Here is a 52462-nt window from a genome sequence, read left to right as displayed (position 1 = left end):
CCGCACCGTCGGCGCGAAGCCGGAGTTCACCTTCGAGCCGAAGGACCACGCGGACCTCGGCGAGTCCCTCGGCATCATCGACATCGCCCGCGGCGTCAAGGTGTCCGGATCGCGGTTCTACTTCCTCAAGGGGATGGGGGCCCGGCTCGAGATCGCGCTCATGTCACTCGGCCTCGACCGCGCCGTCGCGCACGGGTTCGAGCCCCTGATCACCCCGACGCTCGTGCGCCCCGAGACGATGGCCGGCACCGGCTTCCTCGGCGAGCACGCTGCCGAGGTCTACCGGCTCGAGGCCGACGACCTGTACCTGACCGGCACGAGCGAGGTCGCCCTGGCCGGCTACCACGCCGACGAGATCCTGCAGTTCCCGTCCGAGGACGACCAGGCCCTCCGCTACGCCGGCTGGTCGACCTGCTACCGGCGCGAGGCCGGGTCGGCGGGCAAGGACAACCGCGGCATCCTCCGCGTGCACCAGTTCAACAAGCTCGAGATGTTCGCCTACGTCCACCCCGACCGGGCCGACGCCGAGCATCAGCGGCTCGTGTCGTACCAGGAGTCGATGTTGCAGGACCTCGGGCTGCACTACCGCGTGATCGAGACCGCGGCCGGGGACCTCGGCACGAGTGCGGCGCGCAAGTACGACCTCGAGGCGTGGGTCCCGACGCAGGGCACCTTCCGCGAGCTGACCTCGACGTCGAACTGCACCACGTTCCAGGCCCGCCGTCTGGACATCCGGTACCGCACGGAGAGCGGGAAGACCGCTCCCGTCGCGACCCTGAACGGCACGCTCGCGACCACGCGCTGGCTCGTCGCGATCCTCGAGACGCACCAGCAGGAGGACGGCTCCGTCGTCGTCCCCGAGGTGCTCCGTCCGTACCTGGGCGGCGTCGAGGTGATCGAGCCCCGATGAGCTCCTCACGCGGCTTCGTGGACGGGTCCGACGCGGCATCGGGTCGGGACGCCCCCGCACCCGCGCGCGTGAAGCGCTGGCTCGTCGCGCTCGACATCGACGGGACGACCATGCGCGAGGACGGCGTCATCACCGACACCGTCATGCAGGCCGTCCGCGACGCCGAGGCCGCCGGGCACGAGGTCATGCTCTCCACCGGCCGCAGCGAGGGCATGACCGTCCCGCTGCTCGAACAGCTCGGCATCCAGCCGCAGTACCTCGTCTGCGCGAACGGTGCGCTCACGCTCAAGCGCACGGCGGACGGTGCCTACGAGCGCGTCCACGTCGAGACCTTCGACCCGACGGAGGTGCTGCAGACCATCCGCGGTGCCCTGCAGAACGGGGCGTACGGCGTCGAGGACGAGACCGGCCACTACCTGCTGTCCGGCGACTTCCCCGACGACACCATGACCGCCTCCGGCGACCACGTCGACTTCGCACAGCTGCTGAACGTCCGCGCCACCCGCGTCGTCGTCATCTCGCCGGAGCACGGGCTCGAGGAGTTCCTGCAGATCGTCGACCGGATGGGCCTGCACAAGGTCTCGTACACCGTCGGCTGGACCGCGTGGCTCGACATCGCGCCCGAGGGTGTCACGAAGGCGACCGCCATGGAGCGCGTCCGAGAGTGGCTGGACATCCCGCGCTCCCGCGTCTTCGCCGCCGGTGACGGCCGCAACGACATCGACATGCTGCGGTGGGCCTCCACCTCGGGTCGCGGTGTCGTGATGGGGCAGGCGCCGGACGACGTCGTCGACGCCGGGAACGAGATGACGGGCGGCGTCACGGACGACGGCCTGGCGGCGGCGCTCGACACCCTGCCGCGCTGAGGCGCTTCCGGGCGCTCCGCGGGCGGACTGGAGGCCCGGTAGACTGCACGGGACGCGGTCACGTCTCGCCACGTGGTCGCGTCACGGAGGGTTGTCCGAGTGGCCGATGGAGCCTGTCTTGAAAACAGGTGGGCAGAGATGTCTCGTGGGTTCGAATCCCACCCCCTCCGCCAAAGAACCCCAGGTCAGGCCGTAGTTAGTGGGATCAACCACAGTGGATGCCACCGTTCTCTGCCACAACGGCGCGGATCAGTGCTGTGGCAGCGTGGCAGCCAATGGTCGCGTAAGTGACCGTTTGGGCTTATTCTTGCCACATGACCGCAACGACAGCAGTCCTCCTGTTCTTCTTCGTTCTGAGTACCTGGAACCGTCTAGACCGGTTGGAACAGGCAGCCAACCTGATCCCCGGGCGGTGGCAGCGGTGAGCGCGGGCACCCCGGAGCAGATGCGCGCGCTGGCGGCCCGGGCGGAACAGTCCGCAACCGGGTACGACACCATCGCGAACGGATGGATCGACGAAGCTGAGGCGGCTTTGCGTGTCGCACCTGACGAACTAGACCGACGGCTTGCGGGAGAGAACTGGTTCCACAAGTGCATGGAATCTCGTGGTGAGAGCAACCGCCTGCGTGCCGTGATCGAGAACGCACCGCACACCAACTCTTGCCACACCAACCGGGTCTACCCAACAGCTGTCGAGATCGTTGATGGCACGTGGAACGGAGCGCAGTGCACCTGCTGGAAGGCGGACGCGCTGTGAGCGAACGAGTGCACTACCTGTCGTGCGCACCGGAGTCGTACGACAGCACCGCAATCTATGGCGTGTTCGACACGTGGCCGGAAGCGCGCGATGCGGCAATGAACGCCGAATACGTCAGCACGAGCTCCGAGATTCAGGAATGGGTAGGCGGCGAGCTGCTGCGCACCTGGCAGCGCTGGGGCAATGAGTGGCGCACCGGCTACGGGGACGACGATGAGGTGCGCTACTGATGCCGCACGCCGCTAGCCTCCGCATCCGCCCCACCGCGCGAGGCATTACGTACGACGTCCGGTACAGGCTAGACGGGGCGCAGAAGACACTCGCGTTCCCGAACAACGAGACGCAGGCACGCGACTTCCTCGGCATCGTCCGTCAGCACGGCCCGGAGTTCGCTCTGTCGTGGGTGAAGCGTGACGTTGGACCGAAGACGCCGACCGTGGCCGAGTACGCGGAAACGTACATCGCCTCCAAGTCCGGCGTGGAGGGGAAGACGCTCGACCACTACCGCATGTTCATGCGTCGCTCGATCGGCCCGTGGATGGGGCACCTGCCGCTCAACATGGTGACGCCGGAGACGATCGCCGGGTGGATCAACGAACAAAGCGCACCGACACGTGAAGTGGACGGGAAACTGCCCAAGCCGCTCGGTGCGAAGACGATCAAGAACCGCCACGGGTTCCTCTACGCCATGTTCCAGCACGCCGTCCAACGCGGCGTCGTCGACCGGAACCCATGCGAGGGCAGCAACATGCCGTCGTCCGAGTCGCGTGAGATGACGTTCCTGTCCGGCGACGAGTACACCCGGCTGCTGTCGTTCATCCCGCCGTACTGGCAGCCGCTCGTGCAGACGCTCGCCGGCACCGGAATGCGCTGGTCTGAGGCAACAGCGCTGCGTCCCGGTGACTTCGACCTCGAGGCCGGCGTTGTCCGCGTGTCCCGAGCATGGAAGGACAGCCAAGCGAAGGGCCGCTACCTGGGTGCGCCGAAGACCAGCCGGTCGAAGCGCACCATCTCCCTACCCAGCGGCCTCATCGCCCTCCTCCGCCCGCTCGTGGAGCAGCGTGGGGAGCTCGTGTTTACCAACCGGCACGGGGCCGCGATCCTGCAGCAGACGTTCCACAAGGAAGTGTGGGCACCCGCACGGAACCTCGCCAACGGACGGCCCGCGTTCGACATCGCGAAGGACCACAAGCCGCACTGGGTGCCGAACAGGGGAGGCTACGAATGGCACGCGGAACCGGCAGCGGAGGGGGAGCGGATCCACAAGGAGCCCCGCATTCACGATCTCCGGCACTCCCACGCGTCGTGGCTGATCAACGCCGGCGTACCACTGCCCGTCATCCAACGGCGGCTAGGGCACGAGTCCATCACCACCACCGTGGACCGGTACGGGCACCTGTCTCCGGACAACCTGACGCTCGCAGCTCAGGCGACGCAGGTGGCGATGGCTGGTGCGCTGCCCGAGATCGAGTCGTGACTATCCACCCGCGAGAAGGGGGTTGCCACTGTCAGTAGTCGAACGTATGTTCGAACGCATCACAAGGACTCGAGAGAGGATCAGCAAGTGGGGACCCTGGACCAAGCGCACGACCAAGGCGTCATCATCGGCATCGCCGCCGAACGCGCCGGCATGACACTGAGCGACCGCGACAACCCGAGCGTCACGGAACTCGCATGGGAAGCACGACGACTCGGAGTCAGCATGTGCACCCTGTTCGACACAGCGGACACCGCAGTCAGCTGCTGAACGTACGAAGAAGCCCCCCGGCCTAACCGGCCGGGGGGCTTCCTTCGTTATTGGGGGGGGCGCTATTCGCCGACCGTCGCCTCGACGCGGGTGATGATCTCCTGCGCGTCAACACCGAGCGCGTCCGCGATAAGGATCAGGTGCTTCGCGCGCAGGTCCCGCTCACCGTCGAAGAGACGGAACAGGGTGCGCTTGTTGATGCCAGTCTTCGCGGCGATCTCGTCGAACCCGATCTGCTTGCGTCCCCGCTCGGCGCGCAGCTCGGCAGCGAACGCGGCGGTGTACGGGTCGATCTCAGCAGGGGTCTCGTTGGTCACGTCGGACACTATATGGCCCATTCTGGTCGCCGCGCAAGTGAACAGACGGGTCTTTCTGTCCGCAGTTTTGTCCCCCGAATTGCCGACAGAACCGGTTGCCAGGTGACCAAACGGTCACTACAGTGAACGTATGGACACCGCGACGTGGATCAACCAAGAGATCGGCAACCGCGTCACGTCCTCGATGGAGCAAGCAGGCATCAACCGAAGCCAACTCGCCAACGCTACCGGAATCGCCCGAACCACCCTCAACCGCGCACTCAACGGCAACGGACCCGGATTCCGCATGCTCGAGCTCATCGTCATCGGAAAAGCCCTCAACCAGGACTACACCGAATGGCTCCCCATCCCCGACCTACAGGCGGCGGGATGAGCAACCTCCAGGACATGAACACCGCCGACGAAGCCGCCGAATACCTGCGACTCACACCCGACAAGCTCAAACGCATGGCCCGATCGAAGCAGATCGGCCACATCCGAGTCGGCCGCGACTACATCTTCCCCCGAGACGCAATCGAACTCTGGAAGACCAACAACACGGTCGAACCCCTCCCCACCACTAACCCGTGGGGCATCTCCGACAGCTCACTCCGGCGACTCCGCCAGAGCTAGTCACATCTTCCGCAAGCGCGCCGTACGGACGGCGCTGCTTGTGGTGCCCGGAAACGGGCGACGACATAGCTCCGCTGGGGATGGCTACCAAGCCCCGACTCCCAGCGCCGGCAACGGGTTCGAGCAACACACAGGGGAAGCAAGGCAGTAGAGCGGGCGGGCGCCGTGGTGGGCGCGGCCGTCATTCCTCCTTGCAGCAGCAACACCAAGAACATCGGTCAGCAGTACGGGAGCCACGAACCGGACAGTCGCCATCGGCGAACGTGCACTCCTACACCCACGCAGTCAAGGGCTACCGGGCCTGGCGTGGAGGACGGGCTGACCAGCCCCCGAACCCGGTACCCAAACCCGGTCGTCCGTTGTGATGTTAGGCGCGGCGGGGGCACATGAAACAACTCATCATCACGCGGGGCATCCCCGCTTCTGGCAAGTCGACCTGGGCGAAGGAGTGGGTGGCGGAAGACCCCGACCACCGGGTGCGAGTCAACCGTGACGAGCTCCGGCACATGTTGTTCAACAAGTGGCACGGGGTGAACGAAGACGTGGTTACGTCGGTCGAACGCGCTGCGGTCATCGCCGCAATCAGGTCCGGGCAGTCAGTTGTCGTGGACGCGACACATCTGCACCCCCGATCGCTGCGTCCTTGGTTGGACATGGCTGACCGGTTCTCAGCGTTGTTCGTCGTCCGTGATTTCGACGTGCCCGACGAGGAAGCAATCGAGCGTGACGCCAATCGCGCGAAGCCAGTCGGCGGCGACGTCATTCGAATAATGCGCGAAAAGCGCAACCGACTGCAGATCTCATAGGTCGACCAGCCCTGGCAGGCGTACCGCGGATCGTTCCCGCGGCAGGGACGGAGGAACCAATGCCATTCGCAAGCAGAACAGCACGCAACGCCTACTACCGGCAGTGGCGCGCCAACCGACGTCAGGCATGGATCGCCGAGCAGGGCGGCTGTTGCGCGTCCTGCGGAAGCGTCAGCCAGCTCGAGGTCGATCATGTCGACCCCACCCGCAAGTCCTTGAACGTTCGCGACGTTTGGTCCTTGTCCGCGCATCGGCGCAACGCGGAACTGGTCAAGTGCCAGGTGCTGTGCCATGACTGCCACGCCCGCAAGACCAACCCGCCGCCCGACCTCACACATGGGACGAACTCGGGATACAAGACCCGCGGTTGCAGGTGCGACGCCTGCACCGCCTGGAACCGCGAGCGCGTCCGGCAGCAGCGTGCGCGCCGCGCAGCTTGAACCACCACCAGCCCCCGAGTCGCATCCGGGATCGTCCGCGTTCGAGTCGCGGCGGGGGCACTGAGCGGTCGGAGCTTCACCCGAAGCCTGAGCCGGCCGCTTCACCACATCCACATGCAATCGAAGGAGTCGGACATGGAAACCATGACTTCCGCCACGGGCAGGCACCGCGGCTTCATCACGACGGCCCGCGAGGCCGAGGACCTCGAGCACCTGCGTTTCGTGCTCACCGGTCTGGCGACGCCGGGTGCTGGACGGCACAAGGCGGCCGCCTGATGTCGGCTCACGCGAGACTCTCTGACCCGTCCGAGTCGTCGGCTGCGTTTGATGCAGCGCAGGCCCGCATCGTCCTCGAAGCAGTGACCTGGTTGTACACGCTTGGTCCGGCGTCGGATGAGGCGATCGTGGACCGGTACCTGGACCACATGGACGCGCATCCGTCGTGGCCGGTCTGTGCAGCTGAGTCGGTCCGGAAGCGTTGTTCTGATGCGCGTGCTCGTGACCGTCGTATCCGGAAGGTCGGCACCACGGTGTCGTGGTACGGGAAAACGGTCGGCGTGTACGGGTTCTGCGAGGCGATCTGATGCCTGGTTTTGAACGTCACGCGAACACGGGCGACATGTTCAGCCGTGTGTTCCCTGGTGAGTCGTACGAGCTCACGTTCGAACCGACTGTTGAGCAGACCGCCGCCCTGGTTGCGCTTGCTGACAGTCGGGGTTGCGCGGACCTGCTGCCGATGCTCCTCGGGTTCGAGGTGACCGCATGAAGCGTCTCGACGCGCTCGCTCTTGTCGCCGCTGCGTGGGTTGTTGGCCTGCTCATGTGCGGCCTACTCATCACCGTTGTTTTCGGGATTGGAACAGCATCATGACCGCACGAATTGTCCTCCCGTTCTCCCGGCAGCCCTACTCGATGGGCGAGAAGGAAATCACTGCCTCCTGTGACGCCGACCACGCAGGTCCGGAGCTGGCTAGCCGCGGGACCGGCCAGCTGTGGTCGCGTGTCGCTGAGGGCCGGAAGCAGGTGTGGTCATGACCCCGGAGCAGATGCGTGCGCTGCTGTCTCGCGCCGACGATTACGCCACGCCGCACCAGTACCAGCCAAAGAACGAGCCGGTGTATGTCCTGGTCCGCGACTTGGCTGCCGCTCTCCGTACCGCCGCCGACCAACTCGAAGCGGTGCGAGCGCTTCATTTCGCATTCACGAGGACCGGTGAACGCCTACCGGAATGCGCGTCGTGCGGATCGTTGTGGCCCTGCGACACGTACGAACTACTCACCGCCGACACCGCACCCCAGGAGGACCGTGATGAGTGAGCAACTCGTTTGCGACGCATGCCGGATGAAGATTCCTACCCCTACGCACGCGCTGGCGCATGTGATCGTGCACGGCCCTGGTCACGAAGCAGTCGTTCGCGACCTCGACGATCAGGGGGTGGCCCGGTGACTGACCCGGTGGACACGGACGCGCTGCGGGATGCCAGCAGGCGGCTTGCTGGCGTTCATGTGCGAGGCAACAATCTTGCTGTCATCCGAGCACGGGGTGAGTTGGACGCTGCCGCTGACGAGGTGGGCCGGCTGCGGGCGGACCTCACTGAGTCGAAGGCCGAGCGCGCGCACTTCAAGGCTGCCCGCGACTCCCTGATCGATGACGTCAACAGGCTGCGCGCCGTGATCGAGAACGCACCGCACCGCGAAAAGTGCAGGCCGCACATCGCCTGCACCTGCTGGAAGGCGGACGCGTCATGAGAGCCCCACTCCTCCTCCTCACGTTCGCAGCAGCCGTGTTCATCACGCAACTGTTCCTCCCCGCTGCCGTCAACGGGGCCACACTCCTCGCCGCTGTTTGCGTGTTGTGGGGCATCACCACCATCTGCATCCGACACGACGAACGAAAGGCACGACGATGACGCCTGACGGTAACCACCGATGCCGCAGCGGGTACCTGAGTTGTGATTGCGACTCGGCCCGTTGCTCCTGTTCGCTGGGCCGGGACCACACGCATCTGCAGTGGACGCAAGCCGGGCGACCGGCGGGGCACATTTGAATGAGACCCCACGGCCCCCTCTGCGGCTGCCCCGTCTGCTGGACGCTCACCGACCTCGACGACGACTACGTGGGCAAGCAGATCGCCCGCGCCGCTGAGTGGGTCGACGTCCCCGACCGCGACTAACCACCGCACCCCATCCACGCCCCACTGAGGGCGTCAACCATCATGCCCAGGAGGCAGCACATGCCAACCGAAATCCACGAGTACATCTGCGACAGATGCGGGGTGCCGTACAGCTCGTACAGCGCCGCCGAAGACTGCGAAGACAGCCACCTCGGAGACGGACGATGAGCCCGCGCATCATCCTCGACATGCCGGAACGCGACTACCACGCACACCCGGCGCTGTCCTCCACCGGCGCACGACGCCTCCTCGAATCACCCGCCAGGTTCGACTACTGGCGCACCCACCAGCAGGCCGGCAAGCAATCGTTCGATGTCGGCACCGCTGTCCACACGAAGGTGCTCGGCATCGGCGCTGGGACGGTCGCCTACCCGGATGAGCACGTCACGGCATCCGGAGCGGTGTCCACGAAGGCGACGACTATCGCATGGGCTGAGGAGCAGCGTGCCATCGGGCTCACTCCGGTCGCACCAGCACAGGCTGCACGCATCGACGGGATGGCTGAGGCGGTCCTCGCGCACCCCGTAGCCGGACCGTTGTTCGAACGCGGCGGGCACCCCGAGACGTCCGTGTTCACCACGGACGAGGACACCGGCGTCGACATGCGGGCACGGTTCGACTACCTCGCCCTCGATGAGAACCCCGTCGCGGTGGACCTCAAGACCACCGCGAAGTGCGCATCCGTGGATGGCTTCACCCGCACCGTCGCCGACTACGGATACGACGTGCAGCAGGCCCACTACATGCGCACCCTCGACCTCGGCAACTGGTCGATGCCGTTCTACTTCGTCGTCGTCGAATCCGAAGCGCCCCACCTCGTCGGCGTACACACGCTCGACATCGAATGGGCACGCATGGGAGAAGCACGGGTGCAACGGGCACTCGAGCTCTACGCCGAATGCACCGCATCCGACATCTGGCCCGGCTACCCCACGGAGCCGCAACTCATCAGCCCACCCAACTGGCTCGTCAACCAACACGAGGACGAGTACGGGCCCCTCCACGGAATCGAGTTCTGACGATGGACATCACTCAGGCCCTCGCGCCCAACAGCGACCAACTCGACGCTGTTGAACTCGTCGAGCCACGCACGTTCACGATCGACGCCGGGTCTCGTCTCGGCCGACGTGACGGCAAGATCGTGGCTGAGATTCAGCTTGTCGAGCTTGATCGTGTTTGGCGTCCCAGTAAGGGGATGCTTGACGTCCTCGCCGCGTGCTGGGGAACGAAGGGCACCGAATGGGTGGGCCGCCGGGTGACTGTCTACAACGACCCAGAAGTCATGTTCGGCAAGGAGAAGCGCGGCGGGGTCCGCATCAGTCACCTCTCGCACATCGACGGCCCCCGCGATGTGACGATCAGAGCGTCCGGGGCTGGCCGTAAGCAGCTGTGGCATGTCGAACCGCTGCCCACAGCAGCAGCACAGCCCGACTGGCTGTCCGAGCTCGCAATCGCCGGCAATGACCCCGCCGCACTTAACGCGCTCGGACACGCAGCGAAGAACGCAGGCGCAGGGGAAGACGTACTCGGGCAGATCCGGGCAGCACTCAACGCGGCAAAGGAGCAGAACGCATGACCGTCACGATCACCGGGTGGCCGCTCATCGTCATCGGCATCATCGCGGCCGCCTACGCGCTCATCGGTCTGGTCTGGTGCGTCGTGTGGTTGCTCATCCAAACCGATCGCCTGTTCGACCCGGAACGGTACGAACGATTCCGCACACTTCGAAACGCACTGAAAGGGAAGATGCGATGACCGCCCCCACCCCGGAGCAGACAGCAAGCATCACATACTGCCGCGGACACGGCTGGCAGCTACTCGCCGGAGTTGAACTGCCCCTGGATGAGATTCGCGAGTGCGGCTCCTGCAAAGTGGTCCAGCGATGACCCCGGAGCAGATGCGCGTGCTGGCGGAACGACTGTCGCAGATGGCTGAATCGCAAGCAATGGACTTCGACGCGCCGCACGTAGCAATGACGCTCAATGAGTCCGCCGCCACTCTCCGTTCCGTTGCGGACCAACTCGAAGCGGTGCAGCGGTGGAACCATCGGGACGGCTATCACCTGGCAAACCGGGAGCTCGACGCCATCCTCACCACCGACACCGCACCCCAGGAGCCGAGCATGCTCGACGCGAAACTCGACGCACTCGGATTGCGGACTCGGATGAGCCTGCTCGTCCGGACTCTCTGCCGTTCCCACATGCAAAGGCCGACAAGATGCTCGCACCCCAGGAGGGCCGTGATGAGTGAGCAGGTGACGGCCGAACTGCTCAGCCGCATCAAGCAGGCCATCTACGCAACCACGGTGTCCCGCGCGATCGTCATGCCCGAATGGCCCGAGTGTCACCGCAAAAACTGTCAGCACCGGCACCCGACACCAGACAGCGCCTTTGCGTCAATGCTTGCCCGAGTCAGCGAAACCGTCGAGATGGAGCTGCTGTACCGAACCGTGACCGACCCCGATGTAGGAGACGACGACAGCAGCGCAACGCGCGGCTACGGGAACGGCTATACGGGAGTTGGAGGACAGCGGTGAAGCTTGAGGCTCCCTACGGGACCGTCTACGACTGCCCGAACTGTGGACAAAGCGGCTACTACAAGCCGCCGTACAACACGCTCAGCGAGTGCATGTCCTGCCGGTGGAAGCGAGAACACGGGAAGGCGGACGCGTCATGACGCTATCGACCGCAGTGCTCCTGCTGATGTTCATGTGGTCAACGTGGAGCCGTCTCGATCGACTCGAAAGCTCCACGCACCTGACCCCCGGAAAGGCGAACGCATCATGACCGAGAACAAGCCCGGCCTACTGCTCGACGTCCTCATCGTGCTGCCACGTCTCAACAGTGGTGCATTGCGAAAAATAGCCGACGATTGCGAAAAGCTAATCGCCGGACGCATGGAAGACGGGATACCCGAATGATCGACAAAGGAGAAGCGCGAATGAAGACGCAGTACCGAGACGGGGCGCTGGCACAGGCCGGCGATCTCGTCACGTCACGATGGTCATCCTCTGGCGCGATCTGGCGCGTTGTAGACCTCTACGTAGACAAGCACGAGCGTCCCTGCGCAAATCTGCGATCGACGATGAGCAACCGCATCGACACCCGCCGACTGCGGGACCTGCGGGTGGTGATACCCGATGCGATGGACGCTTGACCTCCCCTACGAGCGGCCACCGCTCAACGCAAACCAACGCCTGCACTGGGCGAAGAAAGCGGCTCTGACCAAACAGGTCAGAGCCGCTTCGTTCTACGCCGCGAAGAACGCCGGCATCCCCATCTGCGACCGGGTGCGCGTCACCGTCACCTGGTTCGTCCGCACAACGACACGTCGCGATGCCGACAACGTCGTACCCACGCTCAAAGCGTTGTGCGACGGACTCGTTGACGCCGGCGTAGTCGACGACGACACCCCGACCTGGATGGAGAAGGTCATGCCCGTCATCACCTACCGGCCAGGACAACCCGCATCCATGCAACTGCTCATCGAGGTGATCCCATGACCCCGCGTCTCCGTCCCGGCACGTGGCTGCGTCGCATCACCGACCGTTGGGGACTCGCATGAAGCGTCCACGCCTACTCGACCTGTTCTGCTGCGCCGGCGGTGCAGGGAAGGGCTACCACCGCGCCGGGTTCGACGTCGTCGGTGTGGACATCGCACCGCAACCCAACTACCCGTTCGAGTTCCACCAAGGCGACGCACTCGAGTACCTCGCAGAGCATGGACACGAGTTCGACGTGATCCATGCGAGTCCGCCGTGCCAGGCGTACAGCATCAGCGCGAACGCGCACGACGTGCAGCACCCCGACCTGCTGGAACCGACCAGGACTGCACTCGTCGCGTCAGGCAAGCCGTACGTCATCGAGAACGTCGAAGGTGCACCGTTACGGCAAGCGCTGACACTCTGCGGCACGGAGTTCGGTCTACGAGCCCGCGACGTGGACGGGCATCCCCTCGCGCTCAAAAGACACCGTTTGTTCGAGTCGAACGATTGGCTCATGGGTGCCGGCGGATGCATTCACGACGGCACAACCTGGGCGGGAGTTTACGGGGGCAGTAGGCACCGAAAGCCCGAGCATCGTGACAACCCGGACCGCCGCGGTGGGTACGTCCCAGCCCGATCAGTGCGAGCCGAACTGCTCGACATCGATTGGATGAACGACCACGAGATGGCTCAGTCGATTCCGCCTGCCTACACCGAACACATCGGCCGGCAGCTGCTGGCCCACATCACGGGGCAGGAGGCCGCCGCATGAGCAGCGTCGAACCCGGCGACTGGATGGTCAGCAAAACGAACCCGGCCGCGTTCCTCGAAGTGCTCGACGTGTGGACAGAAGCCGGCGAGGAGCAGGTGAAGGTCCGTATCGGCAAGCAGGAACGGCACTGCTCGAAGCGGTCACCTGCTCGCCACGTGGGTGCATCTCGAAGGAAACGGCTAATTCCACAGGCAATGTGAATAAGTCGGGTCGCTCTCCACATGGTTATCCACAGGACAAACTGCGGAAACGCACTTGTGTTCGGTAGAATTAGAACAGCCCCGGGAAGTGCGCCAACACAAACCCGGGGCCTAACCCGAACACCTAGACAAAGGAACGAGCTATGCCAATAGTAGCGGAAACGGACAGCAGACAGCAGATCGCAATCGACCACCTCAAGCTGTGCCGATCACAGCTCACCGAGGCGAAGCGACTGCGAACCATGTACGTCGAACTGGCACGTCAGTACGGCCTCAGCAACCAGGCCATCGGTGACGCACTCGGCATCACCGAGGCAGGTGTGCGTCGCATCTTGTCGGACAGCTGATGCCGAGGGACAGAGCAAACCTCCGCATCGACATCTGGGGCGACCAAGACTGGCGCGAACTCTCGTTGGGCGCACAGTGGCTCTACGAGTACCTGCTCACCTCACCAAAGCTGCTCTACGTGGGAGTCGCCGACTGGCGACCAGCGCGCATCTCCAAGCTCGTGGCCGGCGTCACCGCAGCAGACGTCGAACGATTCGGTGCAGAGCTCGAAGCCGCCCGCTTTGTCGTCACGGATGTCGATTCAGACGAGATTCAGATTCGATCCTTCCTCCGCCACGACGGCATCCTGCAGAACCCGAACATGTGGAAGTCGATTGGCCTCGACTTCACGGCAGTGTCGTCCAAGACGCTCATGGCATCCGTGGCTCACGAGGTGCGGAGGCTCCGCGACGAGAACCCGGATGGGTTCAAGCGGGCGAAGGACGAGAAGGGGCCGCCAATCAATCCGTGGCAGTCCCCGCACTTGCGCACGTTGCTTGACAGCCCCTCTGACACCCCCATCAAGACCCCCTACGAGACCCCCTCTACTACCGGGTCGGACAGGGGGTCTCCCACAACTACAGCTACATCTACAACTACGGAAGCTTCGCTTCCTAGCGGCGATGGGCGGATCAAGGAGACAAGATTGCCGAAGGACTGGGCACCCACCGCCAGCCACATCGAGCTCGCCAAGAGCCGCAACGTGAACGTCGTCGCAGAGGCAGACAACTTCCGCCTCCACGCCGAAACACACGACCGGCACGCAGCCCGATGGAACGCAGCGTTCACCACCTGGCTCAAGAAAGCCAAGCCATCCGCGGCAGCATCTCCTGCCTACGACTGGATGAACCCGTGACGGGCACGCAAGCGGAACGGAACCTGCTCGGCGCGATCATCCGTGATACACGGCAAGCCGGCCGCGTGCACGGACTTGTGTCCTCCACGGACTTCTCCGACGCACGTCTCGGTGTCGTGTTCGATGCCGTGCAAGACCGCATCAGCCGCAACGAACCAGTAGACGCAGCGATCGTCGACGGTGCACTCGCAGGCTGGGGTGTCCGCGGACTCGACACGGAAGTGTGGACATGGGCCGACCCCGACGTCCTCGCCTACGCAGCACCCGAGTACGCGACCGCGGTTCGTGCCGACTCGGTTCGGCGGGAGTCACGGAACGTCGCCAACACGATGCACGAAGAGCTTGCAGCCGGCGCACCACCCATGGACGCCGCCACCGCAGCGCTCAACCGACTGCAGGTACTCGTCGACGGGCACAGCACCGGACTGCTGCAGACGAAGACGCTGGCGGAGATCCTGGCCGGGTCAGACGCATACGACTGGGTCATCCCCGACCTGCTCGAGCGGAAGGACCGGCTGATCGTCACCGGTCCGGAAGGTTCCGGGAAGACCACGTTCGTCCGTCAGCTGGCGGTTCTGGCAGCAGCGGGCGTGCACCCGACGTCGTTCGATCGCATCGCTCCGGTGAAGGTGGTTGTGGTGGATGCCGAGAACACGGAACGTCAATGGCGGCGGGCGGTCCGCTGGATGACCCAACGCGCACGAGACATGGGAACAGTCGACCCGTCGTTGGCGGTCAACATCGTCGCCGGGAACCGCATCGACATCACTCGCGGCTCGCACCTGTCCGAGATTCACCGGCTGATCGACCGTCACAAGCCGGACGTGTTGTTCATCGGGCCGCTGTACAAGCTCGTTCCCAAAGCGATCAACAACGACGACGACGCAGCACCACTCATCGTCGGACTCGACAGCCTCCGCGAACGGGACATCGCACTTGTCATGGAAGCGCACGCCGGCAAGTCAGCATCCGCGCTCGGTGAACGCGATCTGCGCCCACGTGGGTCAGCTGCACTGCTCGGTTGGCCCGAGTTCGGCTTCGGGCTCCGACCCGACCCGGACATGCCTGGCTACGTCGACGTCGCCCGATGGCGCGGGGACCGGGACGAACGGAAGTGGCCGAAGAAGATGCAACGTGGCGACACGTGGCCCTGGGAACCGGTGATCACATGAGCGACCTGAAGCACGACTACCGCGGCCGGTTCAAGGGCACCCCTGGTATTCGAATCGACGGCCATGCGTTGAAGCGTTACCACGACGGCGGCACATTCCGCGCTGAGTGCAAGTGCGGTGAGCAGTCCATCGCAGTGCTGCCGTCTCGAGCGCGGAGGCACGAATGGCAGCGGTACCACCTGCAGAAGCTGCTTCGTAACCGTCCTAGCGAGCGTTCGTCAGCACGCAAAGTGGCGAGTGATGCGCAGATCAGTCTGAGGCAACTCGATCACTGGACACGGCTTGGTTACCTCAATGCGCCGACCACAGGATCCGGTTCGCCCCGGTATTGGTCCGGGGATGAACGGTTCGTCGCCATCGAAATGGGGCGGCTTATCCGATCCGGGTTCACCGTCGAGGCGGCCCACACCATCGCACGCCGGCACGTCGAAGAGCCGTCACCGGAAGACCGGTACGAGCTCGACGTCGGCATCGAAGTGCGCTTCACCAACTGAGAGACAGGAACAGCAAATGGCTCAGATCACGTACACCGGTTTCGTCGAGGACTGGACGCAGAACAACCCGCAGCACCCCGAGTGGGGCATGAAGACCGCGGAACCACATCGCAAGAAGGACGGTGAGCAGTGGGTGACGACGGCGCGCACGTTCCGGACGGTGAAGGGCGGGTACGAGAACGACCAGCCCGTCCGCATCGACTTCACGCAGTTCCGGAAGGGCGACCGAGTGAAGGTGACCGGCACTGAAGTCACTGAGGTGCGGGAGTCGAACGGGAAGAAGTACTACGACCTGGTGTGCAAGGCGACCAGCGTCGAAGTCATCCCGGCGCAGGGGGGCGCTCAGCAGCCGCAGAGCAATCCCGCGCCCTCCTGGGACTCCGCACCCACCTCGAAGCCGCACACAGGCACACAGGGTGATGCGTGGGCGAGCAGCGGCTACACCGACGAAACCCCGTTCTGATGACCGAGCGGGCGCAGAACGCCATCCACGCCGAACGACTCACCAGGAGGACCACGTGACCGCCCCGCAGCACCCCATCCCGACCGCCAAGGGACGCGCCTACGTCGCCTGGCGCGACGCCCCCGACCGTGACCACGAAGAGGACGACGAGCCGATCGTCGCGTTCTCCGCCGGCTGGGAGGCGCGAGACTCCATCAGTGCGGTCACTTCCGTCAGTGACGTCACTGACGTCACTGACGGAAGTGACAGCACTGAGCCGTCCCTCGAGGCGGTCCTCACCGCCTGGTACACGGACGAGGCCCGCGGAACACACCTCGACATCAACGACCTGCCCTCGCTCGTCAACCGGATCGAGGCGCACTACGCGTCCATGCAGCCGCCGACGCGCGAGCAGATCGCGGCCGAAGCACTGCGAGATGCCGCCGCCGCTCTGAGCCGCCCTCGCGGAGCACCATACGAGGTGTGGGCGTCTGGTGCAGGGGCGTGGCTTCGGGAGCGCGCAGATGCCCTGCTCTCGCAGCAGACCCCGCCGCCCGCGACACCGGAGGAGGGCGACCGTGGGTGAGCGCAAGCCGATCGAACCAGGCTGCAACTTCTCAGTCACCTGCGAGGTGCCCGGTCATGTCACAGCGAAGCGATCGTCGGCGGGTGGCGTCCGTTGGTCGCACGCGAAGCCGACACCGGGGCAACGTGCGACCCGGCGAGAGCAGTGGGCGCAGGAGCGCGCGGAAGCCGACCACGCCACAAACGCTGCAGTCCGTGCCGCCTACGCCGAGTTCCAGTCCACCCACGACCTGCACGAGCTCGCCCGGGCGGTCGGGAACATCCTCGGAGCAGCCGATGAATGAGCGCACTCTGCATGCAGTCGGCGCAGCCGAGCGCGCCCCTTTGTCCCGGGACGAGATGCAGCAGCGCGGCAACGAACTCGTCAAGGAAGCGCAGCGAGCGGCTATGCAGGCGATCAGCGACTCGATGATTGACGACTTCATTGGCGGCAAGCCAGTGACCGTGCCAATGCTTCGTCGCTGGCGTGACCGAGCACGTAGGGCTGCGGCTGCATGGCAAAAGGTTGACCGGCTCACGAGTGAGCTGACTGACGAACTCGACCTGGCGCTTCAAGCCCAGCGTGCTCGGCGCATCAAGGAGACGTCCGATGAATGACAACTGCCCCACATGCGGCGACACCTGCGGCATGCGCGAATTCCAGGAGGACACAGGTGACTGACGCCGACCTCATCCGCAAAGCAATGCTTGACCAGGCGTCAGGCATCGACGGGCTAGAACCGGTTGGTTCTAGCCCGTCTTCCATATGGCGATACCCGTACTGGCCGGCACACGACGTCGGCTACGAGGAGGACGAATGAACGTGATCGAAAGTGAGCGACTGTGATTGACGAGCTCATGAGCCGCGTCGAGCAGCGTGCCTTTGCGGGGCACGAGAATGTCGTGGGACTCGGCGCTTGCACCGAGTTTCAAGGGGGCCATGCGCGTGGTTACGCGAAGATCTGGGCCACTCTCGTCGGCCCCACCCTCGATGGTCGCCTCAAGCGCGTGCACCTAAGCGTGCATCGCGTCGTCTACGAGGCGGCTAACGGCCGCATCCCCGAAGGCATGGTCATCGATCACGTCTGCGCAAATCGTGGGTGCATCCGTTTAGAGCATCTGAGGTTGGTCACTCAGAAGCAGAACCTTGAGCACCGGACGGGCGCGACGGCATTAAGCAAGACCGGCGTCAGGGGCGTCGTTTGGCGGCCTGAGCGCGGGCGGTTTTATGCCAGCGCACAGCACCACGGCAAGCACTACTCGGCGGGCTACTTCGAGTCAATGTCAGATGCCGAAGACGCTGTGCGTGCCCTCCGGGCAAAAATGTTCACCCACGACAACAGCACACAAGAAGGGCCGCTCTCATGACTCACCTACGTTTGCTCGATGCCGTCGACGCTCTCACAAAGCCCAGCGTGGAGAACGTCAAGCAGACCACCGACGACGGCACCTACCTTCGCACCGTCCCCGTCGAACACCCGCCGTTGTTGCAACAGTTGGCGGATGCTGTGGTGCCGTCCGCCGGCAACGACGGCGGATCCAAGTCAGCGTCCGCACGGGAACGGAACATCGTCGACTCCGAAGCGCTCTGGGAGCTCACGAAGATCCAGACCGAACTCCGCGACTGGATGCGACATGACCTGCCCGCGTTCGACCGCAACGACCTACCCGCATCACTCCGACGCTGGTACGTCGCCTACCTCGCCACCAACGACGAACTCACCGACTGGCACGTCCGCGAACTCCGCCGGTGGGAACGCATCATCCTCAACAAGCTCGACCGCACCCGAAAGCAATGGGACACCGGCAAGCTCTGCCCAATCTGCAAGCAAGCCAGATGGGTAGACGAGCACGGAGACAGCCAGCCCGCCAGACTCATCGGCTCCTACCGATGCGACGAAGACGGGCGCATCTCTGAGGAGCGCATCATCTGCCAACGATGCCGGGAGAGCTGGGACAACCTCGACGCCATGAAAGAACTTGGCGAAGAACTGACGCAGCAGCCTAGCGCAACAATGGCAGAACCGGTAAGGTGAGCGCATGGTCACTGATGCAACGCTGCCTGACGCGCTCATCGCCTACCGCTCAGAACAAAACCTGACGCAGGCGCAACTGGCAAACGAACTCGGAGTCAGCCTCCGCACGATCGGCAACTGGGAACTCGGACGGTCAATGCCGCAAGCTGCTGCACGCCGACGAGTTGAAGCAGCCCTCGGCGGGGAGCTTGTGATGCGAGACGCCAATGCTGAAGCGTCGTTTGAGCCAACGGCCATCGAACTCAAAGTCGCGGAAACGCTGCGGGTTGAGATGGCGCGAAACATGCTGAATCAAGACGAGATCGCGCAGGCGGTTGGCGTCTCGCAGTCCCAGTTCAGCAAAATGCTGCGTGGGCTGCGCCCCATGACGGTAGGTCAAGCCGACCGCGCACTGCGCGCGGTCGGTCACGAAGGGATGGTTTTACCATGACTCCGCTTGAGGAACTGCAGGCCGCACACAAGCAGCTGAGCGAACTGCGTGACGAATCTCGACGGCATGCGGCTGGGCGTTGGTCAAACGAGGATGACGATGAGCCGATGATGCGTAGGCAGATCATCGGGTCTCACGGCACAGTCGGGGCTGTGTACGACGAGTCGCACGCTGACCTCATTGTCACCCTGCACCGCACCATCGACGCGCAGCTCGCGATTCTGGAGGACGCCATCGCAGACGCACAACCGTACGCGGTCAGCGGCTCAATAGGGGGGCCTGTGCGGTATGCCCCTGGCACGCCGCCCCGTAACGCACTATCCCTGGCCCGCGCGATCAATGGAGACCGATCATGACGCCACTCGAAGAACTACAGGCAGCGTACGCACGTCTAAGTGACCTGCGGCTTGCACCAATGATCGATGGGGACACCGGGTACGGCGCGGGGTCCGCGGGACCGTCCGAGTTGTCCCTTACCCTCCACCGCACGATCGACGTGCAGCTGTCCATCCTTGAGGGCGACATCGCATTGGTTGAGTGCTTTGGAGGTCAGTACTCGGGCGATGGCCTCGCCTTAGCTCGGGCGATCAACGGGGATGGTCATGATCATCTCGACGATGATCATGACGACGGGGCAGGCATGATGCTCATCGAGCGCGAGTTAATGGCACAAGTGCAGCAGGTACGGGACGCTCCAAAGGGTCCAGCGCTCCAACCCAATCCAGGCTGGCACACGCGACGAGACGGCGAAGAGGAGTCATGACCCCGTGCGAAGAACTGAAAGCTGCCCGCGCTCGCCTTGAAGAACTCCGAGCGAAGGCCGACCCGGGGCCATGGGGCATTGAAGCTGACGACTACGCTGTCGAGGACGGCACGGAACTAGCCATTGTCCACAGCAGCGAGATGGCGGACATCGGCAACTGGATGGGCCTCGAATCAGCCAAGCTTATAGTCGCGCTGCACCGCACGATCGACACTCAAATGTCAATCCTCACCGAGGCGCTGGATGATTACGAGGCCGTGCTCGTAGGGGATTGCGCATACCCGCCCTTGGCGCTCCGTCTGGCTCGTTCGATCAACGGCGTGTCGCAGCAGGAAACGCCTACCGATAGCGACTGAAACACGCTATGCTGACACTGCGTCGGACGACCATGTCCACACGCAGCCACTTGCTCCCCATCGTCATCCGTGACTGATGGGGATTTTTCGTTGGGCATCAGGCCAAGAGCCAGCCCAACACAGTGCCCCGAGGAGCGGATCGGGCGCAAGCATCCACCACGAGGATGAGCACTGAACATGGTGGTTGGCCCACCCGCAGCACACCGATGCCTGCGACAACAACCATCGGTTCGACTGCGGCACCGGAAAAGCCGCGCGATCGTGCACGGACATCCGTAGCGAACGCATCAAACCGGAGCGGAACCAGCCGCGACTGTTACTGCCGGGCGGCACTGGAACACCAAGCCGCCCGGCCTATGCCTTCCCCGGCCCGCCGGCCAACCATTCAGCAGCAACGCCGCCGCCCCGCCCTTGTGCGCGAGACGCCGGACGCAAGCACCCACAATGCGGCGCTGAGTCGGGGAACACCCTCATCGCGAACACCAGGAGTCACCATGACTGAGATCGACGGCGTTAACGAAACCATCGACCTCGAAGCGCTAGAGGCCGAAGCCGTCCGCATGGGTGGCCCGAGCGGCAACGCAGTGCGCATCGAAGGCGGGCCGGACGAGGTAGGCATCGAGTTCACCATCGACGAGGACAACGGCGACCTCGAGATCCGGTGCTTCGCAATCACGAGCCGACCCACCGAGGACATCGAGATCGTTTCGACGTTCAACGTCCTCAACGTGCGTGACCCACAAGCGGTCATCGACGCACTGAGCAACACCCACTGACTCCACTGCACAGGCGTCAACGTTCGGCTCCCCGTAGTGACCGGCGATGGTGTCGATAGAAGTTGGCGAACGCGGCGCTAACCGCAGTCGTCGTCCTGGTGAGCCGAGCTGATACGGCTGCGACCCCACCAGCGCCTTGCAGTGGCCCACTACTGGCCGAGACCCCTGAGGTAACCCGCGGTGGCATGCGGAACCCAGACGGGACGGCCGACCACGTAGGAGGCGTTATGAGCGGCGCATGGCAAGCACTCGGGCCAACGCCAACCGGTAACACGTCCCACACCCGCCCTTTGCGGGACGCCATCGAACACGATGTCGAAGACGACAGCGACTGCATCTGCGGGCCCACGTACGAACTCCTCGTAGCAGCCGACGGATCAGACGCATGGCTGGCCATCCACCACAGCCTCGACGGCCGCGAACGAGACGAGCGGCAATAAGCAAACGCGATCCGACCGCGTAGGGAGCAACGATGCCCATCACACTCGGCGCTGACTTCGACCGCGGCGTACTCGAAGCAGCCGGCGTCAACCCGAACAACGCCCAACTCGGCACCGTACAAATCGACGCACTCCCCACCGACGGCGACGTCACCGTGCGCTACACCGCAATCGCCACCGCACCAGCCGCAGTGATCCGCGAACTCGTCTGCCAAACCGCAGACAGCAACACCCACGCCGGAGCAGACGATGTGCCAGCACAGTGACAGTGAGCTATGCAGCTGCCACCGCACCAGAACCAACCGACACCCCAAACCCGTCAGCTACGACGGACACGGAGCACCGCTCTACCCCTGGCAACTCACCACACCAGCACCACTCGTAGCCGCAGTCGAAGCCATCTACGAAGCCGTAGAAGACAAGCAATAACTGCTGAGCCCAGACAGCGAAGGCGGTTCACGCGTGCCGCGAGCGCCCAAGAAATGCGGACGTGACGGATGCGAGGCACGCGTCATCGGACGACGGTTCTGCACCGAACACACACCGGTATGGCAAGGCTCACGACACGCAGGATCCACGCGACAGTCGCGGCTCACCCGACAAGCAGTGCTGCTCCGCGACCCAACCTGCCGATGCTCAGGCTGCCGAGCATGCACAAGTCGAGGATGCACACGAACATCAACCGATGACGATCACGTGCACAACATCGCAGCAGGCGGCGACGTCGCCAACATGGCGAACAGGCAAGGCATGTGCCGCCCCTGCCACAAGGTGAAGACGCAAGAGGAAGCCGCCGCGGGACGATCCCGCAACTACTAACTCAACAGAAGAACCCCGCGACGGGTGCAACCGTCCGGGGTCGTGACCAACTCGGTGAGGAGTTGATGTGGCTCAGTATACCTGCGCGCACTGCGCTGACGAATTCGATGGGCGCAAACGGAAGTACTGCACGTCAGATTGCGCCAAGCGAGCGAACGTCGCACGCTCATCCGCAGTACGTCGAGCGCGAGGCAACTGGCGTGAGCTGAACTACACAACCCCCGGTGTCTGCATCAGCTGCTCCACCCCGTTCATCGGGAAAGCATCCCAGGGGTACTGCACTAAGCGCTGCGCCAACAAGGCCCAGGCGGCAATGCTTAACGCCACCCCCAGAGCGCCGAAGCCAAGGAGCACAGAGCTTGCGGTGCGGTACCGACCCCGTGTCCATGTGCCTACCGTGACGAGTGGACGCACCTGGGTCAGCGGCCCTTGTGCGTACTGCGGTGAGGTATTCACCGCGCAGCGTGGTGGACGGTACTGTTCCGCGAACTGCAAATGGTCGGCGAAGTTTGCTCGGTCAGCTGCTGACCGCGAAACGTTCAATCCCACACCAAAGCAGCGAAGTCGCATCTACTTGCGTGATGCTGGCGTCTGTCACATTTGTGGCTTTGAAGTCAGGCGTGAGTGGCAAGGTTTCGACCTGCTTGCTCGAAGCCTTGACCACATCACGCCGCAGTCTCACGCAGTCAAGCCTGACCACAGCGACGAGAATCTTCGGCTCGCACACTTCGTATGCAACGCAATTCGACAGGATCAGCAGTTGTCCACAGAGCTCAGTTCTCGGTGCCGCGCACGAGTACTCGAACTGCTAGCAGTATAAGACGCCACCCCGGGGCTTACCCCCGGGGTGGGCCTCCGTTCGGACACCGGAGAGATGCTGCACAAGTTGTTGCGTACGATTCCCCCAGATTCGGGCCGCGGGAGGGGCTGTGTGCCTAACTCCCGCCCTGTGGCGCTGGTGCCCACGCCGCGCGACCCTGGTGAGGCCCAGCGCCTTAGATCGCTGTGTGCCACGCAAATCGGTACTTCCTATCGGATCAATGGAGGCGATCAACATGGCACGTATCCAGGTTCTCACCCTTCCATCGAAGGGTGCCGGCGACGACGTCGACTACCCCTTCGCGATCGTCATCGACGAGGTCGAGCACGAACGCATCGCGAACTACGAGGGCGACACGGTCCGCACGGTGGCAACGGAGCTCTTCGACACGACGGCGATCGTCAATTCCACCGGTGCAGTCGGCGTCATCGTCGCAGCCGGCACCCTCGACGTCGCCTAGAGCGGCAGTAGTTCCCCATGCTGGTAGACGTTCCCGGTTACGGTGATGTAGCGCCCGGTGCTGTAGCGCTCAATGTGCAGACCGTTTGCGGTGTAGCGACGCCCGACCGCTGCTTCTGCGGTTCCGAGGATGTGCAGGCCGTCGCCACTCGGGGAAACCTCAATGTAGTGGCGTGGGTATGCCTCAAGGAACGTAAGCGCTTCCTGGTTCGGCTTGCCGTCGAGTAGGCAATGGTCGAGGTCGATGCACCCGATGCCGTCTCCGAGGACATAGCCGATCCCGACGCCGGCGGTTGACGCGGTTGCTCCGGCGTAGGTAGTCCAGGTTGCCGGGTTGGTGCTTGAGGCGGTGGATCCGCTCGCAGTGAGCGGCACTTTAGCTGCGTTCCACCTCACCCACCGGTCGCGCTTTGTGATCTCGGCGGGGATCGGGTTGCGCTGTTGTCGGCGTCGGTCGTAGTTGCGGCACTTGTCGGAGCAGAAACGCGCTTGAGCGTTCTTGTAGACGATCGACTTTCCGCAGTACCCGCACTCGCGCATAGGTCAATCGTACCGGATTTAGCCGCCTATCCACTAGCATCTGCCCGTCATGGGCGTCTCGATTTCCCGCCATGGGAGGCCCGCATGCCCGCACCTAAAAAGCACCCGTCGACTCGCGCGCGACGCAACAAGACTGCTGGTGCCCGTACTCTCGCGGCGGTCAACGAAGCGGGCATTCCCGCCGTCCCCGATTGGGTTCAGTGGACAGACGCAGCCGTTTCCTATTGGGACGACATGTGGTCGTCGGAGATGTCTTCCGAGTGGCTTGAGTCGGATTACCACAACGTGGTGATGTGCACGGCCGCTTACAACGACTTCGTCACAGGTGAGACCGCGAAGGACCGCAAGGACGCGATGGCTGAGCTACGGCTGCAGCGCAAGGATCTCGGCCTTTCGCCCATGGCTCGGCGCTCGCTCGAGTGGGCTGTTGAGTCCGCGGAGCAGGCGAAGGAGCGTGGGGCGGTCCGTCGTGGCACGTCCTCGGCGAGCCGTCAGCCGAAGCGGGGCGAGGACCCGCGGTCGGTTCTGCAAGCAGTGAATTGAGGCGCTGATGGCGACGCTGATCGTGCCGCCGCTTGACCTCGACTTCCCAACGCTGGGGCCGGCCATCGCAGACTTCATCGAAGCCAGCTGCGTGTTCGGTCCGGGGTCGCTGGCTGGGCAGCCAGCTGAACTTGACGCTGAGAAGCGTGCAGCGCTGTACCGGCTGTATGAGATCTACCCGCGGGGCCACCGGCTTGAGGGTCGGCGGCGTTTCCAGCGTGGGGCGATCGAGTGGCGTAAGGGCATGGCGAAGACCGAGTTCGCTGCGTGGGTGGCGTACGCGGAGCTCCACCCCGATGCGCCGGTCCGGCACGACGGGTGGGACGCTCACGGGGACCCTGTCGGCAAGCCGGTGGCGTTCCCGTACATCCCGATGATGGCGGTAACGGAAGAGCAAGTGTCGGAGCTCGCATACGGCGTCCTGAAGTACGTCGTAGAGCACGGCGAAGACGCCGACATGTTCGACGCTTCCCTGGACCGGATCGTGCGCCTCGACGCTCGCGGTGTTGCAGACGGACGTTGCGTTCCTGTGTCGAACTCGCCTGGCTCGCGTGATGGCGCACTGACGACGTTCCAGCACTTCGACGAGCCGCACCGCCTGTTCCTGCCGTCCGCGAAGAACGCGCACGAGACGATGAGCGCCAACCTGACGAAGCGCCCGCTTGAAGATCCGTGGGCGCTGTACACGTCAACTGCAGGACAGCCGGGCCAGAACTCCATCGAAGAGGATGTCCGCGCTGAGGCGGAGATGATCGCTGCCGGTGAGATCGATGACCCGGCGCTGTTCTTCTTCGCTCGTTGGGCTGGCGACGAGCACAAGGATCTGACGACCGTTGAGCAGAGGGTCGCAGCAATTCAGGACGCGACTGGCCCGGTTGGCGAGTTCGGTCCTGGGCAGTTCGAGTCGATCGCGAAGCAGTGGGATCGCCCGAAGGCGGATAAGGCGTACCTCGAGCGAGTGTGGTTGAACCGTTGGCGGAAGTCCGACAGCCAGTTCTTCGACATGACGAAGATCGCGGCGAAGAACCTTGCTGTGCCTGGTCAGACGATTCCCAAGGGTGCGTTTGTTGCTCTCGGCTTTGACGGCGCGAGGTTCCGGGATGCGACGGCACTTGTTGCCACGGACATCGACACGGGGCTGCAGGAGCTTCTGGGCTGCTGGGAGCGCCCGTATGAGGCAGACGAGTGGGAAGTGGACGAGGCTGACGTCACTGCGACGCTCGCCGAAGCGATGGAACGGTTCCGCGTCTACAAGTTGTACGGAGACCCGCCGCACTGGACGGAAACGCTCGGTTCGTGGGCTGCTCGTTGGCCTGACCAGGTTGAAGAGTGGTGGACGGCTCGGCCGAAGACCATGGCGTACACGCTGCGTGAGTACGTCGAGGCGATCGATTCGGGTTCGGTCCTCTTCGGTGGTGCGTCTACGCCTGACGCTGCGTTCGACCCGCACGGCGACCTACTCCGGCACCTCGGTAACGCGGGCGCGAAGGAGCTGCGGATCAAGGACGACGAGGGCAAGCCGTTGTACGTCATGCAGAAGCAGGACGGCCGGCAGGAATTCAAATTCGACGCGGCTATGGCTGCAGTCCTGTCGTGGAAGGCGTGCTTGGACGCGCGTAAGTCCGGCGCGAAACCGCGTGGGAAGAAGCGGGCGGTCATCCGCCGACTGGCCTGAAGGGGGTCTGAATGTCGATCGACACTACGGTCGAATATGGCGACCCACGTATTCGAGACCTGTTTTGGCGCAAGGTGGTTGTTATGGCCACGGGGTGCTGGACATGGTCGGGGCAGGTGTCTGCTGACGGATACGGCATCTACGGCGTAGCCCCTCGCTCTGACGGTCGGAGCAAGTTTGCTCATCGGTTCTTGCTGCAGGCAACGGGGACTTCGATTCCCGCGGGTGCGCAGGTTGACCACCAGTGCCATAATCCGCGGCAGTGCGCAGGTAATCCCTGTCTACACCGGGCGTGCGTTAATCCAAGCCACCTGAAGGTTGTTTCTCCCCGCGAGAATGTGCTCCGAAGTAGCGGCGTGGCCGCACAGAATGCCCGCAAAACGCATTGCGTGCGCGGGCATGAGTTCTCTGAAGAAAACGTCCGTTACGAAGGCAAGAAGCGTCGCTGCTTGGCCTGTAAGAAGAGCGCGAATAGACGAACTCGGTAGGGGAGGCTTGCATGATCGACGTAACAGTCGAAGGAGCTCCTGGCTGGTGGCTGCTCAAGGCATGCCGGAAGCGTGAGGGTCGTGTGGCTCGCCTGCAGAAGCTGGCGGACTACCACGACGGGAATCCGCCGCTCCCGACGTCGAATGTGGCCGCTACTGAGGCGTTTCGTAAGGTGCAGCGTCAGGCGCGAACGAACATGGCCGAGCTGATTGTGGGCTCTCTGCGGGAGCGCGTCAGCGTCCGCGACATTCGCACGTCAGTGTCCGGTGAGAAGCCGGACTCTGAGGCGTGGGACATGTGGCTCGAAAACGGCATGGATGTCGAGTTCTCCGAGGTGCTCGAGAACATGCTTGCCATGGGCGACGCGTACATGATCGTGGGTACGGACAAAGAGGGTAACGCTGTCATCACGGGCGAGGACCCGCGCCAGGTCGTGACGATCCATAACCCGGCGCGGCAGGCGGAAGTGCGGGCTGCAGTCAAGGCGTTCCACGATCCGGACGAGTCGGTCGACTACCTGTACCTGTACTTGTCTGGCGCTGCCCTCGGTGGTGGCAATGCGCGCCGCTATGTGGCGAAGCGTGCTCGCAAGTCGCTGGGTGCTGGCATCGTGTTCTCCGGCGCGGCGTTCTCGTGGGATGAGGGACGCGGCGGGGAGGACGGCGAAGAGCTCGCGCATGAGTTCGTGCCGGTGGTGCGTTTCCGCAACCGGAAGGGCGTCGGAGAGTTCGAGCCGCACCTGGACATCCTCGACCGCATCAACCACGACGTCTACACCCGGATGATCATCGCCCTGTACCAGGCGTACAAGCAGCGAGCGATCCAGGTCGACGAAGACGAAGCTGACGACGGCAAGGGCGAGCCGGTCAACCTCGATGAGGTGCTGACGTCCGACCCAGGCTCATGGCTGCAGCTGCCGTTCAACTCGAAGGTGTGGGAGTCCTCCCAGGCGGACCTTCAGGGCATTCTGAACGCCACGAAGGACGACATCTCGCACCTCGCTGCTGTGACACGGCGGCCACTGCCGATGCTGTCCCCGGACAACCAGTCCGCGGAGGGCGCGAACTTCACCCGTGAGGGTCTGACGTTCGCGGTCGAGGACAAGCAGACACGCGCCGGGCAGGGGCTTGTCGACGTCTTCTACCTGGCTTTCCTCGCCACGGGGAAGACGGACCGGGCAGTTAAGTCGCGGATCATCGTCGGCTGGAATCCCGGCGAGCGGTACTCGATCACCGACAAGGCATCTGCTGGATCTCAGGCGGTCACGGTACTGGCGAAGCGCACGACGATGCGTGAGGTCTACCAGATGACGCCGACCGAGATTGATCAGGCTGAGGCGGAAGCCGCCGACGAGCTGCTGCTGACTCAGGAGGTCGCTCCGGATGGCAACGCGGCTTGACTTGAACTATGACGCTCAGGTGCTGGCCGTGCGGAAGCGGGTCACCGACTACGCACGGCGGTACTGGGCTGGGCTCGGTTCGTGGCGGGACGAAGACGCCGAACGGCTCATCGCTGCGTTGGTGCCGCGTGTTGAGGCTGGGCAAGCACGCATCGCCCAGCTGACAGATGCGTACATCGCTCGGGTTGCCGCTGAGGGTGGGCCGATCGTTCGGGGCCCGGTGGCTGACGTGTCAACGGAAGCGTTGCGTGGCGTCCCTGCTGAGGACGCGTACCAGCGGCCGTTCGTGGAGATGCGGACGAAGCTGTCGGAAGGTTCGACGGTTTCATCGGCCGTCGCGGCTGGTGGCGCGCGTCTTCTGTCTCTCGTTGCCACGGGGCAGCAGTTGGCGAAGACGCACTCGGCGCGTGAGGCGATCGATCGTTCTGGCGCTGCCGGCTTCGAACGGGTCCTGACGGGCCGGGAGAACTGCTCCCTGTGTGTCATTGCGTCAACGCAGCGGTACCACCGCGGCAACTTGCTCCCCATTCACCCCGGCTGCGACTGCCAAATTCGACCGATCAACGGCGACCCCGACGAGCAGATCATCAACCCCGAACGGCTCGAGTCGATCCATGACGCGATCACGAACGAGTTTGGGGCATCGGACCGCAGCGCTCGGTACATCGACGGCGGCAAAGACCGCGGCGACTACACCGACCTGCTCGTCACGTACAACCATTCTGAGATTGGTCCGGTTTTGTCGTGGCGCGATCAGCACCACACGATCTTGCGCTAGCGCTTAGCCAATGGGACTCGGACTGCCACCTCGTGGTCGCTGAGCCCCAGGAGCGCGTCCACGCTGACAGCAAGCGCGTCAGCGAGGACGAACAGATCGTCTACGTCGATCTTTCGGTCCAGGTTCTCAAGCTTGCTCAGGGCCGATGGTGACATGTAGCGGCCCGCTTCACGGGTTGCCGCGGACAGGTATCGCAAGTCAATCCCGCGCGTCTTCCGCACCATCGAGATGTTCCCTGCGATCCGTTCGCCGTCTTCGCCAATGCCGTTTCCGCGCTGTCGCTCCATAGAGCGAGTCTAGCGCGAAACAAGGAACAACACCAGACCACCGCTCATGCGGTTCGCCCCGTCATGGGGATTTCAACACCCGACATGGGAGACAACATTGCTCATCCGTAAGCCGTTCCCGTACGCCGTCGCCACCTCGCCATCCCGACTCCGGTTCTTTGCGCCGGTCGATGATGACCTCGGTGCCGGCGGGGAGCCCAAGACCGATCCTGAGCCGAAGTTCCCGGCGAACACTCCTGTCAAGGACATGACGCCGGAACAGCAGGTCGCGTTCCACGAGAACAAGGCACGCCGACTCGAGGATCAGCTCAAGGGGTTCGGTGGGCTCACTCCGAAGCAGGTCGCTGACCTGCAGAAGGAGCTGGACGACGCGAAGGCGAAGAACCAGACCGCTGAGGAGAGGGCCATCGAAGAGGCCAAGGAGGCGGGTCGTTCCGAAGTGCGGGCCGTTCTCGCCGCCGAGCGTGTGAAGAGTGCGCTCGAGAAGGCGCTGGCAGGCCGCATCCCGGATGCATCGGCACTCCTTGACCTCGACCGCTCGCAGTTCATCAAGGACGGCACGGCAAACACCGACGCGATCACCGCGTGGGTGGAAGAGCACTCAACCGAGTCGGCTGGTCCCGCCAGGGGGCATGTCGACCTCGGCCAGGGCCGCGACCGCGGCACAGACGCACCCAGCAAGGGTGTGAACGCTGGCCGATCGCTGTTCACGGACAGCAAGTCCAACAAGTCCTAGAAGGGAAACCTCATGCCTAAGCTCCGCTCGGAGACTTTTGGTTCCGGTGACCAGTCGTGGCTCGGGTCTACTCATGGAATCGCGAACGCGCGAACCAGCACCCTGACCCTCACGGCTTTCACCGCCGCTACCCACTACCCGGACGGCTATATCCCGTCCGGCACCGCCGTGAACGCGGCCGATGAAGGTGCCACTGTGCCCTTCACTGGCGCTGAAGGTGAAGCGCTCGGCTTCATCCTCACGGATGCCCCTGTCGACGGTGGCGCTGTCGCTCCTGTGCCGGTTCTCCGCCACGGGATCATCAACGTCGCCAATCTGCCTGGCACGTTCACCGTCCCCACGACGGGCGCTGCCGGCTTCGTGTTCGTTGGAGGTGCAGCCTGATGGCTCTCTGGACTGATGTCATTGATCCCGCGACCCTCACTGGGTATGCGCGGGCGTCGCTGGAGGACTACGAGCAGTCGCGTGGCACGCTCGCTCAGTTCCTCCCCAACCGCACTGTTGCTGACACGGTGGTTCGCTTTGTCGCGGGCCGTTCGGGTCTTGTGCAGGAGGCGAAGTTCCGCGCGTACGACGCGGCACCCGAGGTCGGCAAGACGCAGGGTGGCCGTCGTGTCACGCTCGAGCTGCCGGCGCTGGGGCAGAACATCCCCGTCAGCGAGTACGCGCAGCTTCGGCAGCGCGCGGCTTCTGACGACGCTGTCCTGCAGGCCGTTCTTGCCACCACGCGGCAGGTTGTTCGCGCGGTCGCCGACCGGATTGAGCGTCTGCGCGGAACCGTGCTCAACACGGGCAAGGCAACGATCGATCAGGACAACTTCCAGACCGACGACAGCTTCGGACGTTCCGCCTCGCATGATGTGGTCGCTCCGACGCTGTGGACCGACCCTGCGGCGGACCGTCTCGGGTTCCTCCAGTCGCTCGTTGACACCTACGTCGCCGACAACGGTGTGCTTCCTGGTGCTCTTGTGATGTCGACTCGGGGCCTCCGCGCGCTGGGGTCGGGTGCGCAGTTCCAGACCCAGCTCCTCAACGGTGGCGCACGGCCGGCTACCGATGCTGATGTCAACGCGATCCTCGCGGGTAACGGCCTTCCGCCGATCATCCGCTACGACCGTCAGACGTCGGCGGGCAAGGTGCTGGACGAGTCGAAGCTGCTTCTGCTCCCGGCTCCGGTCGGTGTTGACGACTTCGGTGGCACTGAGCTCGGTGGTACGTGGTGGGGCCAGACCCTCACCTCGACCGACCCGAACTTCGCGATCGACGACGCCACTCAGCCGGGCATCGTCGCGGGAGTCTGGCGAAACGACAAGCCGCCGATGATCGCCGAGGTCATCTCGGATGCCATCGCGCTTCCGGTTCTGGCGAACGCCGACCTCTCGCTCTCCGCGAAGGTTCTGTAGCTCGCTCGGCGGGGCCACCCTCACAGGTGGCCCCGTCGGTACCCCACGGAGGGAAACATGCCTGTCCTGAACTGCACGGTCATCGTCCGCGATGACACTTTCGTCACTCACGTGTTCCTCGCGGGTGACGAACCGCCCGCGTGGGCGGTCAAGAAGATCACGAACCCCAACGTCTGGGCCAACGCATCCGCCGCTGTCGCCCGGAACCGTGACACCGCGGACAGCGCGGCCGAGCCGGAGACTCCCGCCACGGTGCGTGTTCCTCCCAAGGCAGGCCGCGGGTCCTCCGCCAAGGCATGGGCCGCGTACGCGCTAGCGCAGGGTTTCGCTGTCGAAGGCGACGCCACTGCTACTGAGATCCGCGAAGCACTGCAGGAGCAGGGCATCCCCACTGAGTAGGAGCCACCATGTCTGACCCGGCAGCGCTCGCACCGTTCGCAGAACCCGATGACGTTGCCGCCGTGTGGGGTGAACTCACCGGCGACCAGGAGGCGCTTGTAGAGGCGTGGCTCGGTCAGGCATCAAACCAGCTGCGCATGATTGCTCGGCAGCGCGGCGCTGACGCTGACACCCTCGTAGAGTCCGATCCTCTCATCGGCGCAATCATGCGTGACGCGGTCGTCAATTCGGTGAAGCGTGTGCTGATGAACCCGGAAGGGTACCGGCAGTTGTCCCGCACGAAGGGGCCGTTCACAGAGTCAGGGACGATCGACACGGCACTGTCGACAGGGATGATCTACATCGCTCCCGCCGACATTGCCGGACTGTTCCCCGCCTCACGTCAGCGCTTCCGGTCGTTCCGAGTGAACGCGGGCCTGATGTGAGCGGCGAAACAGTCACTATGGTCACGCCCGGAGTGGAAATCGGACGAGATCGGTACAACAAGCCGATCTTCGCCGACGTAGCGATTGAAGTGACTGACGTTGCGGTCGCACCGGGAGCGACGTCAGTGGATGAGACAACGGGGCAGGTCATCGACACCCGCGGCCTCACCCTCTACCTGCCGCCGACAGTGAAGGTCGCACCGACTGCACGTTTCATCGTGCGCGGTAAGACGTACCCGATCGACGGGGCCTCGCAGGACTGGGACCGGCCCGTCGGGTTTTCACGCCTCTACGACTCGTGGGCACCTGGCAACGTCGTGAACCTGTCGTCCGAGGAGTACGCGAATGCCTAGGTCTCGCGTCGTCATCAACCGTCGCGGATTCGGCACTGTCATGGCGTCCCCGGAGCTCGAGCAGCAGCTGCGTCCGTACGCCGACCAGGTCGCTGCCCAAATCCCTGGCGCGACTATCACCGCGATCCGCACCGGTGTTGGCACTGCGAGTGCCCGTGTTCGCCTCCGCGTGGAGGGTGAATGGCATGAGCGCGCTCGCCTTGTCGCCGCGATCCGTTCGGTTCTGAGTAACGCAACGGAACGTTAGGAGGCACCGTGTACGGCATCGTCTACGGCGATTTCCTCGCTCACTTGATCGTTCGGCTTGACGGGCTGCTGCAGTCCCGTCCGGAGCTGTACGCGGCTGGGGTTGAGGTGTCCGATCAGAAGTCGGCGGCTAGCCGCCGGGCCGTAGTCCTCACGACAAGCCCCGGCGGCGGCACAGGCAACACGCTTCGCACCTCCTACGTCACTGTCGACGTCATTACCGACGACCAGGGCACTACGGCCGACCTGATTGAGCTCGTCCTCGCACTGGTTACGTCGCGCGGTTCCGGCGGGATGGTCGACGGCCGGCCGATCACTTACGCATCCATCAATGGCGGGCCGAATAGTGACCCAGCACCAGATGGGTTCTACAAGCAGACCGCTCAGCTAGAGATCGAATACCGCGGGCGCAATTTGTAGCCCGAATGTCGGCCTGCATTGATAGAATGAAAGCGGCCCCGGGGAGTGTTGGAAGCACTCAACCACGGGGCCTACACCGAATCCTTAGGAGATTCAGCGCATGGACAAGTCTACCCCAACCAGCCTTTACCGGTACTTCGACCGTGATGGCGTACTGCTGTACGTCGGTATCACGGGACAGCGGTCGGCTCGCAACACTCAGCACAACGCGGACAAAGCGTGGTGGAAGTACGTGGACCGCCAGGCAGTCGAACATTACCCCAATCGGGTAAGCGCCCTGGCTGCTGAACGGGAAGAGATAAGTCGCAGGCAGCCGCCGTTCAACACGCAGCACAACCCCGATCATGCGGCGCTCAGTGATGCCTATCACGCCTTCGCCGCCGCGACTCAGTCGGCAGATCGTCCCGGCAAGCTGATGCAGACGTTAAAGGGTAGAATGCCCCTATCGATCGTCACGTTTGAACGCGAACGTAATTCCCTTCTCGTGCGCACCATGCCGAAGCACGTAAAGCTCGCCAGCCGGATCGCGCACACGCCTGGTCTGTACGTCCAGCATGCTGGCCGACGTGCTCCTGTTGTATCGATGCGACACGAACAGTTCGGCCTTGTGGCCGAGATGCAGGGTAAGTGGCTGGATCAAGTAACCGAACTGAATGCGGTAGTGACGCGATCGGGTAACGGATACGCTATCCGTCGCTTCGACGTCGCTGCTGGCTAGGCTTTTGCCGCCTGCTATCACCTAGCAACTACCGGAAGGGGCACCTCACGTGAGGTGCCCCTTTTGTGTACCCGAAATCTTCCCCTCCGAGCTGGGGATACCAGGGGCCACCGCGCCCGATACCCCTCATGGAAGGAGCCCTTGTGGCCCTCAACGCAACCAACGTGATGGTGGGAACGACGGGCGGAGTTTACGTCGCCCCGACGACCGCCGCTGCCCCGACTGAGCACGACAGCGCTCTTGATCCGCTGTTCATCAACCTCGGCTATATCAGCGACGCTGGTATCAGCGAGACGCTTGACAAGTCCCCTCAGGACATCCGGGCTTGGCAGAACAGCGCCCTCGTCCGCCGGGTCATCACTGAGTCTTCGCAGACGTTCAACATGACGTTCATTGAGACGAAGAAGGAGACCGTTCAGCTTTATTACGGCGCTTCGGTCGCGGCGGATGGTTCACTCAAGATCGACCCGTCGAAGACCGGTGGACGAAAGTCCTTTGTCATCGACGTGATCGATGGCGACTTCATCAAGCGCACCTACATCCCGTCCGGTGAAGTTACCGAGGTCGGGGACATGACGTATTCGGCTGGTGACCCCATCGGGTACGAGGTGACCCTCACTGCATACGCATCTACGACTGGCGACGAGTCCTACTCGGCCATTTCCTGGTTTGGCGCTTTCGACACGACGGGGGCCTGAGCATGGCTAACTCGAAGGACATTTTTGTCAAGCACCTGCACACGGGTGAGATCAAGAAGGTCACTGCCGAGCAGCGCGAGAAGCAGGACCCGAACTACTGGGTTCGCGTGACTGGTGATGTGAAGGTCACTGCCCCTGAGGTTGACGAGTCGGTGGTTGAGCCGGCCGTGCAGACCACTTCTGCAAAGAAGTAACTGACTGGTGCGCCGGAGCGCTCGGGCTCCGGCGCACCTTCATCTACCCGAGCACTCCACCGAGCTAGGAGAAACTATGCCTGAGAAGACCGCCGTAACGGCTGTTGTCGTCAAGTCGAAGAACCGACCCGCCCTGCCTGTTGAGTATGACGAGGTTGCTTACGAGCTGCCGGGGAAGATTCCGGCCGAGTTGATCACCGTTCGTGCCGAGTACAAGGCCCCGCGCAATCCGTCAAAGGAGGCGCAGGAGGCATACAACGGCGAGGTCGGTGTTGCGATGCTGAACAAGTTCATTGAGCTTGTGCTTCCTGCCGAGCTTGCTTCTGCCGTTGACCTCGAGGCGGCTAACGAGCTGTTTGCCGCATGGGCGGAGCACGTTGGCCTGGGGGGGCAGTCGGACTCTGCGAGCTAGCAGAGTCCTTTCCTGACGAATTCGCGTGGGAACTGCATCAGCTCGGGTTCGAGTTTGGGTACGACAGGGTAATTCGTAACGCGCGCGGTAAGGCGGTCGATCACGAGATGGTCGACCGCCTTCTGCGTGTCGCGACTCGTGAACCGTCGTCACCGCTTTTTGCCGCGCAGAACAACTGGGCCTTCCCGGTGACTCGCGAATGGATCGCGCAGGTCGACGCGCTCGACGCGTTCCTGCAGGCCAATAGTGGCAATCGAAAGCCAAAGCCGTACCCGCGTCCCTGGGACAAAGCAAACCGTACCGGTAAGACCAACCTCTCTCCCGAGCAGGCGAGGGCGGTGCTGCAAAAGAACAGGGGTTAGCGTATGCCTACCGAGTCCGCTGTTGCTTATGTCTCGATTGTTGCTTCGGCCCGTGGGGTTGGTAAGCAGATTGAGAAGGAGATCAACCCGGACGCGGTTGGTGTCTCGGTTGGTAACCGTGTCGGTGCTGGGCTGACGCAGGCTATTGGCAAGACGCTCCAGGCAGGTGCGACGACGGCTGTGGCGGCGGGTGCTGCTGCGATCGGGGCCGCGCTCGTCAAGGGCTTTTCCCGCCTGAAGACGATCGATGACGCGACGGCGAAGCTCCGTGGGCTCGGTAACTCGGCTTCTGATGTGCAGACCATCATGGATTCGGCGCTGGCTGCGGTGAAGGGCACCGTTTACGGGATGGGCGACGCGGCCACGATTGCTGCTTCGGCTGTAGCCGCTGGGATCAAGCCGGGTATGGAGCTGACGAAGTACCTGAAGCTCACTGCGGACACTGCCGCGATCACGGGCGCTTCTCTCTCTGATATCGGCAACGTGATGAACAACGTCACAACCATCGGAAACGCCTACAACGACTCGTTGCAGATCCTGGCCCAAAAGGGCATCCCGATCTACTCGTACCTGGCTGACCAGCTTGGCGTGACGACGAACGAAGTCAAGGAGCTCGCCTCTGAGGGCAAGATTTCGTCGGAGGAGTTCCAGAAGGCAATCCAGGACAATATCGGCGGCGCTGCGCTGGACATGGGTAACAGCTTCAGTGGGGCAGCGGCTAACGTCTCAGCCGCGTTTGGCCGCATTGGGGCGAACGTCGAGAAGGGCGTGTTCCCCAAGCTGGCACCACTGTTCGGCGCGATTACTGCGTCGCTGGGCAAAGTCGAAGATATGGCTTCCAAAGTCGGGGAGACTGTTGGCGAAGTCCTCTCCCCGGAGATTGACAAGCTGACGGCACTGCTGTCTGGCAAGACGGACATTTCGAAGTTCACCGCTGGCCTTAAGGACATGCTGCCCATCATTGCTCCCCTCGGGGCGGCGTTCGCGGCCCTTGGGGTCGGCGGCTTGGCTCCACTCATCGGGATGATCCCGGTGGTCGGCGGGTTTGCGGGGCCACTGGCTGCGCTCTCCGGGCCTTTCGCTGCCGTGGTAGCGGCGTTCCTTGGCCTGGTCGCGACGTCCCCTGAGTTGCAGGCGGCACTGTCGGGTGCCGCGAAGTCGGTGAAGGACTTCGGGTCAGTCGTGGGTCCGGCGTTCAAGCCGCTGCTGGCGGGCATCATTCCCGCTTTCGGCGGTCTGATCGGGGCTGTCGGTAGTGCTCTTGCGGCGGCGATCCAGTTCGTTGTCCCGGTGCTGCTGCAGTTGGTGGGCGTGTTGGGCGCGTCGGTTGCTCCTCTGCTGCCGGTCATTGCTCAACTGTTCACGACTCTGTCTGTTGTGATTGCGAGCATTGCCCCGCTCATTGTGGTTGCCGCGCAGGTGGCCGGCGAGCTTGTTACCGCAATCGCGCCGCTGCTGGTTGCTGTGGGAGCGGGTCTCGCCGCTGCGTTCAATGCTGTGCTGCCGCTGATCGCTGACCTGTCGACGAAGCTGATCCCACTCGCAACGTGGATGAGTAAGAACACCGATTTGGTGATCGCGCTTGGTCTTGCTGTTGTTGGCGGGGTTGTGGCGTTCAAGGCGTGGAAGGCTGCCACAAGCGCCGTCAGCGCAGTGCAGCAGATCCTGATCGCCCGCACTTACGGGGTTCAGGGTGCAACGTATGCGCAGGCGACTGCGGGGCGCGTAGCGACTGGTGTGAACAAGGCTTATGCCCTGTCGGCTCGTATAGCGTCGGTGGCGCAGGGCGTGTTGAACGGGGCACTGCGCGCGAACCCGATCGGGTTGATCATCACTGCGATCGGTGCGCTTGTCGCCGGCCTGGTGTGGTTCTTCACCCAGACGGAGCTTGGGCAGTCGATTGTCCAAACGGTGTTCTCTGCAATCCAGGTTGCGGTCGCCGCTGTTGGTGATGCGTTCGTGTGGCTCTGGGAGAACGCCATCAAGCCCGCATGGGATGGAATCTCGGCCGGGGCTACCTGGCTGTGGGAAACCGTTCTCAAGCCCGTGTTCGACGCTATCTCCGCGGCAATCGGTGTAGTCGTTGGCATCTTTGTGAGCTACGTCAACGTGTGGGTCGGCGTCTTCACCGCTGTCGGCAACGCCGTATCGTATCTCTACTCGAGCTACATCGAGCCGATCTTCCAGCTCATTGGCGCGATCATCACGCAGGTTGTGGGTCCGGCTTTCACTTGGTTGTGGGAGTCGGTCATTTCACCTGTTTTCGGATGGATCGGCACTCTGTTCTCCACCTGGTGGGCTGGCGTGCAGGTCGTGTTCGGCGCTGTTGTCGGATTCGTTCGGGACACGCTCGGCGGGGTGTTCACGTGGCTGCGAGACTCTGTCATCGACCCCGTGTTCACCTACATCGGACTCGTGTTCGACGTGTGGTGGAACACTATTGTTCGCCCGCTTTTCGGCGCTGTTGTTGGTTTCGTGCGTGACACTCTGGGGCCGATCTTCACCTGGTTGCGTGACTCGATCATCAAGCCGGTGTTCGACGGCATTGGGACTGCGGTTCGCACGGTCTGGAACGACTGGCTCAAGCCGGTGTTCGACAAGATCGTTGACATCGCACGGAACACCATCCCGAAGGCGTTCAACCAGATGAAGGACGGCATCGGTAAGGCGTGGGATCTCGTCAAGTCGGTCGTCAAGGCCCCGATCCGTTTCGTCGTCGAAACCGTCATTAACGACGGGATCATCGAGAACTTCAACAAGGTCGCCGGGTTCTTCGGCACGAAGAAGATGCCGCGCGTTGCGCTCCCGAAGGGATTCGCGTCCGGCGGTTATACGGGCGATGGTGGCAAGTACGAACCGGCTGGCATTGTCCACGCTGGCGAGTACGTGTTCACGAAGGAGCAGACGGCGCGGCTCGGTGTGGGGCGTCTTGAGGCGATTGCCCGCAACGGGTACGCGAAGGGCGGGCTCGTCACCGGGGCGTCGGGTGCGTGGGACTGGTTGGCGGGCAAGGCTGGGAAGGCGTGGGATTGGACGAAGGATGCTGCCAGCACGGCGGCGTCTGTGGTGTCCGACCCGATGGGCACTCTCGGCAAGCTCGCGAACGGGTTGATCGGGAGCATCCCGGGTGCTGGCGGCATGCTCGACGTCGCGAAGGGGATCGGTAAGAAGATCCTCGATGGGGCGATCGAGAAGCTGCAGGGCATCGGTGACCTTGGCGGGTTGAGCCCGTTCGGCGGTAACGGGGCGAACGGCAACATTCCCTCGAGTGCGCTGGGGAAGGCTCTCGGGTTCGCGCCTGGTTCCGGTGTTGGCGCGACGGGTGGTCTGCTTGTCAAGGCGGCTGCGAACGCGTGGAACGCGGCGTACCGCGCGTCAGGCGGGGCGCTGTCTCTCACTGAGGGTTACCGCGACCTGAAGGCGCAGCAGTACCGGTGGTCGCTGTTCAAGAACGGCGGCAACCTCGCTGCAGCCCCGGGTACGTCGAAGCATGGTCTCGGTCTCGCTGCTGACGTTGCTGGCGGGCAGGCGTGGCTTCGTGCGAATGGTGCGAAGTACGGCTGGGCGAACACGGGGCTGGGGTTCTCGCAGCGGGAACCGTGGCACTTCGAGTTCAACGGCCGTGTTCCGCAGCTCGCTGCCGGCGCGGTTGTTGGGCGTCGTGCTGGCGGCACGCTCGTCAACGTCGGTGAAGGCCGGTACGACGAGGCCGTGGTGCCGCTCACACCGCGCATCACGGAGAACCTGACGGGTGGTCCTCGAGACACGCCTCCGGTGTACGTGCAGAACCCCTTCACCGGGGAGTACCTGCTCGCGAAGGTCGCGGACGTCGCTGACGAACGCGTTCAGGTGGCGGGCCGCGAACGGGCCACACGGCTGCAGACCGGCACTCGCCGTTGACGAAGGGAAAGCTGCATGGCTGTCGCGATCGTTGATGGCGGGAACGCGTCGTCGACCTACACGGGCACGCTCGATGGCGGCGACGCGTTCACCCTGTTCGGGCCGGAGCTCACACCGGTGCCGGATGCGACTCCGGTGCCGTCGGTGCAGGTGTCTGTTGCTGACGTGTTGCCGGAGACGGTAGCGGTGGACCTGTACCGCATCGCGGATGGGCGTACAGCGCTGGTTCGTGGCGGGATCCGGAAGTACGCGGTTGGCGGCACCACGGTCATCGACTGGGAAGCCCCGTTTGGTGTGCCGATAACGTACCGGGCGGAGATGTTCTCCGACGCGGCGGGCACGCAGTCGTTGGGGTTCACGTCGGCGTCGGAGACGTTCCTCGAGGTGACTGACACGTGGGTGCAGCAGCCGTTGAACCCGGGCTTGTCGGTTCGGGCGTTGCGGTTGCAGGGCACTGCTGCTGATCTGGTGCGTGTGACGCCGGGTGATCTGGTGTACGTGCAGGGCGCGGAGCTGGCGACGTGGGTTGGTGGGCAGCGGCGCGGCTTGTCTGCTGTTGCGTGGGATCTGCTGGTCGATTCGACGGTGGACGCGGACCGCATGCAGGCCGTGTTCGGCGCGTATGGGACGTCGCAGTCGGCAGTGTTGTGCATCCGCACACCGCCGCCGATGCGGGTGCCGCGGACGCTGTACCTCGCGGTCAGTGAACTCCACGAGCTGGATGTTGATGTCGCGTTCGGTGGCGAGACTGTGCGGTACACGTTCACCGGCACGGAAGCGCGTCCGCCGGCACCTGGGTTGGTCGTTGCGACGTTGCGCCGCATGGACATCGACGCCGCCTACCCGACTCGTGATGCGCGTGCGTCCGCGTACCTGACTCGCAACGATCGGGACTCCGATTACACGCTTGCAGGGGTGGCTGGCGATGCGTGACTCCGGGTCGCAGGTCGCTGATGTTCTCCGGTCGGGTTCGTTCGACATGCAGTGGGTTGCTGACGTGTACTACGACGGCACCCGACGGCTGTCGAACGTGCCGATCACGGAACCGAAGTTCGTGGACGACGGCAGCGCGTTGGTGCAGAGCACTGGTTCATGCACGGTGGTGTGGACTCCGGATTTCGCGGAGTCGCTGTCCCCGCAGGCCGCCGACGACACACTCGCCCCGTTCGGGTCGGAACTGTCCGTCGCGGTCATCATCAGCGCTGGCACGTTCACTGAACGTATCCAGATGGGTTGGTACCGCATCGACGACGTCCCGAATGCGGACGATCAGTTCGTTGAGCATGCGGGTCATCGCATCGTTGTTGGGTCGCGTGTTGAGCTGACCTTGCAGGACAGGTTCCGTCGGGTGCAGAAGGACCGGTTCGATGTGCCCGGTTCGCCGCCGTCGAGGACGTCGGTTCTGAATGAGGCGCAGCGGATCAGCGGGCTGCAGATCGTCCGGGAGGTCCCGGATGCGACGATCCCGAGAGGGTTCGCGTATGAGGAGGAGCGGTTGGACCCGCTCTACGACCTGCTCGAGTTCGCGGACGCGGTCCCGTACATGCGCCCTGACGGGTCGATGGGGCAGCGTCCAATCGATTGGGGCGCACCCGTCGATGTGGTCACGGACGGCAACGACGGTTCGCTTGTCTCTTTGAAGCGGGCGATGTCGTCGAGCACGGTTTACAACCGGATCGCGGTGCGGTCTTCAGCGACGGACGGCGGTGCGCAGATTCTCGCGTCGGCGGAGATCACGTCGGGGCCGTTGCGGGCGCGGAACTCGGACGGGTCCCCTTCACCGTATGGCCGCGTCACTTACTACTACTCGTCGGACCTCATCACGAATCGTGCGCAGGCGAAGCAGTACGCGACGCAGAACTTGCCGCGGGTGTCGTCGTTGCGGGTCACGGAACGGCCGATGACGGAACTGTTCAACCCGCTCCGTCAGGTCGGCGACGTCCTCACCATCCGTTCATCGCTTGAGCCGGAGTTCCAGGGCCGGGTGAAGACGATCAACCGCAATGACGGTGCCACACAAGACGTGACCTTGGAGGTGTCGTAGTGGACGACGTGTCGGTCATCAGCGGACTGCTCGACGGCAAGGCGAAGGTCACGATGTGGCTGGGATCGTTCGTCGGTCTCGATGGTGTGTACGCGTTGTGTGACATCTCCAACGGTGACGAGTCGGGGCGGGTGCCTGCGAGGGTGACGACGTCGTACCGTCCGGAAGTCAACGAGCAGGTGTTCGTTGTCGCGGTCGATGGGAAGTATTTCCTCCTGGGCCCTTCGACACCGAAACCTGCTCAGGGGACTGTGACGGCTGTCGGGTCGGACACGGTGACTGTGTCGACGGACATGGGCGACGTGGCGGCGACGGTCGGGGTGGGTATGACGTTGTCGGCCGGCCAGGTGGTGAAGCTGTTCTGGTCTGACGGGGCGCATGTCATCAGCGCTCTCACCGCAGCGCCTGCACCGGTTCCGCCGCCGCCTCCGCCGGGCCCGTCGACATCGCAGCATGTGGACGTGTTCACCGCTGTTGATGCTGGTTCGTTCTCTGGCGGCAGGTGGTGGCAGGCGCAACCGTGGGCATCTGATACGACGCTCGGTGCCTGGTTCATGGGGTCGAAGATCCGGGACACGTTGCGTGGTGCGCCGGTGTCGAAGATCGAACTGTGGTCGTCGTTGGCGTCGCAGTTCGGGTCCAACCCGAACATTGGCACCCACCCGCACCTGTCGAAACCTGGCGGCGGTCCGACGATCTCCAACGCGACGCCGATCGCGGTCGGCCCGGGCCGGTGGATCACCCTGCCGACATCGTTCGGGCAGGCGCTGTCCGACGGCACCGCAGCAGGCATCGGCCTCGCGCACGGCGGCTACAACCGCTTCAACTCGCTTGCCGCAGACGCCCAATCGGGGGCGCTGCGGATTTCCTCTACCTACTGACGACGGGAGCACACCATGTACGACGACCGAGGCGACCGAGGCAGGTACATCTTCGCCGGGTCCGGCGCATCCGCCGACGCGGAAGACCTCACCCTTTTGGGAGAGCAGATCGTCGCAGTCGGCACCCGCCGTGTCGGAACACGTGACCAACGCAACGCGCTCGAGGCTGTGTGGAAGTTCGAAGGTCTCGAATGGTTCGACACCACCGACAAGCAGACGTACGTGCTCACCAACAGCAACGGGTGGGTGTCGACGATCGGGGACACGGGGTGGATCACGCCGACGTTCCTCAACGACAGCATGGCGGGGTCGGGCAACCAGCCGACGCAGTACCGCCGGCTGAACGGTGAGACGGTGATGACGGGGTTCTGGGTGCCGACTGCTGACACCGAGATCCAGTTCCGGCTGCCGTCGGGGTTCCGTCCGAAGAACACGACACGTTTCTGGTGCGACCGGGGTGCGTCGAACGGGCCGGGCGCGAAGATCGAGATCCAGTCCGGCACCGGGTCGGTCATCTTCCGCCCGTCGCCCGCGTTCGGTACGGGCCCTGTCGACTACTGCCAGGTCCGGTTCCCCGCCGACCAGTAACGCCGCTCGCATCCTTTCATTGCCGTCCTGACCGGGGCGGCTTTCGTCGTTTCAGGAGGCATCCATGCCGTGGTACCCGATCGGCCGGTCGTCCTATCCGGACCTCCTCGGCCAGATGCAGCACGTCAACTCGGAACGGATCGCCCAGCAGTGGCTGTCCCTCGTCCGTGACTTCTGGGCCCGCTTCGGAGCGATGCTCAGCCCCAACGAGGGCCGGCGTCCCCGTCCCCGGCAGGCGCAGCTGTACGCGGCGTACCTCCGGAACGGCTACCCGGTTGCGGCGTACCCGTACACGTCACGCCACGACGAAGTGCTGCACGGCAACGCGATCGACGCCGGTGTTACCCGCGCTGACGGGTCGAACCGGGCGCTCACGTCGGAGGAGTTCGCGTGGCTGCACGAACAGTGCGAACTCCGCGGCTTCACGTGGACGGGCCGCAACTTCGGTGAGCCGTGGCACATCGAAGGCGCAACCCGTCCTGAGCACTTTCCCCCGTACCCGGGCATCACCGTCGACAACGTGCTCAGCCCGGTACGCCCCGCCCCGAAACCGGCGGCCATCACCATCCCTCGAGAGGACGACGACATGACTGCGGCAGTCAAGATCAAGGAGACCGGAGCCCGCTTCCAAGTGGGCTACGGCACCCTCACGTACTTCGACAACGCGAAGGACGCGGACCTGGTCCGCAACGTGTTCTCCGCATCCGACGAGCTCCACGAACTGTCTCTCGCGCAGGCGAAGAAGCTGTTCGAGAAGTGCGACATCCCCGCCGCGTACACGGACGCGAAGGCGCTCCTCGCCGCGCAGCCGAACGGCCGCTGGTCGCTGCAGGCACTCGCCGTGCAGGAACTCCGCGCGTTCATCCGGAAGGGCGGCAAGTGATGGGCGACCACGAGAAGACCCCGGCGATCACCGTCGAGAGCATCTGGTACCGCGGGCAGCGTGTCCTCCGGACCCTGCTCACCACAGCACTGACCGTGCTGCCACTCATCCCGCAGGTCGTGCAGATCGTGCAGGGGCAGTGGCCAGCCGCCTCCGGGCTCACCGTCGTCGCCGTGCAGGCCCTCGCGATCAACTCGGCACTGACCGCGATCATCGCGATCCCCGCCGTGAACACAGCACTCACGCACATCGGGTTCGGTTCCGTACCGCGGGCGGCGGCGAAGCGGCAGACGGTAGCGAAGCAGGTCGGTGAAGTGTCGCCGCCGCAGATCATCGACGGCACCGACCAGGTCCGTTGACGGGCAGTGAGGGGCGGGCTGTGAAGACCGTCTGGTCTGAGAACTCGATGCCGATGGTGCCGAAACGGTTCCGTCCGATCTTCACCGTGTTCCTGCCCATCGTGAACGCCTGCCTGCTCGCGTTCGCAATGCTCGCCTTGTTCGTCGGATCGAGTGTGGTCGAGGACTTCACCCTCCACTGGTTCCCCCGTGCGTGGGCGGGCGAGATGGCTCTCGGAGCGATCCTCGCCAGCCTCGGCCTGGTCTTCTGCCTCGACTGGGTGGAACTCATCGGTAAGGGGTTGCTCATCATCGGCCTCTCCACGTACGCGTACCTGCTGGGCGTGAACGTCGACGACGGAGCCTCATCGTCTGGGCTGTCCATCACGTTGGTTGTGCTCGCTGACGCGTTCCTCCTGGTTCGCATCGTCGACATCATCAACGACATCGGCCGCAAGGAGGCGGATGCGAGCGCCAGCCGTCGCCTGACTCGGAAGGGGAACGCGTGAGCGACCCGGAGACCACACGCACCCTGATTGCTACGGCCGGCGCGGTCCTCGTCGCGATCGTCGGTTCACCGTTCGCGTTCATCGGCGTCCGTCGTGCACGTCGCAAGCGACGCGAGGAAGTGTCCGACGAGGAGCAGGAAGCAGTCGCACGGTGGTCCGCTGATCCGGGCCAGTTCGTGAAGGACGTCCTCGAATCAAACAAGCAGATGCAGGCGGAAGTGAAGAGCTACCGCGAAGAGGTGAAAGCCCTCCGCGGTGAGCTCGAGGCGTTCAAGCGGGAGGACCGCAAGTTCCGCACGGCGCTCGCCCGTTGGGTGGGCAACATCATGAACGCGTGGGGTGTGGCGACTGAGATGCCACTCCCGGAAGGTGAGGACGCGGTCACGCTCGCTGACGTGATCCCGTCCGCGTTGGAAGCGACCCGGCCCCCTCGTCCCCGCCCGCGCACTTCCTAAAGCGCTCCCGCCGTCGAGCGGACCCCAACACACTTCGCGCCCGACGGCGCATCGAACGAAAGCAGGAAGCATGGCCGAGCCGCTCCGCATCCGAGTCCGCCGCGACACTCTCGCGAACTTCGTCGCCGCCGATGTGGTCCCCGCGAACGGGGAACCGATCGGCATCATCAACCCGGACGACGGGAAAGTCACCGCCTACCTGATCGGTGATGGTGTCACGACCGTCGACCAGCTTCCCGCGCTCAGCAAGGGCGACAAGGGTGAGCCTGGTCAGGATGGCGCTCCGGGGCTTCCAGGCACGAACGGTGTCGCAACCGATGACGCGACCGCTCAGAACATCCGCACCGAAGGCACGGAGACGCGCGCCGCGGTTCTCGAGGCCATCGACGACTCCGTTGTCAACACCTTGGGGCAGTACGAACTGATGCCGTACTACAACCTCGGTGACTCCTGGGCAGATATGGCGCGCTCGAACTACACCGCCGGAGCATCCCCGCAGCAGCGGCTTGGCAAGCGGCTGGATGTCGCGTCCATCACGGCTCGAGGGGCGTCGTCGCGCACTGTGGAGGACATTGCGAACTTCACGCTCGGCGGGCCGTGGGGATGGGTGCCGCGGTCGAAGGCGCTCGTCACGCTCACGTCCTGTCACCTGAACAACACGAAGTATCTGGGTACAGCTGCTCCCGCCCAACGCGGCTACAAGCACGCCTGCCGGGCGCTGTTTTCGGCGCTCACGGCGAATGCTGCGATCGCGTCAAACACTGCGGCGTTCGCTTATTCGCCCGGCTGGACGTCAGAAACCACGCAGTCGTACACGTCGGCCACGGGGTCATCGACTCCTGCGCAGGGAACTGTCGTGTCGACGGGTGGGAGTCGGTGGACGACAACGACGGTCGGTGCGTACGCACTGGTCAACGTAGCCGCAGACATTGTCGACCTGTTCCTGGTCGCGCGGGTGGCGGGTGCGGGCGTGGCGACCGTCACGGACAACACGTCCGGCACCACGCTCGGAGTTCTTGACCTGACCGCGGCAGTAGCGCAGGAGACTCCCGCAGTGCTGCGTCTCACTGGGCTGGGCACTGGCACCCGGACGCTCCGGATCACGCATTCGTCCGGCGCATCGCTGACGGTCGATTCGGTCCGCATCCCGTTGAGCGCGCCGGTTCCTATCGTCGCAGCACCCGCTCCTGACATGCCCGTCAACTCCACGAATTCGCTTCCGTCAGGTGACCCGTCGTCGTCGTATCACGAGGCGCAGCAGAAGGAACGCGCCTGGATGACGGAGGTCGCCGCGGACTTCCCCACGGTGACCATCTGCGATCTGAACGACCACGGGTTCACCGACGATGATTTCTACACGGACCATCGCCACCTCAACGACAAGGGGTCCGCGAAGTGGGCGTCGGCCGTGCAGCAGCACCTGGCAGGTCTCGGGTATTCGCGAGGTTTGAACACGACGGGTAGTTCCGACCCGGCCGCATACACCCCGCCTGCACCACCTACGGTCCCGTCTGGCGGTCAGGACGGGACTGGTGCTGGCGCTGTCCCGCCGCCCGCAGGCACGGACACGCCCATCTCCGGAGCGAGCTACGACTTTGGTAGCGCCGGGCTGCCGCTCGGGACGCTTCCGCAGTGGGGAGCTCTCGCCGGCGGTACACCCCTCGCGGGTGCCGCGACGGTACAGGATGACGGTGGTGGGCGGTACGTCCGCATCAACGGGGCCACGACGACCGGCGACTACATGGAGAGCGCGGCACCGACGCGCACCATTGTGGAGACTGAGGCGATCGTGTTCCGCGCGCCTGTCATTTCTTCAACGAACCGCTTCATTGCTTCTGCGTACTCGGCCAGTCCGACGCGTACAGTCGGATTTAACTCACTGGGAACCGCGTTCGTCACGAGTGATGGGACCGCTCTGATGAAGACGACTGCGCCGCTTCCTGATACTGCTTGGCATGTCATCATCGTCGTTCGCAACGGCACAAACTCGGTGCTGTCGGTGGATGGGGTGGAGCTGGCGGGCAATATCGGCACCGCAACCGCCGTGTCGGGTATCCGACTCGCGAACTCTGCTGGTGGCGTGAACCGTGGACAGTTCGACATCCGACGTGCAGTCATCATCCCATCTGCGCTGGACGCATCCGCTAGAACAGCGCTTTACAACCAGCTGCACGCGCTGGTCCCGACCGCGTGACACAGGACGCCCCCTCGCCACTGACGTGGCGAGGGGGCGTTTTGCGTTTCGTGCAGGCGGTCAAGAGACGTGGGATACCAGGAAGATCCAACCGAACATCAGACCCCAAACGACGGCGATCAGTAGCGGGAACATGGTGAGGAACGCTCCGACGTTCCTGCGCGTAGGAGGCTTCCCGTCAATGACCTCGAACGGGTCGATCAAGACTTTTCCAGCAGCGCGGCTAAGCGCGCTTTGATCTCCGGTCGCCGGTCAGCTTCCTCGCCAGCCTGCCCGTACACCCGTGCCCACTCGATGCGGTCGGGCTCGGCATGGTACTCGCCCGTCAGCCGAAGCAGCTCGTCAACATCGATCATGAACAGGAACCTACCAAACATGCGCCGGTGCGGGGAAGGGTTCAAGATGCGGTGGCTTCAACCTGGTCGAACCCACCGGCCGGCATGACAGTCACACGCCATGCAGACGTCACCGGCTGCTCGAATGCGACCACCGCGGTGCCCTTCGCGCCAGGTTGCAGGTCAAACGCGATGTCATTGTTCTGCACGTCGACAAGCGCGTTGTACTTCTCCGTGTCGTCACCGGCAGCATCCATCCATGCGGAGATGATGTCCCCCTGGTCGCTGTCGAGCTGCTGCCCATCCTTCGTGACGATGGTCATGCCGTACATGTTGATGGCGCTGGTGCCGTTGGTGTTGTCGACGTGGACTGCTACGAGACCGACAGGAGCCGCGCCCACGGATGCCCGTGCGGCGTCGACGGCTTGCACCTTCGGGTCGGTCGAGTCCCCAAAGGTGAACGTGCCCGTCGCGCCCTGGTACTCGAACGTCCACGTCTTGTCGATGTTCTCCACCGGCGTCTGTTTCGTCGCAGTCGGCGTCGGCTCAACCTCCGCACTACCAGGCTGAGTGCTCGCAACCTCCCCGCCGCTGCATGCAGCGAGTCCGAGAGTCATGGCGAGGGCGGCGGCGACAACGATGTACTTCTGCACCCGCAAAGCATAGGCGCGACGTGGCTGACGCTGTCTACCCCAGTTCGGGAGTCCCATCAGTCGGCGTCCGCATTCGGGTGCGAGCGGACAGCCGTGCAGCCAGCCGCCATGCACTCGTCATACAGGCGCGACAACCACAGCCACCGATGAGAACACCCTGGCGAACCGGCGTTGACCGGGATCAACCGACCGCCGGAAAACACCCCACCTGCATCAGTCATCGCTTCGCCTTCCGCAATCGGACTGCCCAAGCCACCAGGCACACATCTGCGGCTGCCACGAGCGACCACACCATCCACATGACGCCTGCATCACTCATGGCCGGTGCACGACCCCGTCGTTGTCGACACATAGAACCGAACCACGTGTCTGCACTCGGTCCCAACCCTGGTCAGCACACTGCTGGTCGCGGGCGATGTCGCGGACGATGAATATTGGTAGTAACGCGACGACGATCAGGAAGCCAGCGGCGACGACCGCCCACAAGGACCACATCTCCCGCAGCAAGAGCCGGTCATCGAGGCGAGCTAGCCAACCCTTGCGTCTCTCACTCATCGTCTTCCTCCACGTAGTCACGGAGCTTCTGCCGCACAACCGCGGTCAGGGTGGTGCCCTCTGCTGCCGCCTTCTGCTGCGCCGGCACGTACTCGTCGTCAGGGATGCGGAACGTGCGGTGCGGAGTCTTCGGAGAATCAGGCATCTGCCAGCAGCCGGCGGTGCGGACCAGCGTGACCGGCAGCCTGGTCGCAGACGGTGATGCCTGACGCCCCCTCCCACGCCTGCATACATGCCACTCGGCTTGCTTCCAGCTTCTTAATCGCGACCGCCATCTTGGCCATCGATTCCTCCACCGCGTTCGCAAACTCCATTGCTGACGTAGTAAAGTAGTCGGTTACCTGCTGTTGTACTTCCGCTGGGATCTGGCTCATGCCCTCATCGTATGCGGTGTATGTACACCAGCGCAAGAGGGATCAGTGATCGGGCCGTCGCGCCTTCAGCTGCCGCACCGTGACCCGGTCACGTTCCAGCCACACCCGATGAAAAAAGCCCATGTGGACTAGCTGCACGTACACCCGTTCACCAGCATCCGCGTCGACGAAGCCCGGGACCCGCTGCCAACCGGTTCGGCTGAATTTGACACGGCACCACACCGGCGCATGGTCGACCCGCTCCGACAACGCGACCCCCTCAACCCCGAACGGCTGATCCTCGGGTGGATCCGGATGCGTCGGCGGGGACCACTCGTACTGCGGCATGGCAGGCAGGGTACGAGCAGGCACCGACAGGGTTGTCCACATTGTGACCACCATGGGGTACGCGCTGTCCCCAGAAGTAGGGACAACTCGCCGCTCGGCTTTGAGAACGTACAGCCGAATGTGGACATGTCTCCTACCGTCTCCTCCACACGGCAACCAGTCGTGGGGACCAGGAGAAGGGGCGATGGATGACACACCAGAAGTGCAAGCGCAACAGGTTGGGCAGCGAGCAGTGCAGCTCGGGTGCGACGTTGATGACCCAGAGAACCCGAGCATCCCTGTGCTCGCCGCTCAGTGCCGGCTCCTCGGCGTCAGCATGAGCGACCTGTTCAAGTAGGCGCAGACGAGGGCCGGCCCGCAGCAACGGGCCGGCCCTCGCTTGATTCAGTCGTTCGGCGCGGTCTTGCGGACACCCGAACCGAGAACGCCGCGATGGGTCAGCAGATCGAAGACGTCCTGCCCCTTGACCAGCGCGTTATCCTTGCCGTCCTCATCGGGCCATCCGTCGAGGCTTCGGAGCGCGTCGCCGAGCGTGAGGTAATCGTCCCGAGCCGGGTACCACTGATGACCTTCCTCTGTGAAGGTCCCGGTGATCTCTTCGCCCGCGGACGCCAGGTCGGTCAGGTACCCGAACATCTGGCGTCCGTCCGCTGTCCGGACCACCGCGCGGTATCGCTTGTTGGGCATCTTCTTCTCCTGTCGTGCTTGTGCAAGTCGTGGTGCCAATCGTGGCCTGTACGCTGTGGCAGCGTGCCACGCCAGGGTAACGGGAAAGTGACCGTTCGGGCTAGTGGTCACCCGGAAGGACACGCAAGTTGCCCGAAATGAAGCGCGGGTGTGGGTTCGAATCCCACACCCTCCGCTCCGCTCCGCTCCGCTCCGCTCCGCTCCGTCCCGCACTGCCGGTCGATGACAGGTCCTGGCAGGGCCCCGGGTGTGCGTGCCGCACCGACCTAACGTCGACGGCATGGACATCACCACACGCTCAGTCGCCATCATCGGTGCCACCTCCGGCATCGGCCTCGAACTCGCCCGGCGCTTCCGCGACGCCGGCAGCACCGTCGTCATCGGCGGCCGCCGGGCCGAGCTGCTCGACCGGCTCCGCGCCGAGGGCTTCGGCACGGTCACGATCGACGTCACCGACGCGGCTTCGGTCGCTGCGGCCCGTACCACCGTGCTCGACCTCCTGCCCGAGCTGGACACCGTCATGACGATGTCGGGCATCGGGCTCCCCGAGGACCTCCGCGACCCGGCGCACTTCGCCGACGCCGAACGGACGATCGACGTCAACGTGCTCGGCACGATCCGGGTCGTCGACGCCTTCACCCCGCACCTGCTCGCGCGGGGGAGCGGCACGATCGTCACGGTGAGCTCGGGCATCGGCTTCCTGCCCTTCCCGCTCATGGCCTCGTACGGTACCTCGAAGGCGGCCGTCCACGCCTACAGTGAGGCGCTCCGAGCACAGCTCGCCGGGACGGGCGTGGACGTCGCCGAGCTGGTGCCGCCGGCGGTCGCCACGAGCATGGGGACCAGCAACCCGAACGCGCTCGACCTCGGCGCGTTCGGTGCCGAGGTGATGACGCTCCTCGCACAGGAACCGACACCGCACGAGGTCCTGGTGCAGGGTGTCCTCATGCACCGGTGGGCAGAACGCGACGGCACCTACGACGACCTCGTGGCGCAGCGCTCGCGCGCGCTGGCGATGCTGCCCGGACGGACCGGGACGGTCGCGTGACCACAGGCGGAGGCCCGACCGACGTCCCGACCAACCTGCTCGGCGCGTACCTGCAGGCACGACGGGGACTCGTGACGCCGGAGCAGGTCGGCATCCCGGCCGGTGGTGTCCGACGCGTGCCGGGCCTCCGTCGTGAGGAGGTCGCGATGCTCGCCGGCGTCAGCACCGACTACTACCTCCGACTCGAGCGGGGTCGGGACACCCACCCGTCACCGCAGGTCCTCGACGCACTCGCCCGCGTGCTGGGGCTCGACGACGTCGAACAGGCGCACCTCCGGGACCTCGCCGAGCCCGCCCGGCGAAGTCGACCCCGCCGGAGCGCTGAACGCGTCCCGGCCCGGCTGCACGCGCTCCTCGCGGCGCTCGACGTCCCCGCGTTCATCGAGGGTCGCGCGTTCGACGTCCTCGCGACGAACGACCTGGCGACCGCGTTCTCGCCCCGGCTGCGGGTCGGTGAGAACCGCCTGCGATCACTGCTGCTCGACCCGGAGGAGCGGGCGTTCCACCGCGACTGGGACCGTGCGGTCGCCCAGTTCATCGGGGCGTTCCGGCGGTCGGTCGCGGACGACGTGCAGGACCAGCGGGTCGTCGAACTCGTGGGGGAGCTGTCGCTCGCCAGTGGGAGGTTCCGACAGCTGTGGGCGCGGCAGGACGTCCGGGCGCTCGAGGGCGGTTCGATCACGGTCGACCACCCGGTCGTCGGGCAGCTGCACCTGCACCGCGACAAGCTGCCCGTCGACGGAATGGTGCTCGTGCTCTACTACGCCGACGCGGGGAG

General features: G+C 64.2%; 78 protein-coding genes and 1 tRNA gene (2 of these 79 running past the window's edge). 70 read left to right on the top strand and 9 right to left on the bottom strand.

Features of this window, described 5'->3' with window-relative positions; all coding sequences use genetic code 11:
• From serS to DEJ18_RS12505, 7 genes are all read left to right on the top strand, one after another.
• A protein-coding gene (gene serS / locus DEJ18_RS12535; RefSeq protein WP_111210581.1) for a serine--tRNA ligase crosses the window boundary here: on the top strand, positions 1-910 show its 3' portion. The gene continues 362 nt to the left of window position 1, outside the view; the window shows 910 of its 1272 coding nt (coding positions 363-1272); the start codon falls outside the window, past its left edge; it ends in the stop codon at positions 908-910.
• Entirely contained in the window at positions 907-1776 is an 870-nt protein-coding gene (locus DEJ18_RS12530) for an HAD family hydrolase (protein ID WP_111210582.1), read from the top strand. The genes serS and DEJ18_RS12530 overlap by 4 nt, the downstream gene beginning before the upstream one ends.
• 85 nt (positions 1777-1861) lie before the next feature.
• Positions 1862-1949, top strand: a tRNA-Ser gene (locus tag DEJ18_RS12525).
• Between the two features lie 248 nt (positions 1950-2197).
• Positions 2198-2533 (top strand): hypothetical protein, encoded by a 336-nt coding sequence (locus DEJ18_RS12520; RefSeq protein WP_146241558.1) that lies wholly within the window; start codon positions 2198-2200, stop codon positions 2531-2533.
• Complete coding sequence (locus DEJ18_RS12515; RefSeq protein ID WP_146241559.1) at positions 2530-2763, top strand: hypothetical protein; 234 nt, start codon at positions 2530-2532, stop codon at positions 2761-2763. Before DEJ18_RS12520 ends, DEJ18_RS12515 begins: the two co-directional genes overlap by 4 nt.
• Positions 2763-4010, top strand: a complete 1248-nt coding sequence (locus tag DEJ18_RS12510) for a tyrosine-type recombinase/integrase (RefSeq protein WP_146241560.1) — start codon at positions 2763-2765, stop codon at positions 4008-4010. Before DEJ18_RS12515 ends, DEJ18_RS12510 begins: the two co-directional genes overlap by 1 nt.
• Before the next feature lie 87 nt (positions 4011-4097).
• Positions 4098-4280 carry a hypothetical protein gene (locus DEJ18_RS12505; protein WP_111210584.1) on the top strand — a complete coding sequence of 61 codons (183 nt, stop codon included), beginning with the start codon at positions 4098-4100 and terminating at the stop codon, positions 4278-4280.
• A 62-nt stretch (positions 4281-4342) separates the two neighbouring features.
• Here DEJ18_RS12505 and DEJ18_RS12500 read toward each other — a convergent pair whose 3' ends face one another.
• A complete protein-coding gene (locus DEJ18_RS12500) occupies positions 4343-4597 on the bottom strand; it encodes a helix-turn-helix domain-containing protein (protein WP_181434193.1) in 255 nt (84 codons plus the stop codon).
• Positions 4598-4727: 130 nt separating this feature from the next.
• Between DEJ18_RS12500 and DEJ18_RS12495 the strand changes: the two genes are divergently transcribed.
• The 35 genes from DEJ18_RS12495 (at position 4728) to DEJ18_RS12330 (ending at position 23837) form a co-directional block, all read left to right on the top strand.
• Entirely contained in the window at positions 4728-4970 is a 243-nt protein-coding gene (locus tag DEJ18_RS12495; protein WP_111210586.1) for a helix-turn-helix domain-containing protein, read from the top strand.
• Entirely contained in the window at positions 4967-5209 is a 243-nt protein-coding gene (locus tag DEJ18_RS12490) for a helix-turn-helix domain-containing protein (protein ID WP_181434194.1), read from the top strand. The genes DEJ18_RS12495 and DEJ18_RS12490 overlap by 4 nt, the downstream gene beginning before the upstream one ends.
• A 386-nt stretch (positions 5210-5595) precedes the next feature.
• Positions 5596-6015 (top strand): AAA family ATPase, encoded by a 420-nt coding sequence (locus DEJ18_RS12485; protein ID WP_111210588.1) that lies wholly within the window; start codon positions 5596-5598, stop codon positions 6013-6015.
• 59 nt (positions 6016-6074) lie between these two features.
• Positions 6075-6455, top strand: coding sequence for an HNH endonuclease (locus tag DEJ18_RS12480; RefSeq protein WP_146241561.1), 381 nt, complete (start codon positions 6075-6077; stop codon positions 6453-6455).
• A 135-nt stretch (positions 6456-6590) separates the two neighbouring features.
• Positions 6591-6731, top strand: coding sequence for a hypothetical protein (locus tag DEJ18_RS12475; RefSeq protein ID WP_181434195.1), 141 nt, complete (start codon positions 6591-6593; stop codon positions 6729-6731).
• A 754-nt stretch (positions 6732-7485) separates the two neighbouring features.
• Positions 7486-7770 (top strand): hypothetical protein, encoded by a 285-nt coding sequence (locus tag DEJ18_RS12470; protein WP_146241562.1) that lies wholly within the window; start codon positions 7486-7488, stop codon positions 7768-7770.
• Between the two features lie 126 nt (positions 7771-7896).
• Complete coding sequence (locus DEJ18_RS12465) at positions 7897-8202, top strand: hypothetical protein (RefSeq protein WP_146241563.1); 306 nt, start codon at positions 7897-7899, stop codon at positions 8200-8202.
• On the top strand, positions 8199-8363 hold the full coding sequence (locus DEJ18_RS12460; protein WP_181434196.1) for a hypothetical protein: 165 nt from the start codon (positions 8199-8201) through the stop codon (positions 8361-8363). Before DEJ18_RS12465 ends, DEJ18_RS12460 begins: the two co-directional genes overlap by 4 nt.
• A 137-nt stretch (positions 8364-8500) precedes the next feature.
• Entirely contained in the window at positions 8501-8626 is a 126-nt protein-coding gene (locus DEJ18_RS12455) for a hypothetical protein (RefSeq protein WP_258376932.1), read from the top strand.
• Between the two features lie 164 nt (positions 8627-8790).
• A complete protein-coding gene (locus tag DEJ18_RS12450) occupies positions 8791-9645 on the top strand; it encodes a PD-(D/E)XK nuclease-like domain-containing protein (protein ID WP_181434197.1) in 855 nt (284 codons plus the stop codon).
• A gap of 2 nt (positions 9646-9647) precedes the next feature.
• Positions 9648-10202 (top strand): hypothetical protein, encoded by a 555-nt coding sequence (locus DEJ18_RS12445; protein WP_111210593.1) that lies wholly within the window; start codon positions 9648-9650, stop codon positions 10200-10202.
• A complete protein-coding gene (locus DEJ18_RS12440) occupies positions 10199-10381 on the top strand; it encodes a hypothetical protein (protein WP_111210594.1) in 183 nt (60 codons plus the stop codon). Before DEJ18_RS12445 ends, DEJ18_RS12440 begins: the two co-directional genes overlap by 4 nt.
• A gap of 127 nt (positions 10382-10508) precedes the next feature.
• Positions 10509-11162, top strand: coding sequence for a hypothetical protein (locus DEJ18_RS12435; protein WP_111210595.1), 654 nt, complete (start codon positions 10509-10511; stop codon positions 11160-11162).
• A gap of 246 nt (positions 11163-11408) precedes the next feature.
• Positions 11409-11546, top strand: coding sequence for a hypothetical protein (locus DEJ18_RS12430; protein ID WP_181434198.1), 138 nt, complete (start codon positions 11409-11411; stop codon positions 11544-11546).
• Positions 11547-11566: 20 nt separating this feature from the next.
• Positions 11567-11782 carry a hypothetical protein gene (locus DEJ18_RS12425; RefSeq protein WP_146241565.1) on the top strand — a complete coding sequence of 72 codons (216 nt, stop codon included), beginning with the start codon at positions 11567-11569 and terminating at the stop codon, positions 11780-11782.
• A complete protein-coding gene (locus tag DEJ18_RS12420; RefSeq protein ID WP_111210596.1) occupies positions 11766-12128 on the top strand; it encodes a RusA family crossover junction endodeoxyribonuclease in 363 nt (120 codons plus the stop codon). The genes DEJ18_RS12425 and DEJ18_RS12420 overlap by 17 nt, the downstream gene beginning before the upstream one ends.
• A gap of 58 nt (positions 12129-12186) precedes the next feature.
• On the top strand, positions 12187-12882 hold the full coding sequence (locus DEJ18_RS12415) for a DNA cytosine methyltransferase (protein ID WP_111210597.1): 696 nt from the start codon (positions 12187-12189) through the stop codon (positions 12880-12882).
• Entirely contained in the window at positions 12879-13082 is a 204-nt protein-coding gene (locus DEJ18_RS12410) for a hypothetical protein (protein ID WP_146241566.1), read from the top strand. Before DEJ18_RS12415 ends, DEJ18_RS12410 begins: the two co-directional genes overlap by 4 nt.
• Positions 13083-13225: 143 nt before the next feature.
• Positions 13226-13429 (top strand): hypothetical protein, encoded by a 204-nt coding sequence (locus DEJ18_RS12405; protein ID WP_146241567.1) that lies wholly within the window; start codon positions 13226-13228, stop codon positions 13427-13429.
• Entirely contained in the window at positions 13429-14265 is an 837-nt protein-coding gene (locus DEJ18_RS12400; protein ID WP_146241568.1) for a hypothetical protein, read from the top strand. Before DEJ18_RS12405 ends, DEJ18_RS12400 begins: the two co-directional genes overlap by 1 nt.
• Positions 14181-15437 (top strand): AAA family ATPase, encoded by a 1257-nt coding sequence (locus tag DEJ18_RS12395; RefSeq protein ID WP_111210598.1) that lies wholly within the window; start codon positions 14181-14183, stop codon positions 15435-15437. The genes DEJ18_RS12400 and DEJ18_RS12395 overlap by 85 nt, the downstream gene beginning before the upstream one ends.
• Positions 15434-15931: a MerR family transcriptional regulator gene (locus DEJ18_RS12390; RefSeq protein WP_146241569.1), complete on the top strand. Its 498-nt coding sequence runs from the start codon at positions 15434-15436 to the stop codon at positions 15929-15931. Before DEJ18_RS12395 ends, DEJ18_RS12390 begins: the two co-directional genes overlap by 4 nt.
• A 16-nt stretch (positions 15932-15947) precedes the next feature.
• Positions 15948-16394, top strand: a complete 447-nt coding sequence (locus DEJ18_RS12385) for a hypothetical protein (protein WP_111210599.1) — start codon at positions 15948-15950, stop codon at positions 16392-16394.
• 55 nt (positions 16395-16449) lie between these two features.
• On the top strand, positions 16450-16959 hold the full coding sequence (locus DEJ18_RS12380) for a hypothetical protein (protein ID WP_111210600.1): 510 nt from the start codon (positions 16450-16452) through the stop codon (positions 16957-16959).
• Positions 16952-17242, top strand: a complete 291-nt coding sequence (locus DEJ18_RS12375) for a hypothetical protein (protein ID WP_111210601.1) — start codon at positions 16952-16954, stop codon at positions 17240-17242. Before DEJ18_RS12380 ends, DEJ18_RS12375 begins: the two co-directional genes overlap by 8 nt.
• A complete protein-coding gene (locus DEJ18_RS12370) occupies positions 17235-17555 on the top strand; it encodes a hypothetical protein (RefSeq protein WP_146241570.1) in 321 nt (106 codons plus the stop codon). The genes DEJ18_RS12375 and DEJ18_RS12370 overlap by 8 nt, the downstream gene beginning before the upstream one ends.
• 225 nt (positions 17556-17780) lie before the next feature.
• Positions 17781-18305, top strand: a complete 525-nt coding sequence (locus tag DEJ18_RS12365) for an HNH endonuclease signature motif containing protein (protein ID WP_111210603.1) — start codon at positions 17781-17783, stop codon at positions 18303-18305.
• On the top strand, positions 18302-18973 hold the full coding sequence (locus DEJ18_RS12360) for a DUF7341 domain-containing protein (protein ID WP_111210604.1): 672 nt from the start codon (positions 18302-18304) through the stop codon (positions 18971-18973). Before DEJ18_RS12365 ends, DEJ18_RS12360 begins: the two co-directional genes overlap by 4 nt.
• Positions 18974-18977: 4 nt before the next feature.
• Positions 18978-19403, top strand: a complete 426-nt coding sequence (locus tag DEJ18_RS12355) for a helix-turn-helix domain-containing protein (protein WP_111210605.1) — start codon at positions 18978-18980, stop codon at positions 19401-19403.
• Positions 19404-19755: 352 nt separating this feature from the next.
• Positions 19756-20166: a hypothetical protein gene (locus tag DEJ18_RS12350; protein ID WP_146241572.1), complete on the top strand. Its 411-nt coding sequence runs from the start codon at positions 19756-19758 to the stop codon at positions 20164-20166.
• Positions 20163-20522 (top strand): hypothetical protein, encoded by a 360-nt coding sequence (locus DEJ18_RS12345; RefSeq protein WP_111210608.1) that lies wholly within the window; start codon positions 20163-20165, stop codon positions 20520-20522. Before DEJ18_RS12350 ends, DEJ18_RS12345 begins: the two co-directional genes overlap by 4 nt.
• Before the next feature lie 494 nt (positions 20523-21016).
• On the top strand, positions 21017-21298 hold the full coding sequence (locus DEJ18_RS12340; RefSeq protein ID WP_146241573.1) for a hypothetical protein: 282 nt from the start codon (positions 21017-21019) through the stop codon (positions 21296-21298).
• A 472-nt stretch (positions 21299-21770) separates the two neighbouring features.
• Positions 21771-22004, top strand: coding sequence for a hypothetical protein (locus tag DEJ18_RS12335; RefSeq protein WP_111210611.1), 234 nt, complete (start codon positions 21771-21773; stop codon positions 22002-22004).
• Positions 22005-22870: 866 nt separating this feature from the next.
• Complete coding sequence (locus DEJ18_RS16020) at positions 22871-23377, top strand: HNH endonuclease (protein ID WP_111210612.1); 507 nt, start codon at positions 22871-22873, stop codon at positions 23375-23377.
• A 235-nt stretch (positions 23378-23612) separates the two neighbouring features.
• A complete protein-coding gene (locus DEJ18_RS12330) occupies positions 23613-23837 on the top strand; it encodes a hypothetical protein (RefSeq protein ID WP_146241574.1) in 225 nt (74 codons plus the stop codon).
• On the opposite strand, the gene DEJ18_RS12325 is transcribed toward DEJ18_RS12330, so the two are convergent.
• Entirely contained in the window at positions 23834-24376 is a 543-nt protein-coding gene (locus DEJ18_RS12325; RefSeq protein ID WP_146241575.1) for a DNA primase, read from the bottom strand. The two genes, DEJ18_RS12330 and DEJ18_RS12325, sit on opposite strands and share 4 nt — an antisense overlap.
• Positions 24377-24460: 84 nt before the next feature.
• On the opposite strand from DEJ18_RS12325, the gene DEJ18_RS12320 reads away from it, so the two are divergent.
• From DEJ18_RS12320 to DEJ18_RS12305, 4 genes are all read left to right on the top strand, one after another.
• Positions 24461-24919 carry a phage terminase small subunit gene (locus DEJ18_RS12320; protein ID WP_146241576.1) on the top strand — a complete coding sequence of 153 codons (459 nt, stop codon included), beginning with the start codon at positions 24461-24463 and terminating at the stop codon, positions 24917-24919.
• 7 nt (positions 24920-24926) lie between these two features.
• The gene (locus DEJ18_RS12315; protein ID WP_111210616.1) at positions 24927-26594 is read left to right on the top strand and encodes a terminase large subunit domain-containing protein; all 1668 of its coding nucleotides are present in this window, start codon (positions 24927-24929) and stop codon (positions 26592-26594) included.
• Between the two features lie 499 nt (positions 26595-27093).
• Complete coding sequence (locus DEJ18_RS12310; RefSeq protein ID WP_111210618.1) at positions 27094-28482, top strand: phage portal protein; 1389 nt, start codon at positions 27094-27096, stop codon at positions 28480-28482.
• Positions 28466-29260, top strand: a complete 795-nt coding sequence (locus DEJ18_RS12305) for a hypothetical protein (protein WP_111210619.1) — start codon at positions 28466-28468, stop codon at positions 29258-29260. Before DEJ18_RS12310 ends, DEJ18_RS12305 begins: the two co-directional genes overlap by 17 nt.
• On the opposite strand, the gene DEJ18_RS12300 is transcribed toward DEJ18_RS12305, so the two are convergent.
• Positions 29257-29547: a helix-turn-helix domain-containing protein gene (locus DEJ18_RS12300; RefSeq protein ID WP_111210620.1), complete on the bottom strand. Its 291-nt coding sequence runs from the start codon at positions 29545-29547 to the stop codon at positions 29257-29259. The genes DEJ18_RS12305 and DEJ18_RS12300 overlap by 4 nt on opposite strands.
• Positions 29548-29644: 97 nt before the next feature.
• Here DEJ18_RS12300 and DEJ18_RS12295 point away from each other — a divergent pair, with 97 nt between their 5' ends.
• The 22 genes from DEJ18_RS12295 to DEJ18_RS12185 all read left to right on the top strand — a co-directional run bounded on the left by DEJ18_RS12295 (position 29645) and on the right by DEJ18_RS12185 (position 47705).
• The gene (locus tag DEJ18_RS12295) at positions 29645-30283 is read left to right on the top strand and encodes a hypothetical protein (protein ID WP_146241577.1); all 639 of its coding nucleotides are present in this window, start codon (positions 29645-29647) and stop codon (positions 30281-30283) included.
• Positions 30284-30295: 12 nt separating this feature from the next.
• Positions 30296-30667, top strand: coding sequence for a potassium transporter (locus DEJ18_RS12290; protein ID WP_111210622.1), 372 nt, complete (start codon positions 30296-30298; stop codon positions 30665-30667).
• Positions 30667-31686: a major capsid protein gene (locus DEJ18_RS12285; RefSeq protein WP_111210623.1), complete on the top strand. Its 1020-nt coding sequence runs from the start codon at positions 30667-30669 to the stop codon at positions 31684-31686. The genes DEJ18_RS12290 and DEJ18_RS12285 overlap by 1 nt, the downstream gene beginning before the upstream one ends.
• 57 nt (positions 31687-31743) lie before the next feature.
• Positions 31744-32085 (top strand): hypothetical protein, encoded by a 342-nt coding sequence (locus tag DEJ18_RS12280; RefSeq protein WP_111210624.1) that lies wholly within the window; start codon positions 31744-31746, stop codon positions 32083-32085.
• Positions 32086-32093: 8 nt separating this feature from the next.
• Positions 32094-32510, top strand: coding sequence for a Gp19/Gp15/Gp42 family protein (locus DEJ18_RS12275; protein ID WP_111210625.1), 417 nt, complete (start codon positions 32094-32096; stop codon positions 32508-32510).
• A gap of 17 nt (positions 32511-32527) precedes the next feature.
• Positions 32528-32863: a hypothetical protein gene (locus DEJ18_RS12270; RefSeq protein ID WP_181434201.1), complete on the top strand. Its 336-nt coding sequence runs from the start codon at positions 32528-32530 to the stop codon at positions 32861-32863.
• A 255-nt stretch (positions 32864-33118) separates the two neighbouring features.
• Positions 33119-33529, top strand: coding sequence for a hypothetical protein (locus DEJ18_RS12265; protein ID WP_111210627.1), 411 nt, complete (start codon positions 33119-33121; stop codon positions 33527-33529).
• A gap of 100 nt (positions 33530-33629) precedes the next feature.
• Entirely contained in the window at positions 33630-34247 is a 618-nt protein-coding gene (locus DEJ18_RS12260; RefSeq protein WP_146241579.1) for a GIY-YIG nuclease family protein, read from the top strand.
• A 143-nt stretch (positions 34248-34390) separates the two neighbouring features.
• A complete protein-coding gene (locus tag DEJ18_RS12255; RefSeq protein ID WP_111210628.1) occupies positions 34391-34945 on the top strand; it encodes a phage tail tube protein in 555 nt (184 codons plus the stop codon).
• Between the two features lie 2 nt (positions 34946-34947).
• Positions 34948-35139: a hypothetical protein gene (locus DEJ18_RS12250; protein WP_111210629.1), complete on the top strand. Its 192-nt coding sequence runs from the start codon at positions 34948-34950 to the stop codon at positions 35137-35139.
• 76 nt (positions 35140-35215) lie between these two features.
• A complete protein-coding gene (locus DEJ18_RS12245; protein WP_111210630.1) occupies positions 35216-35551 on the top strand; it encodes a hypothetical protein in 336 nt (111 codons plus the stop codon).
• 107 nt (positions 35552-35658) lie between these two features.
• Entirely contained in the window at positions 35659-35913 is a 255-nt protein-coding gene (locus DEJ18_RS12240) for a hypothetical protein (RefSeq protein ID WP_146241580.1), read from the top strand.
• Between the two features lie 3 nt (positions 35914-35916).
• Complete coding sequence (locus DEJ18_RS16015; RefSeq protein ID WP_111210631.1) at positions 35917-39813, top strand: tape measure protein; 3897 nt, start codon at positions 35917-35919, stop codon at positions 39811-39813.
• A gap of 15 nt (positions 39814-39828) precedes the next feature.
• Positions 39829-40746 carry a hypothetical protein gene (locus DEJ18_RS12225; protein WP_111210632.1) on the top strand — a complete coding sequence of 306 codons (918 nt, stop codon included), beginning with the start codon at positions 39829-39831 and terminating at the stop codon, positions 40744-40746.
• The gene (locus DEJ18_RS12220) at positions 40721-41857 is read left to right on the top strand and encodes a hypothetical protein (RefSeq protein WP_111210633.1); all 1137 of its coding nucleotides are present in this window, start codon (positions 40721-40723) and stop codon (positions 41855-41857) included. The genes DEJ18_RS12225 and DEJ18_RS12220 overlap by 26 nt, the downstream gene beginning before the upstream one ends.
• Positions 41857-42738, top strand: coding sequence for a hypothetical protein (locus tag DEJ18_RS12215; RefSeq protein ID WP_111210634.1), 882 nt, complete (start codon positions 41857-41859; stop codon positions 42736-42738). Before DEJ18_RS12220 ends, DEJ18_RS12215 begins: the two co-directional genes overlap by 1 nt.
• Before the next feature lie 15 nt (positions 42739-42753).
• Positions 42754-43326 carry a hypothetical protein gene (locus DEJ18_RS12210; RefSeq protein ID WP_111210635.1) on the top strand — a complete coding sequence of 191 codons (573 nt, stop codon included), beginning with the start codon at positions 42754-42756 and terminating at the stop codon, positions 43324-43326.
• A gap of 64 nt (positions 43327-43390) precedes the next feature.
• The gene (locus tag DEJ18_RS12205; protein ID WP_111210636.1) at positions 43391-44209 is read left to right on the top strand and encodes a M15 family metallopeptidase domain-containing protein; all 819 of its coding nucleotides are present in this window, start codon (positions 43391-43393) and stop codon (positions 44207-44209) included.
• Entirely contained in the window at positions 44209-44568 is a 360-nt protein-coding gene (locus DEJ18_RS12200) for a hypothetical protein (protein WP_111210637.1), read from the top strand. The genes DEJ18_RS12205 and DEJ18_RS12200 overlap by 1 nt, the downstream gene beginning before the upstream one ends.
• Positions 44569-44588: 20 nt before the next feature.
• Positions 44589-45056, top strand: a complete 468-nt coding sequence (locus DEJ18_RS12195; RefSeq protein ID WP_111210638.1) for a hypothetical protein — start codon at positions 44589-44591, stop codon at positions 45054-45056.
• Positions 45053-45511 carry a hypothetical protein gene (locus DEJ18_RS12190; protein WP_111210639.1) on the top strand — a complete coding sequence of 153 codons (459 nt, stop codon included), beginning with the start codon at positions 45053-45055 and terminating at the stop codon, positions 45509-45511. Before DEJ18_RS12195 ends, DEJ18_RS12190 begins: the two co-directional genes overlap by 4 nt.
• Positions 45512-45581: 70 nt before the next feature.
• Positions 45582-47705, top strand: a complete 2124-nt coding sequence (locus DEJ18_RS12185) for an SGNH/GDSL hydrolase family protein (protein ID WP_111210640.1) — start codon at positions 45582-45584, stop codon at positions 47703-47705.
• Between the two features lie 200 nt (positions 47706-47905).
• Here the strand turns inward: DEJ18_RS12185 and DEJ18_RS12180 are convergent, their stop codons facing one another.
• From DEJ18_RS12180 to DEJ18_RS12155, 6 genes are all read right to left on the bottom strand, one after another.
• Positions 47906-48061, bottom strand: coding sequence for a hypothetical protein (locus DEJ18_RS12180; protein ID WP_181434202.1), 156 nt, complete (start codon positions 48059-48061; stop codon positions 47906-47908).
• 41 nt (positions 48062-48102) lie between these two features.
• Entirely contained in the window at positions 48103-48693 is a 591-nt protein-coding gene (locus tag DEJ18_RS12175; protein WP_111210641.1) for a hypothetical protein, read from the bottom strand.
• A 547-nt stretch (positions 48694-49240) separates the two neighbouring features.
• Positions 49241-49393 carry a hypothetical protein gene (locus DEJ18_RS12170; protein ID WP_181434203.1) on the bottom strand — a complete coding sequence of 51 codons (153 nt, stop codon included), beginning with the start codon at positions 49391-49393 and terminating at the stop codon, positions 49241-49243.
• A complete protein-coding gene (locus tag DEJ18_RS12165; RefSeq protein WP_111210643.1) occupies positions 49386-49622 on the bottom strand; it encodes a hypothetical protein in 237 nt (78 codons plus the stop codon). Before DEJ18_RS12165 ends, DEJ18_RS12170 begins: the two co-directional genes overlap by 8 nt.
• A 42-nt stretch (positions 49623-49664) precedes the next feature.
• Positions 49665-49949 (bottom strand): hypothetical protein, encoded by a 285-nt coding sequence (locus tag DEJ18_RS12160; RefSeq protein WP_111210644.1) that lies wholly within the window; start codon positions 49947-49949, stop codon positions 49665-49667.
• Between the two features lie 384 nt (positions 49950-50333).
• Positions 50334-50636 carry a hypothetical protein gene (locus DEJ18_RS12155; protein WP_111210645.1) on the bottom strand — a complete coding sequence of 101 codons (303 nt, stop codon included), beginning with the start codon at positions 50634-50636 and terminating at the stop codon, positions 50334-50336.
• 280 nt (positions 50637-50916) lie between these two features.
• On the opposite strand from DEJ18_RS12155, the gene DEJ18_RS12150 reads away from it, so the two are divergent.
• Both DEJ18_RS12150 and DEJ18_RS12145 read left to right on the top strand, forming a co-directional pair.
• Complete coding sequence (locus tag DEJ18_RS12150; protein ID WP_111210646.1) at positions 50917-51684, top strand: SDR family oxidoreductase; 768 nt, start codon at positions 50917-50919, stop codon at positions 51682-51684.
• Positions 51681-52462 carry the 5' portion of a helix-turn-helix transcriptional regulator gene (locus DEJ18_RS12145; RefSeq protein WP_111210647.1) on the top strand. The gene runs 64 nt beyond the window's last position, so the window shows 782 of its 846 coding nt (coding positions 1-782); its start codon is at positions 51681-51683; its stop codon lies off the right edge, out of view. Before DEJ18_RS12150 ends, DEJ18_RS12145 begins: the two co-directional genes overlap by 4 nt.

It is taken from the genome of Curtobacterium sp. MCSS17_015, assembly GCF_003234265.2.
Lineage (GTDB): Bacteria > Actinomycetota > Actinomycetes > Actinomycetales > Microbacteriaceae > Curtobacterium.
This window is presented reverse-complemented; position numbering and strand designations above follow the sequence as displayed.

Bases quoted from the DNA above. Each gene is read 5' to 3' on its own strand.
- DEJ18_RS12425 (WP_146241565.1), top strand. From the start codon at position 11,567: ATGAAGACGCAGTACCGAGACGGGGCGCTGGCACAGGCCGGCGATCTC.
- DEJ18_RS12185 (WP_111210640.1), top strand. From the start codon at position 45,582: ATGGCCGAGCCGCTCCGCATCCGAGTCCGCCGCGACACTCTCGCGAAC.
- DEJ18_RS12155 (WP_111210645.1), bottom strand. From the start codon at position 50,636: ATGCCCAACAAGCGATACCGCGCGGTGGTCCGGACAGCGGACGGACGC.
- DEJ18_RS12335 (WP_111210611.1), top strand. From the start codon at position 21,771: ATGCCCATCACACTCGGCGCTGACTTCGACCGCGGCGTACTCGAAGCA.
- DEJ18_RS12205 (WP_111210636.1), top strand. From the start codon at position 43,391: ATGCCGTGGTACCCGATCGGCCGGTCGTCCTATCCGGACCTCCTCGGC.
- DEJ18_RS12530 (WP_111210582.1), top strand. From the start codon at position 907: ATGAGCTCCTCACGCGGCTTCGTGGACGGGTCCGACGCGGCATCGGGT.
- DEJ18_RS12225 (WP_111210632.1), top strand. From the start codon at position 39,829: ATGGCTGTCGCGATCGTTGATGGCGGGAACGCGTCGTCGACCTACACG.
- DEJ18_RS12470 (WP_146241562.1), top strand. From the start codon at position 7,486: ATGACCCCGGAGCAGATGCGTGCGCTGCTGTCTCGCGCCGACGATTAC.
- DEJ18_RS12370 (WP_146241570.1), top strand. From the start codon at position 17,235: ATGAATGAGCGCACTCTGCATGCAGTCGGCGCAGCCGAGCGCGCCCCT.
- DEJ18_RS12280 (WP_111210624.1), top strand. From the start codon at position 31,744: ATGCCTGTCCTGAACTGCACGGTCATCGTCCGCGATGACACTTTCGTC.
- DEJ18_RS12450 (WP_181434197.1), top strand. From the start codon at position 8,791: ATGAGCCCGCGCATCATCCTCGACATGCCGGAACGCGACTACCACGCA.
- DEJ18_RS12270 (WP_181434201.1), top strand. From the start codon at position 32,528: ATGGTCACGCCCGGAGTGGAAATCGGACGAGATCGGTACAACAAGCCG.
- DEJ18_RS12430 (WP_181434198.1), top strand. From the start codon at position 11,409: ATGACCGAGAACAAGCCCGGCCTACTGCTCGACGTCCTCATCGTGCTG.
- DEJ18_RS12250 (WP_111210629.1), top strand. From the start codon at position 34,948: ATGGCTAACTCGAAGGACATTTTTGTCAAGCACCTGCACACGGGTGAG.
- DEJ18_RS12495 (WP_111210586.1), top strand. From the start codon at position 4,728: ATGGACACCGCGACGTGGATCAACCAAGAGATCGGCAACCGCGTCACG.
- DEJ18_RS12240 (WP_146241580.1), top strand. From the start codon at position 35,659: ATGGTCGACCGCCTTCTGCGTGTCGCGACTCGTGAACCGTCGTCACCG.
- DEJ18_RS12290 (WP_111210622.1), top strand. From the start codon at position 30,296: ATGCCTAAGCTCCGCTCGGAGACTTTTGGTTCCGGTGACCAGTCGTGG.
- DEJ18_RS12340 (WP_146241573.1), top strand. From the start codon at position 21,017: ATGACTGAGATCGACGGCGTTAACGAAACCATCGACCTCGAAGCGCTA.
- DEJ18_RS12300 (WP_111210620.1), bottom strand. From the start codon at position 29,547: ATGGAGCGACAGCGCGGAAACGGCATTGGCGAAGACGGCGAACGGATC.
- DEJ18_RS12395 (WP_111210598.1), top strand. From the start codon at position 14,181: ATGGAACGCAGCGTTCACCACCTGGCTCAAGAAAGCCAAGCCATCCGC.
- DEJ18_RS12245 (WP_111210630.1), top strand. From the start codon at position 35,216: ATGCCTGAGAAGACCGCCGTAACGGCTGTTGTCGTCAAGTCGAAGAAC.
- DEJ18_RS12330 (WP_146241574.1), top strand. From the start codon at position 23,613: ATGGCACGTATCCAGGTTCTCACCCTTCCATCGAAGGGTGCCGGCGAC.
- DEJ18_RS12305 (WP_111210619.1), top strand. From the start codon at position 28,466: ATGGCAACGCGGCTTGACTTGAACTATGACGCTCAGGTGCTGGCCGTG.
- DEJ18_RS12480 (WP_146241561.1), top strand. From the start codon at position 6,075: ATGCCATTCGCAAGCAGAACAGCACGCAACGCCTACTACCGGCAGTGG.
- DEJ18_RS12435 (WP_111210595.1), top strand. From the start codon at position 10,509: ATGACCCCGGAGCAGATGCGCGTGCTGGCGGAACGACTGTCGCAGATG.
- DEJ18_RS12285 (WP_111210623.1), top strand. From the start codon at position 30,667: ATGGCTCTCTGGACTGATGTCATTGATCCCGCGACCCTCACTGGGTAT.
- DEJ18_RS12405 (WP_146241567.1), top strand. From the start codon at position 13,226: ATGCCAATAGTAGCGGAAACGGACAGCAGACAGCAGATCGCAATCGAC.
- DEJ18_RS12165 (WP_111210643.1), bottom strand. From the start codon at position 49,622: ATGAGCCAGATCCCAGCGGAAGTACAACAGCAGGTAACCGACTACTTT.
- DEJ18_RS12510 (WP_146241560.1), top strand. From the start codon at position 2,763: ATGCCGCACGCCGCTAGCCTCCGCATCCGCCCCACCGCGCGAGGCATT.
- DEJ18_RS12490 (WP_181434194.1), top strand. From the start codon at position 4,967: ATGAGCAACCTCCAGGACATGAACACCGCCGACGAAGCCGCCGAATAC.
- DEJ18_RS12460 (WP_181434196.1), top strand. From the start codon at position 8,199: ATGAGAGCCCCACTCCTCCTCCTCACGTTCGCAGCAGCCGTGTTCATC.
- DEJ18_RS12160 (WP_111210644.1), bottom strand. From the start codon at position 49,949: ATGCCGCAGTACGAGTGGTCCCCGCCGACGCATCCGGATCCACCCGAG.
- DEJ18_RS12275 (WP_111210625.1), top strand. From the start codon at position 32,094: ATGTCTGACCCGGCAGCGCTCGCACCGTTCGCAGAACCCGATGACGTT.
- DEJ18_RS12410 (WP_146241566.1), top strand. From the start codon at position 12,879: ATGAGCAGCGTCGAACCCGGCGACTGGATGGTCAGCAAAACGAACCCG.
- DEJ18_RS12180 (WP_181434202.1), bottom strand. From the start codon at position 48,061: ATGATCGATGTTGACGAGCTGCTTCGGCTGACGGGCGAGTACCATGCC.
- DEJ18_RS16020 (WP_111210612.1), top strand. From the start codon at position 22,871: ATGCTTAACGCCACCCCCAGAGCGCCGAAGCCAAGGAGCACAGAGCTT.
- DEJ18_RS12475 (WP_181434195.1), top strand. From the start codon at position 6,591: ATGGAAACCATGACTTCCGCCACGGGCAGGCACCGCGGCTTCATCACG.
- DEJ18_RS12355 (WP_111210605.1), top strand. From the start codon at position 18,978: ATGGTCACTGATGCAACGCTGCCTGACGCGCTCATCGCCTACCGCTCA.
- DEJ18_RS12415 (WP_111210597.1), top strand. From the start codon at position 12,187: ATGAAGCGTCCACGCCTACTCGACCTGTTCTGCTGCGCCGGCGGTGCA.
- DEJ18_RS12260 (WP_146241579.1), top strand. From the start codon at position 33,630: ATGGACAAGTCTACCCCAACCAGCCTTTACCGGTACTTCGACCGTGAT.
- DEJ18_RS12200 (WP_111210637.1), top strand. From the start codon at position 44,209: ATGGGCGACCACGAGAAGACCCCGGCGATCACCGTCGAGAGCATCTGG.
- DEJ18_RS12455 (WP_258376932.1), top strand. From the start codon at position 8,501: ATGAGACCCCACGGCCCCCTCTGCGGCTGCCCCGTCTGCTGGACGCTC.
- DEJ18_RS12150 (WP_111210646.1), top strand. From the start codon at position 50,917: ATGGACATCACCACACGCTCAGTCGCCATCATCGGTGCCACCTCCGGC.
- DEJ18_RS12350 (WP_146241572.1), top strand. From the start codon at position 19,756: ATGACGCCACTCGAAGAACTACAGGCAGCGTACGCACGTCTAAGTGAC.
- DEJ18_RS12485 (WP_111210588.1), top strand. From the start codon at position 5,596: ATGAAACAACTCATCATCACGCGGGGCATCCCCGCTTCTGGCAAGTCG.
- DEJ18_RS12360 (WP_111210604.1), top strand. From the start codon at position 18,302: ATGACTCACCTACGTTTGCTCGATGCCGTCGACGCTCTCACAAAGCCC.
- DEJ18_RS12400 (WP_146241568.1), top strand. From the start codon at position 13,429: ATGCCGAGGGACAGAGCAAACCTCCGCATCGACATCTGGGGCGACCAA.
- DEJ18_RS12345 (WP_111210608.1), top strand. From the start codon at position 20,163: ATGACCCCGTGCGAAGAACTGAAAGCTGCCCGCGCTCGCCTTGAAGAA.
- DEJ18_RS12420 (WP_111210596.1), top strand. From the start codon at position 11,766: ATGCGATGGACGCTTGACCTCCCCTACGAGCGGCCACCGCTCAACGCA.
- DEJ18_RS16015 (WP_111210631.1), top strand. From the start codon at position 35,917: ATGCCTACCGAGTCCGCTGTTGCTTATGTCTCGATTGTTGCTTCGGCC.
- DEJ18_RS12320 (WP_146241576.1), top strand. From the start codon at position 24,461: ATGCCCGCACCTAAAAAGCACCCGTCGACTCGCGCGCGACGCAACAAG.
- DEJ18_RS12390 (WP_146241569.1), top strand. From the start codon at position 15,434: ATGAGCGACCTGAAGCACGACTACCGCGGCCGGTTCAAGGGCACCCCT.
- DEJ18_RS12440 (WP_111210594.1), top strand. From the start codon at position 10,199: ATGACCGTCACGATCACCGGGTGGCCGCTCATCGTCATCGGCATCATC.
- DEJ18_RS12385 (WP_111210599.1), top strand. From the start codon at position 15,948: ATGGCTCAGATCACGTACACCGGTTTCGTCGAGGACTGGACGCAGAAC.
- DEJ18_RS12310 (WP_111210618.1), top strand. From the start codon at position 27,094: ATGATCGACGTAACAGTCGAAGGAGCTCCTGGCTGGTGGCTGCTCAAG.
- DEJ18_RS12210 (WP_111210635.1), top strand. From the start codon at position 42,754: ATGTACGACGACCGAGGCGACCGAGGCAGGTACATCTTCGCCGGGTCC.
- DEJ18_RS12315 (WP_111210616.1), top strand. From the start codon at position 24,927: ATGGCGACGCTGATCGTGCCGCCGCTTGACCTCGACTTCCCAACGCTG.
- DEJ18_RS12445 (WP_111210593.1), top strand. From the start codon at position 9,648: ATGGACATCACTCAGGCCCTCGCGCCCAACAGCGACCAACTCGACGCT.
- DEJ18_RS12170 (WP_181434203.1), bottom strand. From the start codon at position 49,393: ATGCCTGATTCTCCGAAGACTCCGCACCGCACGTTCCGCATCCCTGAC.
- DEJ18_RS12325 (WP_146241575.1), bottom strand. From the start codon at position 24,376: ATGCGCGAGTGCGGGTACTGCGGAAAGTCGATCGTCTACAAGAACGCT.